45 protein-coding genes and 1 other RNA gene (2 of these 46 only partly in view) are annotated in these 57,671 nt (G+C 57.0%); 20 read left to right on the top strand and 26 right to left on the bottom strand.

Annotation, left to right across the window (positions count from 1 at the left end):
- Positions 1-1,513: the 5' portion of a hypothetical protein gene (locus tag ABD735_RS17345; RefSeq protein WP_344808805.1), read on the bottom strand. It extends 176 nt beyond the left edge of the window; only the first 1,513 of its 1,689 coding nucleotides appear in the window; its start codon is at positions 1,511-1,513; its stop codon lies beyond the left edge, outside the window.
- 89 nt (positions 1,514-1,602) lie between these two features.
- Between ABD735_RS17345 and smpB the strand changes: the two genes are divergently transcribed.
- The 6 genes from smpB (at position 1,603) to arsC (ending at position 9,415) form a co-directional block, all read left to right on the top strand.
- A complete protein-coding gene (smpB, locus tag ABD735_RS17350) occupies positions 1,603-2,139 on the top strand; it encodes an SsrA-binding protein SmpB (protein ID WP_344808807.1) in 537 nt (178 codons plus the stop codon).
- A gap of 15 nt (positions 2,140-2,154) precedes the next feature.
- On the top strand, positions 2,155-2,949 hold the full coding sequence (locus ABD735_RS17355) for a YdcF family protein (protein WP_344808809.1): 795 nt from the start codon (positions 2,155-2,157) through the stop codon (positions 2,947-2,949).
- 105 nt (positions 2,950-3,054) lie between these two features.
- A complete protein-coding gene (locus ABD735_RS17360; RefSeq protein ID WP_344808811.1) occupies positions 3,055-5,535 on the top strand; it encodes a hybrid sensor histidine kinase/response regulator in 2,481 nt (826 codons plus the stop codon).
- 42 nt (positions 5,536-5,577) lie between these two features.
- Positions 5,578-8,511: an EAL domain-containing protein gene (locus ABD735_RS17365; RefSeq protein WP_344808813.1), complete on the top strand. Its 2,934-nt coding sequence runs from the start codon at positions 5,578-5,580 to the stop codon at positions 8,509-8,511.
- A 113-nt stretch (positions 8,512-8,624) separates the two neighbouring features.
- Positions 8,625-8,988, top strand: a transfer-messenger RNA (tmRNA) gene (ssrA, locus tag ABD735_RS17370).
- A 67-nt stretch (positions 8,989-9,055) separates the two neighbouring features.
- Positions 9,056-9,415 carry an arsenate reductase (glutaredoxin) gene (arsC, locus tag ABD735_RS17375; protein ID WP_344808815.1) on the top strand — a complete coding sequence of 120 codons (360 nt, stop codon included), beginning with the start codon at positions 9,056-9,058 and terminating at the stop codon, positions 9,413-9,415.
- Between the two features lie 26 nt (positions 9,416-9,441).
- On the opposite strand, the gene ABD735_RS17380 is transcribed toward arsC, so the two are convergent.
- Entirely contained in the window at positions 9,442-10,107 is a 666-nt protein-coding gene (locus ABD735_RS17380) for a substrate-binding periplasmic protein (RefSeq protein ID WP_344808818.1), read from the bottom strand.
- Between the two features lie 324 nt (positions 10,108-10,431).
- On the opposite strand from ABD735_RS17380, the gene ABD735_RS17385 reads away from it, so the two are divergent.
- On the top strand, positions 10,432-12,573 hold the full coding sequence (locus tag ABD735_RS17385) for a lipoxygenase family protein (RefSeq protein ID WP_344808820.1): 2,142 nt from the start codon (positions 10,432-10,434) through the stop codon (positions 12,571-12,573).
- 18 nt (positions 12,574-12,591) lie between these two features.
- Here the strand turns inward: ABD735_RS17385 and ABD735_RS17390 are convergent, their stop codons facing one another.
- The 3 genes from ABD735_RS17390 to ABD735_RS17400 all read right to left on the bottom strand — a co-directional run bounded on the left by ABD735_RS17390 (position 12,592) and on the right by ABD735_RS17400 (position 20,067).
- Positions 12,592-17,640, bottom strand: coding sequence for a diguanylate cyclase domain-containing protein (locus tag ABD735_RS17390; RefSeq protein ID WP_344808822.1), 5,049 nt, complete (start codon positions 17,638-17,640; stop codon positions 12,592-12,594).
- A gap of 139 nt (positions 17,641-17,779) precedes the next feature.
- Entirely contained in the window at positions 17,780-18,718 is a 939-nt protein-coding gene (locus tag ABD735_RS17395; RefSeq protein WP_344808824.1) for a methyltransferase, read from the bottom strand.
- A complete protein-coding gene (locus ABD735_RS17400; RefSeq protein WP_344808826.1) occupies positions 18,715-20,067 on the bottom strand; it encodes an iron-containing redox enzyme family protein in 1,353 nt (450 codons plus the stop codon). The genes ABD735_RS17395 and ABD735_RS17400 overlap by 4 nt, the downstream gene beginning before the upstream one ends.
- Before the next feature lie 153 nt (positions 20,068-20,220).
- On the opposite strand from ABD735_RS17400, the gene ABD735_RS17405 reads away from it, so the two are divergent.
- The 4 genes from ABD735_RS17405 (at position 20,221) to ABD735_RS17420 (ending at position 24,666) form a co-directional block, all read left to right on the top strand.
- Positions 20,221-21,786, top strand: a complete 1,566-nt coding sequence (locus ABD735_RS17405; RefSeq protein WP_344808828.1) for a phospholipase D family protein — start codon at positions 20,221-20,223, stop codon at positions 21,784-21,786.
- A 132-nt stretch (positions 21,787-21,918) separates the two neighbouring features.
- The gene (locus ABD735_RS17410) at positions 21,919-22,449 is read left to right on the top strand and encodes a methanogen output domain 1-containing protein (protein ID WP_344808830.1); all 531 of its coding nucleotides are present in this window, start codon (positions 21,919-21,921) and stop codon (positions 22,447-22,449) included.
- Entirely contained in the window at positions 22,424-24,013 is a 1,590-nt protein-coding gene (locus ABD735_RS17415) for a hybrid sensor histidine kinase/response regulator (RefSeq protein ID WP_344808832.1), read from the top strand. Before ABD735_RS17410 ends, ABD735_RS17415 begins: the two co-directional genes overlap by 26 nt.
- 287 nt (positions 24,014-24,300) lie before the next feature.
- Entirely contained in the window at positions 24,301-24,666 is a 366-nt protein-coding gene (locus tag ABD735_RS17420; protein ID WP_344808834.1) for a DUF7352 domain-containing protein, read from the top strand.
- A 48-nt stretch (positions 24,667-24,714) separates the two neighbouring features.
- On the opposite strand, the gene ABD735_RS17425 is transcribed toward ABD735_RS17420, so the two are convergent.
- From ABD735_RS17425 to ABD735_RS17440, 4 genes are read right to left on the bottom strand one after another with little or no spacing between them, the layout of a single operon-like run.
- Positions 24,715-25,914, bottom strand: a complete 1,200-nt coding sequence (locus tag ABD735_RS17425) for an MFS transporter (protein WP_344809002.1) — start codon at positions 25,912-25,914, stop codon at positions 24,715-24,717.
- Positions 25,915-25,917: 3 nt separating this feature from the next.
- Positions 25,918-27,444, bottom strand: a complete 1,527-nt coding sequence (locus tag ABD735_RS17430; protein WP_344808836.1) for a tripartite tricarboxylate transporter permease — start codon at positions 27,442-27,444, stop codon at positions 25,918-25,920.
- A 26-nt stretch (positions 27,445-27,470) separates the two neighbouring features.
- Entirely contained in the window at positions 27,471-27,932 is a 462-nt protein-coding gene (locus ABD735_RS17435; RefSeq protein ID WP_344808837.1) for a tripartite tricarboxylate transporter TctB family protein, read from the bottom strand.
- Positions 27,929-28,933 carry a Bug family tripartite tricarboxylate transporter substrate binding protein gene (locus ABD735_RS17440; protein ID WP_344808839.1) on the bottom strand — a complete coding sequence of 335 codons (1,005 nt, stop codon included), beginning with the start codon at positions 28,931-28,933 and terminating at the stop codon, positions 27,929-27,931. Before ABD735_RS17440 ends, ABD735_RS17435 begins: the two co-directional genes overlap by 4 nt.
- A gap of 144 nt (positions 28,934-29,077) precedes the next feature.
- Here ABD735_RS17440 and ABD735_RS17445 point away from each other — a divergent pair, with 144 nt between their 5' ends.
- The 3 genes from ABD735_RS17445 to ABD735_RS17455 all read left to right on the top strand — a co-directional run bounded on the left by ABD735_RS17445 (position 29,078) and on the right by ABD735_RS17455 (position 33,984).
- Complete coding sequence (locus ABD735_RS17445; protein ID WP_344808841.1) at positions 29,078-30,730, top strand: ATP-binding protein; 1,653 nt, start codon at positions 29,078-29,080, stop codon at positions 30,728-30,730.
- Positions 30,727-31,482 carry a response regulator gene (locus ABD735_RS17450; RefSeq protein ID WP_344808843.1) on the top strand — a complete coding sequence of 252 codons (756 nt, stop codon included), beginning with the start codon at positions 30,727-30,729 and terminating at the stop codon, positions 31,480-31,482. Before ABD735_RS17445 ends, ABD735_RS17450 begins: the two co-directional genes overlap by 4 nt.
- Before the next feature lie 264 nt (positions 31,483-31,746).
- A complete protein-coding gene (locus tag ABD735_RS17455; protein WP_344808845.1) occupies positions 31,747-33,984 on the top strand; it encodes an NADP-dependent isocitrate dehydrogenase in 2,238 nt (745 codons plus the stop codon).
- Between the two features lie 39 nt (positions 33,985-34,023).
- Here the strand turns inward: ABD735_RS17455 and ABD735_RS17460 are convergent, their stop codons facing one another.
- The 6 genes from ABD735_RS17460 to ABD735_RS17485 are packed head-to-tail and all read right to left on the bottom strand — an operon-like array spanning position 34,024 to position 39,841.
- Positions 34,024-34,371 carry a Na+/H+ antiporter subunit G gene (locus ABD735_RS17460; RefSeq protein ID WP_344808847.1) on the bottom strand — a complete coding sequence of 116 codons (348 nt, stop codon included), beginning with the start codon at positions 34,369-34,371 and terminating at the stop codon, positions 34,024-34,026.
- A gap of 10 nt (positions 34,372-34,381) precedes the next feature.
- Positions 34,382-34,651, bottom strand: coding sequence for a K+/H+ antiporter subunit F (locus ABD735_RS17465; protein ID WP_344808849.1), 270 nt, complete (start codon positions 34,649-34,651; stop codon positions 34,382-34,384).
- Entirely contained in the window at positions 34,645-35,142 is a 498-nt protein-coding gene (locus ABD735_RS17470; RefSeq protein WP_344808851.1) for a Na+/H+ antiporter subunit E, read from the bottom strand. Before ABD735_RS17470 ends, ABD735_RS17465 begins: the two co-directional genes overlap by 7 nt.
- Complete coding sequence (locus tag ABD735_RS17475) at positions 35,139-36,665, bottom strand: monovalent cation/H+ antiporter subunit D (RefSeq protein WP_344808853.1); 1,527 nt, start codon at positions 36,663-36,665, stop codon at positions 35,139-35,141. The genes ABD735_RS17470 and ABD735_RS17475 overlap by 4 nt, the downstream gene beginning before the upstream one ends.
- Positions 36,665-37,009, bottom strand: a complete 345-nt coding sequence (locus tag ABD735_RS17480) for a Na+/H+ antiporter subunit C (RefSeq protein ID WP_344808855.1) — start codon at positions 37,007-37,009, stop codon at positions 36,665-36,667. Before ABD735_RS17480 ends, ABD735_RS17475 begins: the two co-directional genes overlap by 1 nt.
- Positions 37,010-39,841, bottom strand: a complete 2,832-nt coding sequence (locus tag ABD735_RS17485; RefSeq protein ID WP_344808857.1) for a monovalent cation/H+ antiporter subunit A — start codon at positions 39,839-39,841, stop codon at positions 37,010-37,012. It abuts the gene before it with no gap.
- A gap of 435 nt (positions 39,842-40,276) precedes the next feature.
- Here ABD735_RS17485 and yegD point away from each other — a divergent pair, with 435 nt between their 5' ends.
- A complete protein-coding gene (yegD, locus tag ABD735_RS17490; RefSeq protein WP_344808859.1) occupies positions 40,277-41,722 on the top strand; it encodes a molecular chaperone in 1,446 nt (481 codons plus the stop codon).
- A 5-nt stretch (positions 41,723-41,727) separates the two neighbouring features.
- Here yegD and ABD735_RS17495 read toward each other — a convergent pair whose 3' ends face one another.
- The 7 genes from ABD735_RS17495 to ABD735_RS17525 all read right to left on the bottom strand — a co-directional run bounded on the left by ABD735_RS17495 (position 41,728) and on the right by ABD735_RS17525 (position 50,289).
- Positions 41,728-42,747 (bottom strand): hypothetical protein, encoded by a 1,020-nt coding sequence (locus ABD735_RS17495; protein WP_344808861.1) that lies wholly within the window; start codon positions 42,745-42,747, stop codon positions 41,728-41,730.
- Between the two features lie 189 nt (positions 42,748-42,936).
- Positions 42,937-43,485 (bottom strand): hypothetical protein, encoded by a 549-nt coding sequence (locus ABD735_RS17500; RefSeq protein WP_344808863.1) that lies wholly within the window; start codon positions 43,483-43,485, stop codon positions 42,937-42,939.
- Between the two features lie 2 nt (positions 43,486-43,487).
- Complete coding sequence (locus tag ABD735_RS17505) at positions 43,488-44,855, bottom strand: NAD-dependent succinate-semialdehyde dehydrogenase (RefSeq protein ID WP_344808865.1); 1,368 nt, start codon at positions 44,853-44,855, stop codon at positions 43,488-43,490.
- 150 nt (positions 44,856-45,005) lie between these two features.
- Positions 45,006-46,856, bottom strand: coding sequence for a cellulase family glycosylhydrolase (locus ABD735_RS17510; protein ID WP_344808867.1), 1,851 nt, complete (start codon positions 46,854-46,856; stop codon positions 45,006-45,008).
- A 176-nt stretch (positions 46,857-47,032) separates the two neighbouring features.
- Positions 47,033-47,236, bottom strand: coding sequence for a hypothetical protein (locus ABD735_RS17515; protein WP_344808869.1), 204 nt, complete (start codon positions 47,234-47,236; stop codon positions 47,033-47,035).
- Between the two features lie 67 nt (positions 47,237-47,303).
- A complete protein-coding gene (gene pntB, locus ABD735_RS17520) occupies positions 47,304-48,713 on the bottom strand; it encodes a Re/Si-specific NAD(P)(+) transhydrogenase subunit beta (RefSeq protein ID WP_344808871.1) in 1,410 nt (469 codons plus the stop codon).
- A gap of 10 nt (positions 48,714-48,723) precedes the next feature.
- Positions 48,724-50,289: a Re/Si-specific NAD(P)(+) transhydrogenase subunit alpha gene (locus tag ABD735_RS17525; protein WP_344808873.1), complete on the bottom strand. Its 1,566-nt coding sequence runs from the start codon at positions 50,287-50,289 to the stop codon at positions 48,724-48,726.
- Between the two features lie 178 nt (positions 50,290-50,467).
- Here ABD735_RS17525 and ABD735_RS17530 point away from each other — a divergent pair, with 178 nt between their 5' ends.
- Complete coding sequence (locus ABD735_RS17530) at positions 50,468-51,676, top strand: PQQ-dependent sugar dehydrogenase (RefSeq protein WP_344808874.1); 1,209 nt, start codon at positions 50,468-50,470, stop codon at positions 51,674-51,676.
- A 74-nt stretch (positions 51,677-51,750) separates the two neighbouring features.
- Positions 51,751-52,224, top strand: coding sequence for a YchJ family protein (locus ABD735_RS17535; protein WP_344808875.1), 474 nt, complete (start codon positions 51,751-51,753; stop codon positions 52,222-52,224).
- Between the two features lie 116 nt (positions 52,225-52,340).
- Here the strand turns inward: ABD735_RS17535 and ABD735_RS17540 are convergent, their stop codons facing one another.
- From ABD735_RS17540 to ABD735_RS17555, 4 genes are all read right to left on the bottom strand, one after another.
- Complete coding sequence (locus ABD735_RS17540) at positions 52,341-52,709, bottom strand: hypothetical protein (protein ID WP_344808877.1); 369 nt, start codon at positions 52,707-52,709, stop codon at positions 52,341-52,343.
- 99 nt (positions 52,710-52,808) lie between these two features.
- Positions 52,809-53,504: a response regulator gene (locus ABD735_RS17545; RefSeq protein ID WP_344808879.1), complete on the bottom strand. Its 696-nt coding sequence runs from the start codon at positions 53,502-53,504 to the stop codon at positions 52,809-52,811.
- 7 nt (positions 53,505-53,511) lie between these two features.
- Positions 53,512-54,912: an ATP-binding protein gene (locus ABD735_RS17550; RefSeq protein ID WP_344808881.1), complete on the bottom strand. Its 1,401-nt coding sequence runs from the start codon at positions 54,910-54,912 to the stop codon at positions 53,512-53,514.
- 101 nt (positions 54,913-55,013) lie between these two features.
- A complete protein-coding gene (locus ABD735_RS17555; protein ID WP_344808883.1) occupies positions 55,014-55,643 on the bottom strand; it encodes a DUF4124 domain-containing protein in 630 nt (209 codons plus the stop codon).
- 130 nt (positions 55,644-55,773) lie between these two features.
- Here ABD735_RS17555 and ABD735_RS17560 point away from each other — a divergent pair, with 130 nt between their 5' ends.
- The 3 genes in view from ABD735_RS17560 to ABD735_RS17570 are tightly spaced (at most 23 nt apart) and all read left to right on the top strand, a layout consistent with a single transcriptional unit that may run on beyond the window.
- The gene (locus ABD735_RS17560; protein WP_344808885.1) at positions 55,774-56,640 is read left to right on the top strand and encodes a DUF4124 domain-containing protein; all 867 of its coding nucleotides are present in this window, start codon (positions 55,774-55,776) and stop codon (positions 56,638-56,640) included.
- 23 nt (positions 56,641-56,663) lie between these two features.
- Positions 56,664-57,482: a DUF4124 domain-containing protein gene (locus tag ABD735_RS17565; RefSeq protein WP_344808887.1), complete on the top strand. Its 819-nt coding sequence runs from the start codon at positions 56,664-56,666 to the stop codon at positions 57,480-57,482.
- On the top strand, positions 57,482-57,671 hold the beginning of the coding sequence (locus ABD735_RS17570) for a DUF4124 domain-containing protein (RefSeq protein ID WP_344808889.1). Its footprint extends 356 nt past the window's final position; the window shows 190 of its 546 coding nt (coding positions 1-190); its start codon is at positions 57,482-57,484; its stop codon lies beyond the right edge, outside the window. Before ABD735_RS17565 ends, ABD735_RS17570 begins: the two co-directional genes overlap by 1 nt.

Raw genomic sequence — 57,671 nt, forward strand, 5'->3', positions numbered from 1 at the left:
AATCCAATACTGCCTCGACATCGGACTCAGCTGGCTTTCCAAGCTCGTTCGACAGTGTGTCAGGCCCTGCATCAGACGGCGCACGCTTTGGTATGCTGGCGGCATCTGATTCATGGACTTGAGTCCCCATCGGTTCGGCGCACATGACCAGTAAATCCGAGCCGTCCACCTTGCACAGGCGCTGACTGGCGTGGCCTGCCGCCAGCATGGCGAATACCACACTCAAACCGATCAGGGCGCTCAGCCCAAACCGACTCGACTGGCTGCCCGGTGGTGCCGTCCAGAGCATGCTCGTCAACAACAGCCCCAGACTTGCCGGCAGAATCATAGCCGCGAGAAGAAAGTTGAGCCACTGGAATGCAGTGAGCTGTAACAGACTTCCTTGCAGAAAAGTGAAATAGAGCGCGAACAGCAGAATGACCAGCACCACCAGCAATCCCGCCATTTTCAGACTCATGCCCGTCCGCTCGGACACATAGGTCACGAGCGGCGCTGTCAGGTACATCGCAGTGCTCCAGCACAGCAGGCAGGTCAGCACATAGAAACAGGAAAGGTAGAAGCGACCCTGTGGAATGGAGTGCAGGGCCTCCGGCAGTGCGACATATATCAGCGTGAAGGGATCGCTACTGATAAGCGATGCCTGGGCAGACCAGGCGAGCATGACGAAGGTCACGAGTGCGCCGGCCGCCAGGTGAGCTGCTGCAAAAAGTCCGGTACGGGTAGCCAGCCCGCCACCAGTCAGCTGCTTTTCTCCAAAGAGACAATAGACTCCAGAGGCCGCAGCCAGTGCGAACACTGTATAGAGCAACACATCCAGCACCATCGTCACACTGATCCGAGTGCCCTCGCCAGCAAACATGAAGGCCAGTGCGGCGCCGCGATCGCCAAAGATCCAGCTATGGCGGAGGCACAGGACCAGAATAAAGGCCACGAGCACCAACCCGATCAACCCGGGCCGCGCAAGTCCATGCATTGAGAAGCGGATCCACGGTAGCAACAGAAACAGAGCGAAGACCACCAGTGTCAACAGCTGCACCGACGTATCAGCGATTGGCAAGCTGTCATAGGGGAGTCCGGCTGGCCCTGACTGCGGCTGGAAATTGATGAGGACAGTCTTCAGTAGTACCCCGAGGAGTTCAGAGCCGAAGTTAAGGTAGGCACAGAGCAGACCAGTAAGACTCAGGATCAAGGCGAATGCAGTCACGCGCATGAGCGGCGCATGTGGTTGTGCGAGACAGAAGCCCAGCAGGTTGCTGAAGCGCGCATTAGCCCTGCGGCTATTGGGGTGACGTTGCGTTTGGGCGCGCACTACATTGGCGAAACGCAGCTGCACGTAAATAGCCGGACCGACCAGCAGCAAGGTGCTCAGGCAGTACACCAGAGCGACATCAAGCAGGCCATACTCGATGATCAGTCTCGGGAACTCCCAGAACACACTGAAACCCAGAACAATGCAAAGCCCAGCTACCGCAACGGAGTTTGGCTTATTGATAACGTGCTGTACTGATTCCAAGAAAACCGTCCTGAGCCCGGAGTGCTAGCGCCTGCTCCGTGTTAGAATGTGCGCCTGCGCCGGAGTATGCTACGATTCCCGGCCGGCGAATGCCGATATCAATATTCGATAGTAACGAATCACCCGAAACAGATCAGGTCATTTTGGCAAATTCAAAGAAGAAAGACAGTCCGGGCACTATAGCTCGTAACAAGAAGGCGCGTTTCGACTACCACATCGAAGACAAATTCGAAGCTGGTCTCGTCCTGCTTGGCTGGGAGGTCAAAAGCCTGAGAGCGGGCAAGTGTCAACTGGTCGACTCATTCATATTCATGAAGAATGAAGAAGCCTGGTTGCTCAACGCCCATATCACTCCCTTGAAGGAAGCCTCGACTCACGTCATCGCCGAGCCGACACGCTATCGCAAGTTGTTGCTGAACAAGCGGGAACTCGGAAAGATTCTCGGACGGACGCAACAGGAAGGCATGAGCTGCGTACCCTTGTCCCTTTATTGGAAAGACAACAAGGTGAAGTGCGAAATCGCCATCGTTCGGGGCAAAAAGGACTTCGACAAGCGCGAAACGGAAAAGGATCGCGACTGGGAACGCTCAAAGCAGCGAATCGTCCGTGAACACGTCAAACAATAATGGCATGCAGCAGGCATGATCTGGAACAAGCTGCTGCCCTATCTGCTCTACCCTACTACCTGGTGCCTGTGTCTTCTCCTCATCATCGCCGTCATGGCATGGCGGCTTGATCAGACGCTACTCCGGAATCTTGCGTTCGCCGGATTCAGCCTTCTCTGGATCACCGCATCACCCTGGTTCTCGAACTGGATTTGGGGAAGTCTCGAAAATGCTCATGACATTCATGCTGCAGAGGACATCGAAGAAGCAGATGCGATTGTCCTTCTGGGTGGGGGCGTGCAGTTGCCGAAACCGCCTCGAGTGTATGCAGACCTGAATGCGGCTGCCGATCGTGTTCTGCAGGCTGCATTGCTGTTCAAAGCTGGAAAGGCCGAACGCATCCTTGTGAGTGGCGGGCAGGTATTCCCCCAACCCGGTCTAGGCTCGGAGGCGGATTATCAAAAGATGATTCTGCTTCAACTGGGCGTACCCGACAGCGCAATCATACTTGAGCCGGATAGCAGGAACACCGCTCAGAATGCCGAGTTCACGTTACCGCTGGCTCGGTCTCTCGGCTATCAGCGCCTCATCCTGATAACGTCTGCTTATCACATGCCACGCTCGAACTACCTCTTCGAGTATTATGCCGAGAAACTCGGCAGCGCTAACTGGCAGCCTGAGATTGTGCCCTTTCCTACTGACATCCGCGTAACAGATCAACAGGGGCCGGTGCTTCTCGGCTTCTTACCTGATGCTGGTAGCCTCGCGATGACTCAGGAAGCGATACGCGAGTATCTTGGTTACTGGGTTTACAGGTTCAGCTACCGCTAGGGCTTGGCTCAGTCACCACGCGCACTAGAGCAACTTGAAACGATATCCCGAATGCCATAGCCTTTTTCCTTTGAGCGCAGGCACGTGTGTAAGAGACTCAAAGCCATGTTGAATCACGCTCCCATGACCGACCACGGCACTACTGTCGCGGATCTGCTGCACGGCCAACACTGGTCGTCCTCGTCTATTGGTCCGCCTTCCAGCTGGCCGAAAGAGCTCATGACTGTAGTCAGGCTGATGGTCGACTCCCACTTCCCCATGTTCGTGGCATGGGGGCCGCAGCTGGCCTTTATCTATAATGATCAATATTCGCGGATAATGGGCAATAAGCACCCGGCAGCCTTTGGTGAACCCTTCCAAGAGGTCTGGCAGGAAATCTGGACCGATATCAGGCCAATCGTCAAAAAGGCATTGGCGGGCGAGGCCACCTTCCATGAAAACATGCCACTGGTGGTCGATCGCAAGGGTTTCCCCGAGCACGCCTGGTTCACCTTCTGTTATTCACCTATAGAGGCAGCATCCGGTGAGATAGGCGGTATGTTCTGCACAGTCACCGAGACCACCGCCCAGGTCCTGAGTGAACGAAGAAACGCCTTCCAGCTGAGGCTCACCGATAGTCTTTCACCAATTGCTGCCCCTTCCGAGATCGTGAGCAGCGCGATTCGTATCCTGGGGCAGGAGCTCGATGTCTCACGTGTACTGTTTTCCGAAATCGATGAAGATGAGCGGAGCTTCCTGATCAGGCAGGACTGGACCCAGAAAGGTGCGAGCAGCGTGGCAGGGTTTTATCGCCATCTCGACGATTTCGCCAGCGACATCATCACCGATCTTACACTCGGCCACTCAGTCGTAGTGCGTAATGTCGTGACGGATACGCGAACGGCAGACCATGCCTCGGTGTATGAACAGGCTGGCATTCAGGCCTTCATCGCCATACCACTGGTCAAATCCGGCAAGCTGCGTATCGTACTTCAGTTGCATCAGAATCGACCCTACCATTGGACCGATCTTGATCTGCAGCTGACGCAGGACATGGCTGGCCGCTGCTGGTCTGCCGTCGAGAACGCCCGTGCGCAGGCTGAGCTGAGGGCACAGTGTGACCGGAGCCAGCATATATTCGACAGCATGACCGAAGGGTTTGCCATCGTTGATGCTGAATGGAGGATTTTGCAGATCAACGCCGCGGGCCTCAGGATCAGTGAAGTCAGCGACACTCCAGTCAAGGGTCGAAACTTCTGGAGCATATGGCCTGAGCTCTCGCACGAGACCCTGGAAACTTGTCACGGCGATGTGATGAAGCTTCGGCAGCCAGTAACCTGTGAGCAGAATTTCGATTTCGGAAGAGAGCTTCCGAGTATTATCGAATTACGGATGTATCCTGTTCCTGAAGGCGGCGTGGCCATATTCTATCGCGACGTCACACAGCGGAAGCGCATCGTAGAGCGGCTCAAGGAAGCAGACCAGCGCAAGGACGAGTTTCTGGCCATGCTCGCGCATGAGTTGCGCAATCCACTTGCGCCGATCAGTGCCGCCGCAGATCTCCTGCAGAGCCGACAGGTCGACCCCGCGCGCGCGCAGCAGACCAGTGAGATTATATCGCGTCAGGTCAATCACATGACCAGCCTGGTGGATGACCTGATGGATGTATCACGTGTGACACGAGGGCTGATCAGTCTGGCCGATGAAATACTGGACGCTGAAACCGTTGTGGCTGCTGCCGTCGAGCAGGTCCGCCCACTTATCGAAGCCAGACAGCACGAGATCGAGGTCCAAGTGGTTAGGGAACAGATATGGGTGAAAGGTGACAGGAAGCGACTTGTGCAGGTACTGAGCAACCTGCTGAACAATGCGGCCAAATATACCCCCGAAGGTGGGCGGATTCGCATCAGTGCTGAGGCACAGGGCACCGATGCTGTATTCGTGGTGAGCGACAATGGCATCGGCATTGTGCCCGAACTCATTCCCTCGGCGTTCGAGCTGTTCACACAAGCCAAGCGAAGCTCGGACCGATCCCCTGGGGGCCTCGGGATTGGTCTCGCGCTCGTCAAACGGCTCGTGGAGCTTCATGGCGGCAACGTCGACGCAGAGAGTCAGGCCACCGGAGAAGGTAGCGTATTTACCGTCAGGCTACCCCGAGTACAGCCTGAATCGAATGCCGCCTCTCATACCAGTGAGATGAATCAGGGCAGCAATGAGAGTTCGGCATTGAAGATTCTGGTAGTCGATGACAACAAGGACGCGGCAGACATGCTCGCGATGCTTTTGGAAGCCGCTGGCCATGACGTCAGCGTGGAGCACAGCTCCGAAAGCGCACTGACCAGGGCTTCGACTGAGGTACCCGACGTCTGCCTGCTCGATATCGGCTTGCCCGACATGGACGGCAACGAACTGGCCAGGCAGCTACGCGCCCAGCCCGGGACAAGCAAGAGTACGCTGATCGCCGTGACCGGTTATGGGCAGGAGAGGGATCGTCAGCAGACGACTGCGGCAGGGTTCGCGCATCACTTTGTGAAACCGGTCAATGTGTCAGAACTGATGTCGCTATTGGCCAGCCTTTCGCCACAGGATCAATCTTCGCCCGGCTGAAAACGGTTATACTCCGCGACTTATCCAGCGGTGAGTCGTCCCATGTCTCGTATTTCGCTAGTTTTCCGAGAGGTTCTGCAGATTCTGCGAGGACTTTGCTGTGCCCTGATCATCCTGATCGCTTCGGCCACCGAAGCCAGCGGCCCGCAAGACGCAGTCACTATCAGTGGCGATACCCCATCGGTTCTGATCGGCACCCAACTCCAATACCTGGTCGATGACAGTGGCGACCTGACCATCGGAGACCTGGCGGCTCTGCCTGACTCGCACTGGCGCCAGGCGGAAGCCGATGTGCCAAACTTTGGCTTCACCTCGACTGCTTACTGGTTCCGTACGACTGTACTAAATGAGTCCGAGACTTCTGACCTGGTACTCCTGCTGGACTACACGGCAATGGATCAGGTTGATCTCTATGTAAGACCCAGCGGCGATAACGAGGCCTCAACACCCGCTGAAGACTGGATACATCATAGCAGCGGAGATCGAAGACCCTTCGACAGTCGACCGTTACCTTATGTTTCCCATGCCTTTCCCGTGCAGGTGCAGCCTGGCGGGAGTGTCGACGTGCTGACAAGAGCGCAGACCAGAGGCAACATGATCGTGCCTTTTTGGGCGATGACTCAGGACAACTTCGAATATGACCGTCTGGTCCTGTACACCATATTTGGTGGGGTTTTTGGCATTCTGCTCATTACCAGCCTTTATAATCTGCTCATCTGGCTACGCACAAAGGAAACCGTTTTCGCGGCTTTCGGCGTATTTGCGTTCAGCATCAATGCCCTGTTCGCAGCGCAGTCGGGGTTCTGGTATCAGTATTTCTGGCCGAGTGGTCTGGTTTGGCCAGACGAGTTGCGGGTAGTGGTGATCACCACCGCACTGGCTGCCCATTTCTGGTTTGCCAGCTGCTTTCTCGAAAGCTCACCGAGAGCCCGGCGACTGCTGCACCTTGCCCTAGTGGCATCGCTCATCTTCAGCGCAGCTGGTCTGCTGCTGCCCTATCCGCTCATGTTGCCAGTCACGCTGTCCTTCTGTCTTTTCTGTCTCCTGGTCAGTGCCGTACTGGCGCTACGCCAGTGTTTGCGAGGCAGCAGCTCAGCTCGTCTCTACCTGTTGTCGATGAGCTGGGTGCTGGCCGGTGCAACAGCTTCGGCCGCGATCCGGTTTCAATGGCTACCCTATACACAGTTCACTGACATGGCCGCGACTTTCGGTATGGTCGCCAGCGTCATAGCGCTCGCGATGGCTGTGGCCGATCTGATAAATGATGAGAAGCAGCAACGACTGCGTGCCCAGGGAGAGGCCATCGGCCACCTGCAGCGTTTCGAAGAGCTCTATGAGCAGGCTGTCGAAGGTCTCTTCGTTACCAGCGTGCGCGGTCAGTTGATTCGCGCCAATTCTGCCCTCGTCAGTATGCTCGGCTATGACAGTTTCGAGACCATGCGGCGAGCCATCAATGGCGAGATCATTCACGCCTACGCCGAGCCAGCCAGCCGCCAGGCGCTTATCGAAGAGCTGAAAGCCGAGGGCAAGCTGGTAAACCGGATCGCCACCTTCCGCAGCCGAAGTGGTGCTGAGCTACAGGTGTCGCTGAACATGCGACTGACCGAGACGACGAGCGACGATGACCAGCTGATAGAAGGGGCCGTGACCGATGTTACAGAGCGTCTGAAGCAGGAGCGTGCGCTGGCCTGGCTCGCCATGCATGACCCCCTGACCGAGTTACATAATCGGCGCTATTTCAATGATGTATTGAAGCAGGTCGTGCACAGGAAAGCTGACATTGGACACTGCATGCTGTATCTGGATCTCGATCAGTTCAAGATCGTCAATGACACCTGTGGCCATCCTGCAGGCGACCGTCTGCTGAACGAAATCAGTCAATTACTGCGCCAGGCCCTTCGCGCGGAGGACGTACTCGCCCGACTTGGTGGCGACGAATTCGGTGTGCTGCTGGCGCACACCACACTCGCAGATGCCGAGCTCGTGGCAGCAGACATCCTGCGTACCGTTCAGGACTATCGTTTCTGCGAGGGCGGCAAGATGTTCAGTCTCGGCGTGAGCTTAGGCATAGCGCACTTCCGCGGCGGCCATAGTTCGGCAGAGCTGGTGATGAGCATGGCCGATAGCGCCTGTCATGAAGCCAAGGAGAGTGGGCGCCACCAGTACAGGGTGTATACCGGCAATGCGGACGGGCTAGTGGGTCGCCGCAACGACATGGCCCTGGTGACGAAGCTGACCCGCGCAGTGGACGACTCACTGTTCGTGCTTCACACCCAGGCGATCGTTCGCACGACGGCTATCGAGAACAGCTTCGGGCTGGAGGTACTCTTGCGCCTGCGTGACGATGATGACACCTTGATGGCGCCGGCCAGTTTTCTCGCGGTGGCCGAGCGCTACCACCTGATGCCGCGCATCGACCGCTGGGTGATCTCGACCGCTTTGGCCAATGTAGCTCAGTTGATGACGACGCAGCCTGGCCTGACTCATATCGCCATCAATCTCAGTGGTCAGTCCCTGAGTGATCCGGCGCTCGCCGATCATATCCTGGATGAACTGGAGCGTCATGATGTTGATGGGCAATTGCTCTGCCTCGAAATCACCGAGTCGATTGCGACCCAGCGTCTGGACAACACCGTCGAGTTGATGAACCGCCTGAATCAGGCAGGCATTCGCTTCGCCCTGGACGATTTCGGCAGTGGTTTTTCCTCTTATGGTTATCTGAAAAGTCTCCCGGTCGACTTCGTGAAGATCGACGGCAGGTTTATCACCAACATGGCGAACGATGTGGTTGATCAGGCAATGGTCCGCTCGATTCACGAAGTCGCCAGGGCGTTGGGCGTCGAGACCATCGCAGAGTATGTCGAGAACACAGCAACGATTGACCTGCTCGCCAGCATTGGCGTGGATTATCTGCAGGGCTATCGGGTAGGCCGGCCAGTACCCATAGAACCATCTGGTGCAGATGACTGGTCTTGAGACCTTGCAAGGCTGTCATCGTTTTTTTTAGCTCCGTTGTGGCTTCGACCACTTGAAATTTGCCTGTCTGGCTCTATATATGAAGCAGTCAGTGTCGTATACTGACTGATCCTGGGGACGATATGGTTTCGACGCCGATTACAAACCCAAAGGTGCATGTCGTGAGGGCAGAGACTCACGTACTCCAATCTCTGAAAACACTAGTTGCAAACGATGCCAACTACGGGGAAACCCGACTAGCAGCCTAAACCCCTGTTAGCGCTCACTCCAAGATGCTTATATCGCGGTACTGAGTGTCATCATAATAAGCTAGCCAAGAGGGACGTCTCCGACCACTTGGCGAAACTTTAAGGAGAATCGCTGTTTACACCCTGCCCCCCGGGTCGTTTACGGCTAGATCAATAGAGGGAAACTAAGCATGTAGAGCCGATGGCAGAGGATTGGCGGACGCGGGTTCAATTCCCGCCGTCTCCACCAAACATCGAAAAGCCAGCCCCGCAAGGGCTGGCTTTTTTTATGCCTGACACAACCTTCGGAGCCACTTGTGGACATCACCATCTATCACAATCCTGCTTGCAGCAAGTCTCGGGAAACACTCAAGCTCATGCTGAACGCCGGCATCGAGCCCACCGTGATCGACTATATGAAGAACCCGCCGGACGAGGCCACGCTGGCTTCGCTGGTAGAGCAGATGGGCATCTCAGTAAAAGACTTGATGCGCCAGAATGAAGAATTATTCAAGACACTCGGACTAGGTAGCGATGCAACGAGTGATGAGGATCGTCTGACTGCAATGGCCGAGCATCCGAAGCTCATCAACAGGCCTGTGGTGGTGGCACTGGCTGGCGCGAAAATCTGTCGGCCACCGGAGCTGGTGCTCGAACTGATAGAGGCCTCACGCTAAACCGTCTGGAGCTTCCCGCGCGAAGGTCAGAACACTGCCTCACTCTCCCGCAGGCTCACAAAAGCCGCTTCAAGATCCCGCAAGAGTCTTTTTGCCCGAGGCGTTTTTCTGGACACGATGAACTTGCACTCGAGGAGGGAAATCAGCGTGCTGTGCAGGTCAGGCACCTCGACCTGCTTGAGCGCCGCGTCGACCGGGCCAGCATAGTCGAGCAGGATGTCGCCGCGACCAAGGTTCAGGACCTTGAGCGCCTGGGCATGGTCGTCGACTTCAAGTGCACTAATACCAGTGGATGGGTCCTTGATCCTGTTTATCCAGCCACCGTAGCTGTAACCCCGCAACACGATGACTATCTTGCCTTGCAGGTCTTCCCAGCGTTGGACCGCAGGTGCCTCACCCTTGCTGTAGGCACGCAGTTCGATTCGGGCGATGGTCATTTCACCAGCGAGAATGTTCCCCTTGAAACCGGGAATGGTGGTAATGCCAAGGAAGAGATCGACGTCGCCTGTGCCAAGATAGGCTGCCAGCCGGTTTGCGGGATAGTGTTTTGCTTTCCAGCGATAGCCTGCCCGTTCCAGGGCGCGCTGGCCGAGGTCCAGCAGATGCCCTGCTGGCTGGCCGGCGTCATCCACGTAAGAGGCGGGAGGAAACTCTACGAATCCAAGCGTCAGCGGGGGCTCGGAAGCAGCCATCTTATCGTCTGCCTGGCAGGGCAAAATGCTCGCAAACATAGAAAACAAGCCGAGAAGCAAGCACCATCTTTTCAGTCTGGGACGGCATGAAAACTCGAATATTAGTCGCTGCGGGGGCTGCTGAATAACGGTAGGAAACAGGCTCGACATCATGACATCCAGAATATGGGCGAAACGGAAGCCCGAGTTGTTCTCGCTTATGCGCAACAGTCGACAGGACCCTGAGGATCATTTTCGCACTTCTCCTCGCCCCCATCTATACCTAATAGGCACCGAGAATAATTCTCGATCAATATAATCTCGCTTCTTTGATGTAAGGAAAAGATGATGATCGATGCCTCATCCAGCAATCCTGTTCCCTCACTTCCCCAGAACGACACACCGACAGCCCAGGCGCAGCGAGCGTTTCAGCTCTCTCTGGCGCGAACGTCCTACAACTATATGCAGTCCTATCTGGAGCATGTTCCACTATCGGCCGGCGTGCCTAAGGGTGAGGAGTTCTCCCTGGCCTACACAGCTAAAGTGCTGCCAGTGTTCCTTCGGCTGGCGGCGAATTTCAAAGGTGTGGTCCTTGGCATACTCGCCGAGGAGCTGGAAGGCGACCTGCCGACTGAGGCCATCCGTGACGTCGAAAAAGCGTGGGACAAGCTTGAAGACAACCTGAGCATCTTCCACCCTGAGCGAGATCTGGAAAATCTGAAGGGGCTGCTTGGTAGCTTGAGCAAAGTACCCAGGGCCCTTGAAGGGATGGTGAGGATCCCGGGGGATCTTGAGCGTATGGCCACCGGCCTGAACCTCGTTTTCGAAGAGTTGCTTCGTGAAGGCCCGACGGCTCTGCTGAAATCGACCCTCTTCAATATGCTCGACCGTGATGGCGAGCGTGACTATCTGCAGGCGACGGGCATCGCGGATTACCGGAAGCTGTTCGAGCTTCTACCGGCCCCGCAAACACTCGATATTGCCAGACAACCCTGGATGAAGGCTAAAGCTGAACCGTATGAGCAGGACTGGTACTTTGGCTATCTCCAGACGGCTGGCTTCAATACGACAATCCTGACGGGCGTGCGACTGGACAAGGATACACCACTCTATGGAACACCCCTGTCATCACTGATCAGGAAGATGCCTGTAACAGACGGCATGCTGCAGTCGGTGACCGGTAATGCCAGGCTAACCCTGAAAGCTGCCGCAAGGAGCAAGCGCCTTTATGTCTGTGACTATGCGATGCTGACAGAGGCCAAAACCGATCCCAACCATGGTGAAGAGCGCTATGTCGCTGCACCCATCGCACTGTTCTATCTGAATGACGAGCCCGGCCCCGGCTATCCCGACGGGGGCGCCGCATTGCAACCCATCGCGATTCAGCTACAGCAGACACACGATACTGAATCGGCGCCGATCTTCACGCCGAATGATTGTGCCAACGCCAACGATGCCAAGGGACTGAAATGGCAACTCGCCAAGACTCTGGTAAATGTGGCTTGCGCCATGCAGCATGAAAACGTCGCTCATCTCGGTGCCTGCCATCTCACGCTGGATCCGATGATTGTCGCTGCGCATCGCCAGCTCTCGGAGCAGCACCCATTGTTGCAGCTGCTCATTCCACATTTTCGTTTCACGTTGAATATCAACGACAATGCCATACACAGCCTCGTTATTCCTGGCGGCGTGGTAGCCAATACTGTGGGTCTGAAGGTTGAATCATCTCTGGCCATGGTAGCCGCAGCAAGGCAGACCTGGCGCTGGGATGAGCAGAGTCCTGACAAACTGTTCGAACTCCGTGGCGTCGATGCCAGCAGCCTGCCGGAATTCGCTTTCAGGGATGATACATTGCTGTTGTGGACAGCGATCAAACGCTACGTCGGGTCATATCTGGAAGTCTATTACGCCAACGACACAGCGGTCGCAAACGATACTGAGCTGCAGGGCTTCATCAACGAACTTGTCTCCCCCAAGTATGCTGACTTCAAGGGCCTGAATGGCCTCAAGCCAAGCGGAGACGAACAGCAGCCTTTCGTTATCGACAGCCTTGAGTATCTGACGCAGATCGTCTCGCACATCATCTACATTGCAGGGCCACTGCATGCCTCGGTCAACTATGCGCAGTATCCCCTCATGTCGTTCAGCCCCAGCGTTTCGGGGTGCATCTACAACCCGCTTCCGGCCAGACGCACCGTGATCAGCAGCAAGGACAAGGCGGTTGGCTGGTACCCGCCGCTGGACATCGCGCTGTACACTCTGTCATTTGAATACCTGTTGAGTGGAGTGCAGTACGATTCCTTCGGCCAGTACAGCGATGACCCCCGAGTGCCTTACTTCACAGATGCCCGGGTGCATGAGGCAGTCGGTAATTTTCAGCAGGACCTGGCACTGGCAGAGATCGAGATTAGTCAACGGAACAGGAGCAGAGCCATGCCCTACACGTTCCAGCTGCCGTCGATGATCCCGAATAGCACCAGTATCTGATAGCGCGAGGACCTCTATTCACTCGGCAATGCAGTAGCGGTTTCTTCCCAGTTCCTTGGCCTTGTAGAGGGCCTCGTCTGCCTTGGTGATGATGAGGTCGGCATCGTCATTCTGGACGGCGGCCATCGTGCAGACGCCCAGACTGATGGTGATGTGATCTTCAGCGCCTGTATAGGCATGGGGGAGCTGTAGATCGCGCACGGCATCCAGGCAGTTGCGCGCGATTTGCAACACATCCACGTTCTTGGACCCAGTGATGAGGATGACAAATTCCTCTCCGCCGTAACGGGCCAGCAGATCGCCCGAGCGATGCACCACATGCTGAAGCGCCTGGGCAACAGCATTGATGCAACGGTCCCCAGCGGGATGGCCATAGTGGTCGTTGTAGAGTTTGAAATGATCAATGTCAATCATCAACAGCGACAAGGGCAGACCATCACGCTGACTGCGGGCCCACTCCCGTGCGATAGTGACATCAAACTCGCGCCGGTTAGCCACGCCCGTCAAGGCATCGATGCTTGCCAGGCGATGCAACTCTTCCGTGCGTAGCCGGACCTTTTCCTCCAACTGACCGTAGTGTCGCGCATTGACTAACGACACTGCCGCCTGAGCGGCTATCAGTTCCAGCGTGTCCTTATGCCGGCTGGTAAAGGTCTTCTCGGTCAGATTGTTTTCAAGATAGACGATCGCGATAAGCCGGCCTTGCCCGACAACGGGCAGACACAGTACAGACTTAGGTCGATGCCGCTGGAGATAGTCGTTATTCAGAAAACGCAGATCTTCTGCCGGCTTGTCGAGAAGGAGGGTTTCGGAAGTCTGCTGAACATAGCGGATGACCGCATCCGAAAGCCTGGGCTCCGCATGACCAGGGCTATCGGAAGGATCGTAGGCCCGCACCTCGTGCTCTGCACCAAACAGCTCACACCTGATGGTCCCAGTGCCTGAATCAAAATGACCGAACACACCCAGCCTGAGCACGCCGTCATCATTCACCACTATGCCGCCCTGCTGCGCGCCTGCATTTTCAAGCAGGACTTCCATCAGCTTCTTCAGCAGATCACTGGTATTCACCTCCTGTGAGAGCAACTGGTTTGCTTTCAATAGCGATTGATAATCGAGCAGGTTCGAACTGGAGGCTGCAGTCCCGGAACCGAGGAGTGCCGAATCATTCACTGCACCGAGGGAAAAACTTCGCCAGCCTCCCGTCAGCGAGGGCCATTCCCGCTCGATCAGCAGGCATTTGGCAGTGGCGCCCCAGCGACCGTAGTAATAATGCGCCTCTCTGATGAAATGCTGAGCCAGACGCTGTTGCTGCAGCGCCGACCAATAGTGAGCGTAGCGTTCACAGGCCAGCGCCTGACACTGGAGGAAGCCGGCCTGCTCTGCCGCTTCGATGGACTGGTCATACAGAGACATCGCGAGATCTTTATCTGCCTCGACACAGGCTATTTCCGCACTGATCAGCAGGTGTTTGTGTTCGAAATTCTGCGGACAATCGACTGCCCATGTCCTGAATTGCTCACAGTATTCACGCGCAGCCACAATATCTTCATCGAGCGGTTTCGCCTCATTCAGCAAAATAAGTGCTGAATAAAAGCTGGCCTCGGTCACTGAGGGACTATCTGGCAGGAAGGCGCTGATCATGCCTCGGTTCTGCACAAACTGTTGCTGACCTTCTCTGTCACCCATCAGATAGGCGTGTCGAATCATGGCACTGCTATAGAACGCCAGATCGATCGATGGTGTGCTGAAATCCCCATTGAAGATATTGCGAGTATTCAGATCATCGGAATCCAGCGAGCCTGGGTGAGCGGTCTTGCCCTGCAGGGCCAGGATGGACTGAACACTGCACAGCCTCAGATATTGAGCGATGGGCGTTTGATGGTGCTTGTTGAGAAACGCCAGACCGCGATCTGCCTCTACCTCGACTTCGGACAGCGGCCTGCCGCTGATCAGCTGGTTTCTGATGCTGAAGAGGATAGAGTACCCGGCATACACCAGGTTGATCCCTTCGCGACCCCAGGCTGCGACCTGAGCCAATGGCTCGACCGTGTGGGTAATCGGTTCGCACCAGTGCTGATAAGTCGAGGAAAAATACTGGTAGGTCGTTGCCCGGTAATATTTGTTGTCCCATCGATCTGACATCGTTCTCGCCAGACGCCCCATCCGGTAGCACTGCGGGTAGGCCTCTCCCATGGAGGACATGGCTGTTGCGTAGGTCAGATAACCGATCGCGCTCAGCTCACATTGACCGTGTTCCAGTGTCAGCCTGACCATCCTGCAGGCATTGACGGCATAGGACTTGAAGGCGCCGACGAGATAGAGCGCCACTGCCAGGGCATTGTGCAGCTGCATACACTGCAGACTGACGGTGTCGGTCATGGTGGCCGCTGACAGGAGCTGGGGCTCATCATAGCCGGACAATGCCATTTTCGTGGCGCCGAAAGTCTCTACCAGTTCGGCACCTGCCGCCTCTTCGTTTTCGGGGAAGGGTTGGCCCAGTTGCCTCAGACTGGCGAACATCGCAGCGATCGCTTCCGGAAACCGGCCCTGCATCTGATACTGCTGCGCCTGCACGAGACTGAGCTCGATCAAGTCCGACGGGGTCTGCGAGGCTTCCCGGACCACATCGTACAGCGCATCAGCGGTGTCAAAGCCACCAGACAGATATTCTGCTTCAGCCAATTCCCTGTGTATCCTGAAGGTATTGTCAGGCTGATCTACCCAGGCTGAGGGCGGTAGCAGCTTTTGCGCAATGCGAAGAAATTCGGCGGCGGCTTTGTATGCTGCGGCTTTCTTGACCTTGAGACCTGCGCTCAGATTGAGCGCCACTAGTTGGGCCCGCTCGGCTTCATCGTCAATGAGCTCGCTTGCGCTATTGAGGGCCTGCAGCACAAGGAAGGGGTTTTCCTCGATTTCCGCAGGCGTACTACTGGCCAGCAGATGCCGCCCGATGCTGAGTTGCAGCACTGTTCGGTCAGCTTCCGGGGTCAAGTGCCAGGCCGCCTGTTGCACACGGTCATGGAGAAAACGGCATCGAGCCGCACTGAGTTGTACCCGGTCCTGACTGAACGAAAGATCCTCGTCAAGCCGGAGAATGAATCCTGCCTCCAGTACGGGCTGCAGGGTTGCCGCAGTGGTCATCACATCACTTTCAGACACCGCGGCGAGTTGTCGCACTGTAAATTCGATGCCGAGATTTGCAGCTATGGCCAATAATGTCTGCGCAGCACCATCGAGCTGTTGAAGCTTGATGACCATGAAATCGACGACGTTGTCGGTGATAGCGCGCTGTCGGATACATTCGACATCCCATGTCCAGCGGCCATGATGATGATCGTGCCAGACATCGCCCTTTTCGTGCAGCGTTTCGAGAAACTGGTTGAGAAAGAAAGGATTACCGTGCGTTTTCTCGAGACAGAGTTCAGTCAGATCGCCGGTAGATGCGCTTGAGCAGTGTAAGGTATCGGCGAGAAGCTGCTCGATATCCTCCGTCTTCAAGGGTTCCAGTTGCAGGGTTTGCACGGGCGTCTTGCCCTGATTGAGCGTAGCCAGTGTGTGTGACAGCGGATGGCCTTCATCAACCTCGTTACTTCGATAGGCCCCCACCACCATCAGCGCCACATCCCGGTGATTCACTAGCTGTTTTTCGAGGAGCGTCAGCGTGGGCACGTCGGCCCACTGTAAATCGTCCAGAAAGAGCACGAGTGGCCGGTCCGGCGAACACAGTGCGTTGATGAACTGAGACCAGGCAAGCGCGAAGCGTGCTTCTGCCTCTGCTGCCGGCAGTGGCGGCACCTCAGGCGGGCGACCCGTAATCAGGGTCAGCTCAGGCAAGAGTTCCACGATAACGCCAGCATTGTTGCCAAGCGCTGCTGACAGTCTTTCCCGCCAATAATCGAGCACTGCGCCAGGCTCACTGAGGAGTTGCTGTATCAGCGGGGGAAAGGCCTGAATCAACGCAACATAGGGCTGCGATCGATTGTACTGATCGCATTTGCCGGAAATGAAGAAGCCTCGCGAAGTAATCTGTGGTGTTTGCAATTGCTGGACAAGCACCGTCTTGCCGATGCCCGAATATCCGCCAACGACCAGCATCTCGCAGTGACCACCTGACACACGCTCGAAACAATCCATCAAAGCCGCTTCCTCGGCGCTCCGCCCATATAGCTTGCGCGAGACGCGAAACCTTTGCGCGACGTCTTTGGTGCCGAGGGGAAACTCTTCAATCTGGCTATTCTGCTGCCACTGCCGCTGACACTCGGCAAGATCTGCCTGGATACCGAAGCTGCTCTGATAGCGTTCATCAGGCAACTTCGCCAGCAACCTGGCGACAATGGCGGCTACAGGTGCAGGTACGTCTTCACGCACGGCAGTCAATGACTCCGGTTGTCGCGCAATATGGCTGTGCATAAGCGTCATGAGATCATCGCTCACGAAGGGCAGCCGGCCGGTGAAAAGTTCAAACAGCGTAACCCCAAGGGAGTAGAGATCGCTTCTATGGTCGATCTCCAGCCCCGTGCGACCAGTCTGTTCAGGTGACATATATTGGACAGTGCTCCACAGGTCCTGCTCAGGATGCGCAAGCGCTTCATGGTTCAACCTGGTCGCGAGCGAAAAGTTGCACAGTTTCAACTGCAAACTGTCTGGATCGATCAGAACGTTGCCTGGCTGGACATCGCAATGGACGATCTGATGCCGATGTACTTCGCCCAGCGCTTTGACAAGTTCAACGGCGATCTGCAACCGGTCGCCAACAGAGAGCGTCCTCTCCTGCATGAACTGCGCAAGCGCTATGGAAGGAAAATTTTCGAGAACCAGAACGTGGATATTATTTTGATGCTCGAGGGCGTATGCCCGAACGACACGATCGGACTGGATCGACTGCAGTACCTGGAACTCGTGCTTCCAGCGAGCGTCCGAATGGGCGGAGGGATATTCACTGGTCTGAAACTTGATGATGACGTGGTCCTGCGGCGAACCATGATGTGCCGCTTGAGCACGCACGATGGCCGCGTCGTCCCGGGAATACAGCACATCTTTTATCGTGAATCCTGAGAGTCTCATCAGCCTGTTCGCTATCACCCTGCCAAGTCAGTACTGCTTACAGGCCAAGTGCGGGAGTGCGCCTGCAGCGTCTTGTCACACGGTGTTAATGAACCGTCGATAGTCCAATCATAGCGTATTCACGTCAATAAATGTTTATTCAGCTGTCCCGCACCAGGGTCAGCCCCACCGCAGCGATCCGCTCGACCTCAGCATAGACCGGTTTAATGAGCTCTTCGCCAAAAACGTCCGGATCTATTTCGCGATAGTGCCAGCTGCACCGTTCATTGTTCAGACGCTCGCGGAGAGCTTGTAGAAAACCGTCGTGGCCATTCACGATCGCAATACCGGTATACAGTAGCAGCGTGCCACCTGGGGCGAGCCGCTTGAGGGCACTTTCCACAATCTGGAAGGAAAGCCCTGCCCCGAGTTCCCCGCCACCATGACGGTAGGCTCGCTCCTGGGTGTCCATCATGTAGGGGGGGTTGGCGATGATCAGATCGAAGTCACCCTCCACATCGCCCAGCAGGTTGCTGTGCATTGCTTTGACATTGGCCGTACCAGCAAGCTTCGCATTGATCGCTGTGAGCCGTAGGGCCTGCGGATTGATATCCACCCCCAGCACCTCGGCCTCCGGCCAAGCCCGAGCCACCAGAATTGCCCCAGCGCCAGAGCCACAGCCGATATCGACAGCCCGTGCTAGCGGTTCGTCTGTGCCTTGCAGATAGGCTTCGATAAAGCTCGCGAAGCGATAGGTATCCGGCCCGAAGAACACCGAGTCATCCGCCTCCGTAGGATAGGCAGAATGAGCAAAGAGGAGCCCGCTCAGACTCGACCAGCGCAAGGCGCTGCGCCACACCTGGCCGTGGGGCAGCAACACTTCAGCGTGATGCATGAGCTCGAATTCTTCATCGCTGAGGGTGGCTCGCTCGAATGGCCGGCTCCAGCCGAAGATATCGCGCATGTCAGCGGCCCGCCGATTGGCAGCGCGAGCATTGTTGAACTCGTGGGTAGCTGGCGTGACAGCGGTATAGTGGTAGCCTGAATTGAAGAGATACCGCCCGAGCGCCAGCAAGTACTCGTCTGTCGCCGCACTCACGGGAGGACCGCCGAAAACAGCCTGGTGGCGAGCAGGCCCGCTGCAGTCGCATGACTGGATGGCGCCATGAGACGAATAAGTCGCTGCATTCGCAGCTCTTCAGGCAGCAGCGCCAACTCTCTGGCCAGTTCGCTAACGTCCTGATCAAGATCGCCTTTCGGCCCACTGCGCTTACTGACCTGTATCCGCTCCGGTCGGCCAGGCGCGCTGCGGCGGCGAATGGTATGGGACCTGCGGTCGGCCTCAGCGTCTGAAGGGGAATGAACGTTCTCTCCATGACTAAGCCAGTTGCCAGCAATCCAGTCGAAGATAAGCTGCTTCTCACAGGCACTGAAAACGCCGAACATCGGCGCTTCATTGCCATCAATCAGGCGCCAGAAACGGCTCTGCCTCGGATCTTCGTTGCGCTTGACCCAATGATTGTCCACCAGGGCCTGCAGGAAACCAGACATCTGGCCTGATCTCATCAACCACTCATTGACAGTCTTTCCACCAATGCTGCAGAAGTCAGAATGGAGGTGCCGACCAAATATACTCTTACGCTCCAGCATTGCCACCAGCGCCTGCTCAAGATCGAAGTGCTCAATGATATCGGAGACCTTGAGGCCCAGATCGTTCAGGCGGTAGCCGCGGCTGACCCGCTCGAGAAAGGCCCCCGGATCACCGGTAGCCGGCATTGTCGCCAGCAAGGCCTGCACAGCCTTACGGGCATGCCCCGTGCTGGCGTTATCAATCGTGACGTGCAGCGTAAAGTAGTAGGGATCTATCGCCAGTTCGTCGAGCTCGAAGGCAGTAATCAGCAGATGAAGCGGCAGTTGCTCATAGCCCAGATTGTAGCCGATCAATTCGGGCAGGAATTCGTCGGCGTGATAACCCATCGCCAGCTGCAGCGCGCCCTGGAGATAGTGTTCATCGCCGAGGTCTGGAAGATCGTCAGCGCCATAGGCTGTCAGCAGACGCTGATAAAGCACCACATGATTCTGTGCTGGATCGCCATCGCCCAGCTCTTCGAGATAGGTGCGAATAAGAGGATGGAAACGATCATCACGCCAGTACTGCAGCACGCCGTAGAGCCAGGCGCCATCCACGAGTTTGGTCGGTGCAACTTGCTGCAGGAAAGACAGGGCATGAGAACGAGAGCTGAAATAACGGCGGGGTTCTCCGGCCTTGCGTGAATCGAGGTATTGCGCATAGTGCTCGCCGGTCGCCAGTGCAGCCTCTTCCATCCATCCAAGCAGGTGGTCAGCTTGCGTAGGCATATCGGAAGGGAGACGCGCCGCCTCTTCCAGCCGAGCCTTGAGAAATGCCCTGGATGTGCCATGATTTTCAGGCGCCAGCGGCTCCGACATCAAGGTCCTATAAAGTCCTCGCGCGCTGCCCGAGGGCGTCAAATCATTGAATTCCTGCAGAGATCGATGAATCTGCATACGGCTCAAGCCCCATTTTTCTAGTCAGTCTGAGCCTTTCGTACGTGAGCGCGGAGTAGCCAGTTCAGCTATATCATGAACAAACGCACAGGAATAAAAGGACTCGCGTTATTGATAGTGGCCTCTTTGGTCGTTATGACTCAGGCTTGCGCCCTCCCCTCATTGCACAACCGCAGCCCGTCGACAGCCCTGAATGCCGAGGCTGCAGACAATACCCTTCTCGGCCGGACAGTGACACCTTGGGAGCAGCAGCACGCTGACAACAGCGGAGTGATCATGCTGCCAGATCCATTGGCCGCTTTCGCTGCCAGAATGCTGCTCATTGGCATGAGCGAGAAAACACTGGTTCTTCAATATTACATCTGGCAGGAGGACACCACTGGCAGGCTGCTCCTGCAAGCCCTGCATACCGCCGCCGAGCGGGGGGTTCGCGTCAGACTGCTTCTTGATGACAACAGTACGAGCGGTCTGGATGAAGAGCTCGCCGCGCTGGCTGCGCACCCGAATATACAGGTGCGTCTGTTTAATCCCTTCCTGATCCGCGGCGGCGCGAAATGGCTCAATTATCTTACCGATTTCAGCCGGCTCAACCGCCGCATGCACAATAAGTCCTTCACCGCCGATAATCAGGTGACGATCGTTGGTGGACGCAATGTTGGAGACGAATATTTCGGGGCGACGGAGGGCGTCCTCTTCGCGGACCTGGATGTGCTTGGTGTCGGGCCGGTCGTAGAGGACGTGTCAGACGATTTCGACTCATATTGGGCGAGCAAATCGGCGTATCCGATCGAGGATATCGTATCGACAGCTGACTCCGGAGCGCTCGTCGCGCTGACAGAGGCGCATTTCGGCCTTGCCGACGAAGCGGCGGACGTCAGCCGGTATCTCAAGGCCGTCAGCGAGTCGTCTTTCATGGACCAGTTCCTGAACCAGGCGCTCGAGCTGGAATGGACAACAGTTCAGATGATCAGCGACGATCCCGCCAAGGCTCTCGGCAAGGTGTCCCAAGACGATCTGCTGACTTCGCATTTGGCCAGGGTGCTGAAGGTGCCGCAGCATAGCGTCAACCTGGTCTCGCCATACTTCGTGCCTACCGAAGCGGGCACCGTGGCATTCCGCGAGCTGGAGGCCAGTGGCGTCGAAGTAGCGGTGCTGACGAACTCGTTGAATGCGACTGATATCGCCATCGTACATGCAGGCTATGCAAAGCGTCGTAAACCCCTGCTCAGGGGCGGCGTGAGGCTGTATGAAATGCGACAACTCGCAGCCCCTCCAGAGCCAGAAGGTCTTATCCTCTCGATCAGCCGAAGCGGTTCAAGCCTTCATGCCAAGACATTTTCGATCGATGGCAAGCGTGTCTTCGTTGGCTCCTTCAATTTCGACCCGCGGTCCGCGAACCTGAATACTGAGCTTGGCTTCCTGATTGACAGTTCAGCCATGGCACGCAGAATCGACAGCGCTTTTGAGACCGAAGTGCCCAGCTATGCCTATGAAGTGCGCCTGGATGACGATGATGACCTGTATTGGCTGGAGCAGCAGGGTAACGATCTCTTCAGACACGATGTCGAGCCAGAAACGCATATACTCGAACGGCTTCTTGTGCATTTTTTCGCCTTGCTCCCGATAGAGTGGCTGCTCTGACAAGTGATGGAATTAACGAGCCGCGCCACAGGCTGGTCATTTGGCTGCATTGTCTTTAGCCAGCCACTGAGCTAAATTTACACAATAACGATAGCGACCCCCTACCTCTTCGCGCTTGATCCCGGAGTCTATTTGAATTCGCCAACCAGAATTCCTGTGAAGGACCTGAGTCTCGACCTCGAGCGCGATGTCTTTCTACGCTCACTGATTCGTGAGCTTGCCGGCACCCTACAGGATGTCATCGGTCTTGAGGAAGCCGCTGGCTTCGTCAGTGTGGTTGGCCAGCGAATTGGCGATCAGCTCAACCAGAGCTACCGGCAGGCCATAGGCACCGAAACACTCTCGAGGTCCCAGGTGGCTGAGGTGTTGGTGGATCTGAAGCGCCGTATCAAGGGTGACTTTTTCATTATCGAAGAGTCTGATGACAGGCTTGTATTCGGCAACCGGGCCTGCCCCTTCGCCGAAAAGGTCATCGGAAGACCCTCGATGTGCATGATGACATCGAATGTTTTCGGTGTGATCACTGCTGAAAATACAGGTTATGCCAGAGTCGAGCTCAAGGAAACGATAGCCGAGGGCGCTCCAGGCTGCCGGGTAGTCGTGAATCTCAAACCGGTGGATGAAGACCGGCTCACTGATGGTCGTGAATACTTTGCAGGCTAAGCTGCCCCAGTTTCGAACCGCGCTGCAGTTCCACCAATTTGCCAATATTTTCCCGGAAGCGGTTCTGCTGGTGGATGCTGATGGTCTGGTGCTGGCCGTCAATAAATCAGCCCAGCGCCATCTCGCGCCTTTTCACATCCAGCCAGACCGCTGCAGGCTCGATGAGCTCTGTCGGGAATCGCCCGAACAGATTTTTCAGTTTCTTCGCGCATGCGGGCGAACTCGATCATTTATTCCTGGCGCGCTCACCTTTGGTGCTGACGACGAGCACCGGGTCGTCTATCGCGCTGAAGGCGCGCTCTTTACGAGGGACGAAAACAGTGCTCAGCGCCAGATATTGATCAGGCTGCAGCCCAGGGAGGTCAGCGGCGGCCGTTTTCTCACGCTCAACCAGCAGATCGACCAACTCTCGAGAGAGGTGGATCGCCGACGCCGCGCCGAGCTGGAACTGCTGGAAGAGCAGCGACGCAAGGACGAGTTCCTCGCCATGTTGGGGCATGAACTCCGCAATCCCTTGTCGCCTATCAAGGCGGCTTTGCAGCTACAAGCGCTGCCGGATGTGCCTGATGAGGTCAGAGAACGGTCCACGTCCATCCTGAACCGGCAGGTGGATCACCTGACCAGGCTGGTCGACGACCTGCTCGACGTTGCCAGGATTTCCAGAGGCATGATACTGCTGAAAAGCGAACTGCTCGAAGTCGGCTCAATCATTTATCGAGCGTCGGAGCTCTGTCAGCCTGTCATCCAGGAAAAGGACCAGCACCTGTCCATCGAAATGGCGCCAGAGCCGCTATATGTGGTGGGCGATCTCCAGCGCCTGACCCAGGTTGTGGGCAACGTCCTTAACAACGCAGCGAAATATACCCATCGGGGCGGTACGATCCGTTTGCTAGTGTCTCGCAGGCATTCGCACCTGAATATCCTGGTGGCGGATAATGGCATGGGTATAGATCCCCCTTTGCTGCCGCGAATATTCGACGTCTTCTCTCAGTCGGAACGAACCATTGCACGATCTGAAGGTGGGCTTGGCGTGGGCCTGACAATTGTGAAACGTCTCGTTGAGCAGCATGGTGGCAAGGTGTCTGTCAGCAGTGAGGGCCTGGGGAAAGGTAGCGAGTTCATGGTCTCACTGCCACTGGCTGACGCTCCACTCGCACCAGAGCTCCCCGACTCCGCGGAGGCCACAGCACCTGGCACAGGACTGCGCGTGCTGGTAGTGGATGACAACGCTGACGCTGGCCTGATGCTGGCCGAGCTGCTCGGCTTCATGGGCTATGAAGTGCTGTTGGCTGAAAATGGTCAGCAGGCCCTGGCCGCCGCAGACAGCTCGGCGCCAAATCTCATCTTCCTCGATATCGGGCTGCCAGACATGAGCGGCTATGACGTAGCCAGAACCTTGCGCACCCGGCCCGCCAGCAAAGACACCATACTGGTCGCCCTGACCGGTTACGGGCAGGCTGATGACATCCAGCAAGCCATGTCGGCTGGTTTTGACCATCACCTCGTCAAGCCAGCTGATATCGGCCGAATGATGGAAATACTGGCGAGCTTGCAGAAAAAATAGCGTTTGCACTGTTTTCGTGCAGTCAGCCCCATTTCAGCATCGCTCTATCTGTGCAGCCGCCTTGTCGCTCTTCACCGGCTGCCACCGCTTGCTGTAGGCCAGGGGGTGGGCCGCAGCGTGTCGGCCATTGGTTTGCTCCTTATGCTGACCTCCATCGCATGACCCAACACACTCAAGAATTCATCGAAAAAATCGACCTATTCTGAAGATAAAAGATTGTTTTTACGACCATCGAGTTCGGCGATCATGGGGCTGCATCACCAAGATGCCCACCAAGGGAGAGCGCCATGAAAACCATCCATAAGTTCCGCATCGACACTGGAAAGGACATCACTACCCTGACGCTGCGTGAAGGCTATCGAATAGTCCGCTGTGAATACGTATTGTCAGACAAGGCCGTCTATCTGTGGGTAGAGCAGCCGCTGAGCGTCTCCACCCCAAGCATCGAACAGCGCTTCAGGGTGGCGCATTCCGGTGAGCCAGTGCCCGATGACTTCAGCTACGCAGGCACCGCAGTGGATCCGTTCGGCCCAGAAGCCTATCACCTGTTCCAGCTGCCAAATGCAGTGAAGCGTAGCGTGACGCCGATCAGACAAGGGCTGACCAGCGCTCATACCAGCAGCAGTGCTGCGCTGCAAAGAGCGTCAGCCTAGCAGGACGGGTCCACCTTCAACACTGATGGCGGGCCCCTTTTTCGACAATCATAGGACAGCCAGGTCCCGTTCACGCTGCTTGAACCCCGGCACCAGTCTGTAAATAATCGCCAGCCCGATAAAAACCACCACACCGGCGACAAGAAAAGTCACGGTGAAACTGGTGAATTCAGCTAACACACCCAAGAGTAGCGGTGCGCTGAATTGCACACCCCGGTTGCCCATCAGTCGCATCCCGAGGGCGCCAGCGCGCTGCTCGGCATCCACATGTTCTGCCAGGACCACCATGGACAGCGGCTGAGAAATACCCGACCCGACACCCAGTGCTAACGCCAGTACGCCAAGCGGCACGATGTTTTCGAAGAATCCGGTGAGACAAAGTGCCAACCCGACCAGCCCTACGGAGATGACCATCGCCGCGGCGCGGCCACCGAGAAGACTGATGGTGGGCGCCATGAATGGCCGTATCGCCATTGACGCAAAGGCGCGCAGGCTCACCAGGCTGCCAATCATCGTGGCGGATATGGACAGACTCTCGAGATAGACCGGTAGAAAGCTGCCATATGCACCCATGGCGAACATGACAGCCACCGTCGTCGCTATCGAAATCTGTACACCCGAGTTTTGCTTGAGCAGGCGGCCCTGCGCCCGGAAACCAGTCATCGACTTCCGCGTGGCCTGCCCAAGGCGCGCAGCACCGGTAAGGAAGAAACCGCTCGCAACGCTGATGAGCGCTATGCCGGCCATAACAGCGAACGTCGAGCGGGTGCCATCGGTGTCGATCATGTAGCCCGCCCACAACGGGCCCACTAGTTGCCCTCCAGACAGACAGGTGGCATACCAGCCAAAATACTGTTCCAGCGCCTTGCCACGCCCCAGCCCGGCAATGATCGACTGTGCCGCCAGTACCATGAGTATGTGCGCCACGCCGACCAGGAGCTGGCAGATGATGAGACCGGTATAGCCAGGCACCAACCACATGGCCAATGGCCCCATCGTCATACCGAAGCCCCCGGCTACGATGACCTTCACGCCACCGATGCGAGTGACAGCAGCGCCCAGGGGGATGGCAAAAATGAGTGGAAGAATATACGGGACGGAAAGAATACTGCCGATCATGACCGGCGAAGCCCCAAGCTCCAGAGCATACAGCGGGATGGTGACCAGCAGCATGCTCTGAACCATGAAGGCACTGGTCAGCCCTATACAGATAGCGACCAGGTTTCGTAAGACGTCCTTGTGAATGATGTGTCAGTCCGTGATTGGCGTTTTATTGGCAGCGTTCTGCATGCGGCGACGCAGCAGGGGGCCGACGACGTAAGGCAGAATAAGACCCAGCGCAGCGACGATCCAGAGACCCAGCGCCAGCGGTGTCGCAAACAGTGTACTCCATTCACCATCTGACAGGACCAGGGCGTGACTCAGGTTCTTCTCCATCTCTGGGCCCAGCAGCATACCCAGAATGACAGGCACCAGCGGAATGGCCAGCTTGCGCAGGAAGTACCCCGCAATACCAAAGGCCACCATGAAATAGAGATCGAAGGTACTGTGGCTGATTGAGTAGATACCTACGAAGGCGACCATGGTCACGATCGGCAACAGGTACATCGGTGGTACTGACAGCAGCTTGACGAAGAAGCCGATGAGCGGGATGTTCAACAGCAACAGAATCACGTTACCGATGAGCAGCGCTGCGATCACGCCCCAGACAATATCGGCATTCTGGGTGAACATGAGCGGGCCCGGCGTGATATTCAGCGAAATCAGCATGGCCAGCAGGACGGCGGTAGTGCCGCTACCGGGGACACCCAGCGTCAGCATGGGGACCAGCGCACCAGAGGCAGCGCCGTTGTTGCCAGCCTCAGGGGCTGCAACGCCACGTGGGTCACCTTCGCCAAAGTTGCCTTTCTTGCCGAGATACTGCTTTTCCAGAGTGTAGCTGACAAAGCTACCGAGCGATGCGCCGGCGCCGGGCAATACACCCGCTATGAAACCGAGTATGCCGCCTCGGAACATGGTTGGCATAGCAGCCATGATTTCCTTTGGCCTGAGCGAGAGCTTGTTCACCTTGATCAATTCTCGACCAGCTCCGGCCTTTTCCTCCATGAAGAACAGCAGCTCGGAGATAGCGAAGAGACCGACGATGGCGAGTATGAAGTCGATGCCCTCAAAGAGTTCAAGCACACCGAAGGTATAGCGCTGGGTGCCGGTCGCGATATCAATGCCGACGGAGGAAATCATCAAACCTATGGCTGCGGCGATGATGGTCTTCACCGGATTCTTGCCGGCGATGCCACCGAGTGTAGCGAACGCGAGCATGAAGAGCGCGAAGTACTCGGCAGGGCCGAAAGTCAGTGCAAAGCGGGCCAGTACCGGCGCCAGCATGATCAGACCGATAGTACCGATCAGACTGCCTACGAACGATGCGATGGCAGACATGGCCAGGGCTTCAGCAGCTCGCCCTTTCTTCGCCATCGGATAACCGTCGAGGCAGGTCATCATCGCAGGCTCGTCGCCTGGGATATTCAGCAGAATGGAGGAGATTCGTCCACCATACATCGCACCTGCGTACACTGCCGTGAGCAGAATCATCGAGGTTTCAGGGGACAGCCCCAGCGTGAAGGCCAGTGGAATCAGAATGGCGACGCCATTGGCCGGACCCAGTCCTGGCAAGGCCCCGATAATCGTCCCGATGAAGGCACCGAACAGCGCGAACATCAGGTTTTCGAAGGTCAGCGCAACGGCAAACCCCGACATCAATAACTGTAGTGTTTCCATGATCGTTACCCGATTTTATTGTTGTGTCAGAGGGCTAGAAGCCCCTCGGGGAGACTCAGTTCGAGTCCATAATTGAATAGCGCGAAGACCAGCAACGCACTGACCAGCCCAGTGATAAAGGCCGGGCGCGGATGAGCCCCCATGCGCCAGCACAGACTGCCCACGGCCAGCGTGGTCGCAAGCACGAAGCCGAGCGGCTCGAGTATTGCTGCGTAAATGATGAGGATGACGATGGCGAGCACCAGCTCGAGACCGGTGCGCCCAGCCGGCCAGTGAGCGTCTTCATCAGGTTTCACGATCAGGTAGAGACTCGAGAGCGCCAACACCACCGAGAGCAGGGTCGGGAAGGTCTCGGGGCCGACTGACTCTGCGCCGCCGAAGGGTTCAGGCCACTGCTGGGCGACCCAGCCGTATGCAACAGCGAGGACGAGCAGACCGACGCCTAGCAGTCGGTCACCTATAACGCTGGGATTTGTCGCAGCGCTCATTTCAGCAGACCTATTTCGCGTGACAGTGCCTCGATATCGGCCACCTGCACGCGGATGAACTCATCAAAACTGCCTTCGTCATTCTTGAAAGGGATGAGACCGCTGGTCTTCATGACCTGCTTCCATTGCTCGCTTTCATAAACCTTGTCGATGGCCTCATGCCAGAAAGCCTTGGCTTCGTCGGAGGCACCGGCCGGCATGTAAAAACCGCGCCAGTTGGGCGCGACAGCATCGATGCCCTGCTCTCTTGCGGTAGGAATATGGTCAAACTTGCCGGGCAGACGTTCAGGTGCGAGTACTGCCAGCACGCGAATGTCGCCGGATTCAAGAAAGCCTGTTGCCTCGGACACATCACCAGTGAAAGCATCGACCTGCCCACCGACAATCTGGGTCAGGGCTTCACCGCCATTGTTGTAGGACAGATAAGGAATTTCAGGGAGATTCTTCACGCCACCAGCTTTGGCCGCGATCAGTACCTTCAGATGATCCCAGCCGCCACGTGCGCTGGCCCCGGCGTATTTTATCACCCGCGGATCCTTCTTGCTGGCATTCAGCAAGTCGGGGAGCGTCTTGTAAGGAGAATCCTTGAGCACGGCGATAATGCCGTAGTCAGCCCCAACGGCACCGAGCCACTCCACCATGTCAGCTTTCATTCCGGGGAACTGCTTCTGTGCCAGACGTGTGGTCGTTGCCGTGGAGGCAGCTATGATGACTTTATCGTCACTCCTACGCTTGCTGATGGTGTGCGCATAGGAGACGCCACCACCCGCACCAGCCATATTCGTAGTTTGCATGTTGCCAGGAATGAGATCGAGCTCTTTCATGACGTTGGCGACGTTCCGGCAGGTGAAGTCCCAACCGCCGCCGGGGTCAGATGGAGCAATACATTCGACCTTACCGCTTGGCTGCCAGGCCAATGCCGAAACACTGAAGGTTGAGAGGAGCAGGGCCATGACGAAGGTCAGGCGCTTTGGAGACTGGGAGTGTGCAACAGGTATCATAGTGACCTCGGCTTATTGTTGTTGATGCCTGCCCAAGGTACCGATGCGCCCCCGCCTGTGAAAGATTGCGAACGTAAGGGGTATTGAGTGCTTAAAAAGACTAAAGTGCATATTGTTCATACCCGACAAGACCGTGGCCCAGCTATGTCCTCACCCTGGCAGCGCTATACCCAGCTGAAGCTCAAGACGCGGATGATTCTCGTGCTTGGTCTTGTGAGTGCCTTGCAAACCTCACTGATCGGTGGATTTGCGGGCTACTACCTGAGCGATGCCCTGTATGACCAGATCGGTCAACGTGCACTCATGGTGGCAAAGACGATTGCCGCTCTTCCATCCGTTATAGATGGTGTAGAGTCCCGGGACAGTGCCCGGTTGATGGCACTGAGCTCTAGACTCGCCGCGACCAATGAAGCGTTGTTTATCGTCATCGGTGACCATGAGGGCACAAGGCTCGCCCATCCAGACCCCACGAGGATTGGTGCCTCCATGGCAGATGATGATGGCGATCTCGGTCTGCAAGCATTGCAGAGCGGCCAGGGCTATGTATCCAAGGCGATGGGCAGCCTGGGGCTATCGATGCGGGGCAAGGCGCCAATCCGTGACAATATCGAGGATGCGGACGGCGATATCATCGGCATCGTATCGGTTGGCTATTCACTGGCCCAGGTGCAGTCGACGATACAGCGTTACAACACGGTGCTCTACGGCGTCACGGGACTGATGCTGCTCGGCAGCGTGCTGGCTGCAATCGTGATCGCGGGGCGCTTCAAGCGGGCCATCTTTGGCCTCGAGCCAGAGGAGATCGCGGCATTGTTCCAGGAGCGTAATGCCACGCTCGAGTCGGTCCGCGAAGGCATCATTGCGATAGACCGGAATGGCATCATCACCACCTTCAACCGCACCGCCATCGAGACGCTCGGTCTGGAACCATCCACCGCGCTGGCCGGCCAGCCGATCGCCACCATTCTGCCAGAAAACGACCTCATGTCGGTGTTGCGAACCGGCGAGCCGGCCTTCGATCTGGAGGTATGGCTACGTGGGCGCCAGATGATCGTAAACCGGCTTCCAGTGCGTCAGGGCGATGCCATCATCGGTGTGGTGGCGAGCTTTCGTCTGCGCGATGAACTTGATCAGGTCAGCCAGCAGCTCACCCGTATTCAGCAATACGCAGAGACACTGCGAAGTCAGACCCATGAATACTCGAACAAGCTGCACACCATTGCGGGGCTGATTCAGATCGGTGCGGCAGATGAAGCACTTGCACTCATCAGCAGCGAAGTCAGCGATCATCAGGCGCTGATTCACCTGCTGCTGGATGCAGTGCCAGACCCGATTCTTGCTGGCTGTCTGCTGGGAAAATACAACCGCGCAAGGGAAATGGGCCTGCGCCTGGTCATCGATCCTGACAGCCAGATGAAACAGCTGCCGCCTGAACTGCCACGAGAGCAGCTTGTCAGCGCGCTCGGAAACCTGATCGACAACGCGCTCGAAGCGACCCGGCGACACCATGGTTCGGGTGGGCTGGTACATTTGAGCATGACTGATCTCGGCCATGACCTTATCTTTGAAGTCGAAGACCAGGGCCCAGGCATTCCTGGCGACCAGCATGAACGTATTTTCGAGAAAGGTGTCTCCAGCAAGGCTGAAGCCGACCATGGTATTGGCCTGTATCTGGTGCAGCAATTCGTTGTGCGCTGCGGTGGGTCGGTCACCGTCGAAAATCTCCAGCCATCGGGCAGCCGTTTTACTCTCTACATTCCCAAGATCTCCAGCCCGCTAACAGGAGCGTCCACGTGAATAGCATCCGTCTCTTGATCGCAGAGGATGATCGGCAGATCGCGGAGATTCAGCGTCGTTTCATCGAACGCATCAATACCGCAACGCTCAGCGAAGGCGCCAACGCCGATCTTCCACCCATTGAACTCTGCGGTATCGCACATACCCTCGCCGATGCCCGAGACCAGATTGAAGTGTTGCAGCCCGATCTCGTATTGCTGGACGTGTGGTTTCCGGATGGGAGCGGTCTGGAATTACTACGTGAACTGCGCGCAGGCGATAGCCGTAGCGATGTCATACTCATTACGGCAGCCAAGGAAGTGGACACCCTTCGAAGCGCCCTGCGAGGTGGCGTGTTCGATTACATCCTGAAGCCGCTGGTATTTGAGCGACTTCACGAGGCGCTATTGCGATTCAGCCAGCACCTCAGGGCACTCGAGGGTCTGGAGAACGTCGCACAGGCTGCGGTTGATGCTCTGTTGCCCCGGCCTCAGATAGACACAAAAGCGACCGGAGTCGACGCCCCTAAAGCGCAGCCTGGCGACAGATTGCCTAAAGGCATCGATGCACTGACGCTGGAGAAGATCCGCACAACCCTCAGGAAACAACGAACATGGACGGCAGAGTCGGCCGGTAGTGAAATTGGCGCATCGCGAACCACGGCCCGGCGCTACCTGGAATATCTAGTCAGTGCCGGGGAGCTGGTGGCTGAAGTGAATTATGGTGCGGTAGGTCGACCAGAGCGGCATTACATTCTGGCAGACGACCATTGAGCAACTCTGCGCCAACTATCGTATTCTACCAGTGAACGTGCACAAGCACGGTTCATTTGCACCAGCACAGGGCGCGCTCCGGCGCCACTGATCAAGCTTTGATCGCCCCGATCCCGCAGAGGGATCTTTAGGTGCGTTAGCCGGACTCTAGTGATTGCGGTACCTGCCCTTGGCCGCTAAGCTTGCGTCTCAACTCTTGTAACGCAGCATCGCTGTATCGGCGTGGCCACCCTTACCGCGCCCCCGACTCCTAGGCCAAGTACCATGACAGGTTCCGTGAACACAATTCACTACACCAAGACCGATGAAGCCCCCATGCTGGCGACCTACTCGCTGCTCCCAGTCATCAGAGCATTTACCGCGCCCGCCGGGGTGAAGATCGAGCTGAGCGACATCTCGCTTGGCGCCCGCATCCTTGCTACCTTTTCCGATTATCTCAATGACGACCAGCGCGTTCCAGATGCCTTGGCCGAGCTGGGAGAACTAACGCTCAAACCTGAGGCGAATATCGTCAAGCTGCCGAATGTATCGGCCTCCATTCCCCAGCTCCGCAGGGCTATTGCCGAACTGCAGGAAAAGGGTTTCAAGATTCCTGATTTTCCCGATGAAGCTGATGACGATGACACCCGGGAAATTCGCCAGCGCTACGGCAAGGTCCTTGGCAGCTCGGTGAACCCCGTACTCAGGGAAGGCAATTCCGACCGTCGCGCACCGACTTCCGTAAAGAACTACGCTCGCAAGTTTCCTCACTCCATGGGTGAGTGGAGCATGGCGTCGCAGACCCACGTCGCCCACATGCGCAAGGGCGACTTTTACTCGAGCGAAAAGTCCGTAGTCATGGAGCGTGACGATGTGCTCCGAATCGAACTCGTCAGAACCGACGGCCAGGTCGACGTTCTCAAGGCTGAAACACCCGTTCTCGAAGGTGAAGTGGTCGACGGAATGTTCATGAGCGTGAAAGCCCTGCGAAAGTTTTTCGAAGAACAGATGGAAGACGCCAAGAAGACCAATCTACTGTTCTCACTGCACGTCAAAGCGACCATGATGAAGGTCTCACACCCCATCGTGTTCGGCCACGCCGTCACGGTGTACTTCAAGGAACTGTTCGATAAGTATGGCGAGCTTTTCGACCAGCTTGGCGTGAACCCGAATAACGGGCTTGCCAATGTGCATCAGAAAATCGAAGCCCTGCCCTACTCCATGCGCTCGGAAGTCGAGACGAAAATTCGCAAGTGTTACCGCGACCGTCCCGAAATCGCCATGGTCGATTCCGATAAGGGTGTCTCCAACCTGCATGTGCCGAGCGACGTCATCGTCGACGCATCCATGCCGGCCATGATTCGCAGCTCAGGCAAGATGTGGGGCGCAGACGGCAAACTGAAAGACACCAAGGCCGTCATTCCAGAAAGCACCTACGCGCGCATTTATCAGGAAGTCATCAATTTCTGCAAGACCAACGGCGCCTTCGACCCGACGACCATGGGCACCGTGCCGAATGTTGGCCTCATGGCGCAACAGGCTGAAGAATATGGCTCCCATGACAAGACCTTCGAGCTGAAGAGCGATGGCGTCGTCAGGGTGGTCGATCAGCAGGGCACCGTACTGATGGAGCATACCGTTGAAAAAGGCGATATCTGGCGCATGTGTCAGACCAAGGACGAGCCGATCCGCGACTGGGTGAAACTGGCCGTGAACCGCGCCAAGCTCTCAGGTATGCCTGCCGTGTTCTGGCTGGACCCGAAGCGTGCGCACGATCGCCAGCTGCAGGAAAAGGTCGAGCGTTATCTGCAGGAGCTCGATCTCACCGGTGCCGATATCACTATCCGCTCTCCGGTAGCAGCCATTCGCCTGACCATGGAACGGTTGATCATGGGGCAGGATACGATTTCGGTGACCGGCAACGTATTGCGTGACTACCTCACCGATCTGTTCCCCATCCTCGAACTCGGTACCAGCGCCAAGATGCTCTCAATCGTGCCCCTGATGAAGGGCGGCGGATTGTTCGAAACGGGCGCAGGCGGCTCAGCCCCCAAGCACGTGCAGCAGTTTACGGAAGAAGGTCACCTGCGCTGGGATTCGCTAGGTGAATTTCTGGCCCTCGCCGTCTCACTTGAAGACCTCGGCCACAAGACCGGCAACAAGCAAATCGGGATGTTGGCGAAGACCCTGGACCAGGCCACTGGGAAGCATCTTGAGCTGGACAAGGCGCCGCGCCGCATGCCGGGCGAACTGGATAATCGTGGCAGCCATTTCTATCTGACCCTGTACTGGGCAGAGGCGCTTGCGGCCCAGACTGAAGACAAGGAACTGGCAGAACGATTCAAGCCCATCGCCAAGACGCTGTCAGAGCAGGAAGAGAAGATCCTTCAGGAGCTGAAAGATGCCCAGGGCCAGCGGGTGGACATCGGCGGCTACTACCTGCCGGATGAAGAACTGGTCGCAACGGCCATGCGACCAAGCCAGACCTTCAATGCTGTACTGGAAAAGCTGACCGGGGCCTAGTGCCCTTCCATCTCTGCTGGCAGTCCCCGCTGCCAGCAGTCAGCTGTCGCGATTCCGCTTCAGTGTCTCCTGCCCCTGAGTGGGCTTCATCACATCGAGATGATTGTGCAATGCAGTTTTCGCGAGCATATGCGCGGTGATCGGGGCTGTGATGAACAGGAACAATGTGATCAGCAGTTCGTGCACACTCAGGCTGCCAGACTGATTGGTGAAATGCACGGTGGAGGCAATCAGCATGGCACCGATTCCCAGCGTCGTCGCCTTCGTCGGCCCGTGAAGGCGGGTAAAAAAGTCTGGCAGCCTGATGAGTCCGATTGAACCGATCAATGCAAATACGGCACCGATGAGGATGAACACGCCTACGATCACCTGCAATATTTCACTCATAAAGACCTTCCTATTCGATGATATCGCCGCGCAGGAGATACTTGCACACAGCGATGGTACTGACGAAACCCAGCATGGCTATGAGCAGGGCCGCCTCGAAGAATAACGAGGTATCCTGCCAGACGCCGTAGAGGAGCAGCAGCGCGATACTGTTGATGTACATGGTATCCAGCGCCAGGATCCTGTCCGATGCATCAGGTCCAATGACCAGTCGCCAGAGATTCAGTATCAGGGCCAGACACAGCAGGGCAAAGGCGAAGGTAATGATCCAGTTCAGCATCCGAAAATCTCCTGCAGGGGCGCTTCGTAGCGCTGCCTGATCTGTTCGATGGCAGACGCAACATCGTCGACGTGCAGACCATGCACCAGAAGCCGGCTGCGATCCGCCGACAGTTGCGCACTCACCGTGCCCGGCGTGAGTGAGATGGTGCTGGCCAGAATGGTGATGGGAAAGTCACCGGTGATCGCCAACGGGTATTCGAAGAATGCCGGTCTAAGCTCCTTGCTCGGCCCCAGAATCCGACGCGCCACCTCGATATTCGCGATGATGATGTCGAAAACCAGCACGGCAATGAACTTCACCATCAACAACGGCCTTTTGACATCCGCCTGCGGATCCCAGAAATAATAAGTCAGCCGGGGAATGGCAATCGCCAGGAAGAGCCCGAGCAGCACATGCCCAAAAGCTATCGTGTTGTTCAGCAGAAGCCAGACCACCCACAAGAGCAACGTGAGCATCGGCCGCGGCACGATGGTTCTAAACAAGCTCATGGCCGCAGCCCTCCCGTGGCCGATGCGCCAGGCAATATCTGACGAATAAGCTCGCCCGGCGAATGGAGCTGTTCCGCTGTTGCAGTCGTGTATTCGGCAATGGGACCACCGAAAATGGCCAGCAGTGGTGCCGCAGACAGCAAGAGCAGTGTAGCCACCACCTTTCCGGGCTCCGCCGAGTCTGCTTTTGTTGCCCCCTTGCTCACCCGCCAGAAGACGGTTGTCCCTGTTCTGGACAAGGCAATAAGTACCAGCAGGCTGGACAGTAGTAGCGGTGGCCAGAGCCAGAGCTTGTCTGTCACTCCAGGCGTGGCCTTGAGCAGCAGCGCCTTGCCGATAAAGCCGGAGAATGGTGGCATACCGATGATGGCAATGGCGCCGAGAAAAAACAGGATCCCAAGCAGCACTGGCTGAGCCAGTGGATGCGTGCCCACGATCCTGTCACCCGCCTGCCCCCGCTGCCTCGCTATCAGGTCGACGAGCAGGAAGAGTCCTGCGCTGACCAGGGTACTATGTATGAGGTAATACAGCAGCGCTGCGGTGCCCGTTTCAGAATTCAGCGCTATTCCGCCCAGCAGCGTGCCAACAGAGACTACCACCAGGTAAGCGACCTGTGTGCGCATCCCCTGCGCAGCGACGACCCCCACAGCACCTGCCATGATGGTCACTACCGCTGCTGGCCAGAGCCATACGACTGCCAGATCCTTCAGCTCACCAGCTTCTTCACCGAAGATCAGCGTAAACACACGGAGGATCGAGTAGATACCCACCTTGGTCATGATCGCAAAGAGCGCCGCCACCGGGGCGACCGCAGCCGAATAGGTTCGTGGTAGCCAGAAATACAGGGGAAAAGCCGCAGCCTTTAGGCCGAAGACGACCAGCAACAACAAGCCGCCCGCCTCTACCAGCGCCTGATCTTCCACAGGTACGCCAGCCACCTTGGCCGCCATATCTGCCATATTCAGCGTTCCCAGCGTGCCATAGAGAATACCGAGCGCGAACAGAAACAGGCTAGAACCTACCAGATTGAGAATCACATAGTGCACGTTGGCCCGGGTCTTCTGTTTGCCGCCGCCGTGAATGACCAGTGCATAAGAGGCGATGAGCAGAATTTCGAAGAACACGAAGAGATTGAACAGATCACCGGTGAGAAAAGCGCCGTTGATGCCCATCAGCTGGAACTGCATGAGCACGTGAAAGAAGCTGCCAGTCGTATCATCACTGTGGCAGGCATACAGTATGGCGGCGAAGCCGAGCAGGCTGGTCAGCAGCAGCATGAGCGCGCTGAGGCGATCCAGGACCAGTATGATGCCATAAGGCGGTTGCCAGTCGCCCAGGGCATAGATCGTCACGTCACCAGTCGAGGCCTGCATCAGTAGCCAGATGGACATCATCAATACCGAGGCGGAGGCAATCAAAGAACCGCAGCGCTGACGCCAGACTGACTTGTGCATGACGGGCAGCATCAGCAGTATGCCGGCGATCAGCGGTATCAGAATGGGCAATATCACCCCATGTTGCATTAGTTCAGCTCTCCATTGCTCTGTTCTTCACGCCCGTCGACGTGATCGCTGCCCAGGTCCGCTCTGGCCCTCAACGCCAGGATCACGACGAAGGCGGTCATGGCGAAGCCAATCACGATGGCAGTCAGTACCAGCGCCTGGGGTAAAGGGTCTGCATAGGTAGCTGACTGCCCTACGACCGGAACCCCGGCCACAGTCAGGCGGCCCGAAGCGAACAGGAACAGGTTGACGGCATACGCCAGCAAGGTGAGCCCAACGACCACCGGGAAGGTCCTGCTGCGTAGCACGAGGAAAACGCCACTGGCCGTGAGCAGGCCGACGCAGAATGCATACAAGGCTTCCATCTAGCGCGCCTCCTTTCTGTTGGTGGATGGTCGGTCAACGACCTGGTCCGGGACAGCGTCCCGGAACGGTGTACTGAACTTGCCCAGATTCGCCAGTATCAATACCGTGGCGCCCACGACGGTGAGATAGACGCCCAGATCGAAAGCGATGGCGCTGGCAATTTCGAATTCACCCACCAGCGGCCAGTTGAGGTAGTCGAACCATGAAGTCAGGAAAGGTCTTCCAAACAGCCAGCTGCCCATACCGGTCAGCGTGGCAATCAACAGGCCGCAGGCAATCATGGTCTGGTAGTTGAGTTTCAGACGGTCCTTGATCCACTCCACACCGTGTGAGAGATACTGCAGGATGATAGCGACAGAGGTCACCAGACCAGCGATGAAACCACCGCCCGGCAGGTTATGACCACGCAGGAATATGAAGACCGACACCAGCAGTGCCAGTGGTAACAGACTTTGGGCAACGGTCGCGAGCAGCGGGGGATGCTTGTCTTTCGCCCAGGCTCGACCGTTGGCATCTCGGGTTGGCAGGTGCAGCCGGGCATGCATGAGCAACTTGTAGATGCCCAGTGCCGCGATGCCCAGCACCGTGATCTCACCCATGGTGTCGAAGCCCCTGAAATCCACCAGAATGACGTTGACCACGTTGGTCCCGCCGCCACCGGGCTTGCTCTCTGCGAGGAAGTAATCCGCGATACTTGTCAGCGGCCGCGTCATTAGCGCATAGCACACACCACCGATCATGGTGCCACTGAGCACTGCCAGTACGATGTCCCGCAGCACTCGAGCCTGTGTCGATTCGCGAGGCATCTCCTGTGGCAGGAAGAACAGCGCCAGAATCAACAGGATAATGGTAACGATTTCTACCGCCAGCTGAGTCATGGCCAGGTCAGGCGCCGAGAAGCGGGCGAAGATGATGGAGACGATCAGCCCCACCACCGAGAGCATCAACAGGGCGATCAGGCGCTGGTTGTGCCAAAGCACTGTGAGAAGTGTGGACACCGCCAGAAGCACGGCTGCGGTAATGGCCACGCCGTCCAGTGGCAGCATTTCCCGACTGCCAGCCAGTGGTACCAGATCAATCAGTACTGACCCCATCATGAGCAGGGTCGCCAGGAAGAGCAGCCCCAGGTAGCGCTGCAAGGATCCATTTTCAAGGCCTTGCGTCAGGCGCTGACAAGCCCGTACAAAGCGCTGTATTTCCCGCTCCACAATCAGGTTGGCATCAGGCTCGCGGAAACGCGCCTGGAAACGGAACAGCTTCGCCCGCGAAGCGTACACAGCCAATCCACCCAGCAACGCCACTGCGCTCATGAGCAAAGGCAGATTGAAGCCGTGCCAGATGGCAAGGCTGAACTCAGGCACCTCGGTGCCCAGCACCGAGCTCGATGCCGCACGCAGAATATCGTAGACAGCGAGCCCTGGGAAAATACCCACGGCCAGACAGATTGCTACCAGAACTTCTATCGGTACGCGCATGTAACGCGGTGGTTCATGCGGTGACTTCGGCAGGTCGACCGGCTCGCCATTGAAGAAGACGTCGTGAATGAAGCGGAACGAGTAGGCCACCGAGAAAATGGCAGCGACCGTCGCCAGCACGGGAATGACCCAGGAAAAGGCGCCGAACAGATCCTGAGCCAGCGTTTCCGCAAAGAACATCTCCTTCGACAGGAAGCCATTCAGCAGTGGCACGCCAGCCATCGCCAGTGCGGCGACCATAGCCAGGACCGCGGTATACGGCATGTACTTGAACATACCGTGTATCTTGCGCATGTCCCGGGTTCCGGTTTCATGGTCGACGATACCGACCGCCATGAACAGCGAAGCCTTGAAGGTCGCGTGATTGATGATGTGAAACACGGCCGCAATGGCTGCGAGCTGGGTGCTCAGGCCGAACAGCAACACAATCAGTCCCAGATGACTGATGGTGGAATAGGCCAGAAGGCTTTTCAGGTCATGCTTGAATAGCGCGAAATAGGCACCCAGCAGCAGCGTACAGAGGCCCGCTCCACTGACCAGGATAACCCAGAGCTCAGTGCCCGACAGTACTGGAAAGAAGCGCGCGAGCAGAAATATGCCAGCCTTGACCATGGTCGCAGAATGCAGATAGGCACTCACCGGTGTTGGCGCCGCCATCGCATGGGGCAGCCAGAAGTGGAAGGGAAATTGGGCCGACTTGGTAAATGCGCCCAGCAGCACCAACACCAGTGCTGTGGAGTACCACTCATGCTCACGCAGTAGATTGCCGCTTTCGAGCACGACACTGAGATCGTAACTGCCGACCATTTCGCCGATCAGCAAGAGACCGGCCAGCAGCGCCAGGCCGCCTGCACCAGTCACTGTCAGCGCCATTCGCGCACCTTTCCGGCTCGACGAACGTTGCCACCAGAAGCTGATCAGCAGGAAAGAGCTGACGCTGGTCAGCTCCCAGAACATCCACAGCTGGATGAGGTTGTCTGACAGCACGATGCCGAGCATGGCACCCATGAACAGCATCAGCATGCTGTAGAAGCGGCCCATGGAGTCCTTCTCGTGCAGATAGTAGCGCGCATAGAGAATGATCAGGAGACCGATACCGAGAATCAGAATGGCAAACAGGAGGGCCAGCCCATCCAGCCGGAACGCGAGACTCAGCCCCAGCTGCGGCACCCATTCGTAGCGGACCTGGACTAACTCCCCCGCAAATACCGACGGTAGCATGACGAGGGTGAGCACCAGCGCGAGTGCCGGCCCTATCGTAGTCAGCCAGGCACACGTCGTTCTGCCGAAGCGCTCGCTGAACAAGGGCACCAGTGCCCCGAGCCACGGCAGCAAGGCGATTAATAGAAGCTTCATGCGTTTTCCTGTCCGTCTTGAGACCCAGTAATGAGCTATTGGGCCAGATTATAGCTTCTCAGGGCACATTCTGGACGCCCTGCCTTGATAATCAGTGCGGGACGGCGAAAGGCGGATCCGGGAAGAAGGGATAGCGCACGCTACCGGCGCGGGCATCAGGGTTTCTGGTGGCTGGTCGAAACAGTCGCAAATCAGTTTCCTATGGCTTGCATGGAGTTGGCATCGATCAGGCGCGTCGGCGGATATCTGATTGATATGGCTATGATAGCCCGAAGATTACCAATACCCGGACTATATGAGGAATGATGTGTCGGAACAAGAGGGCTCCTCGGGAACAGCCAAGAGCTCTGACCGGGAATTCGGAACCCCTCCGTCATTATTTGGTATCCTGCCTGGCTCATCACTCAACCATCAGCAAGGAAATCCCCCACACCCATGTATGCAGGCATAGATTTTGGCACATCGAATTGCTCCATTGGCAAGTGGGAAGGCGACGCCCCGCGGCTGGTGCCGCTGGAAAACGGCAGTACTCGCCTGCCCTCAGCCATCTACACCTCGCGAACGCACGTCGAAATCGGCAGGATCGATGAAGATGAGCTGTCGCTGCGGGTGAGCAGAGCCGCTGCCCTGAACCGCCAAAGGGCCCGCGAGGCGGGTGGTGTCCGCGAACTCACTGCCGCTGAAATCGAGAACATCGAGCGCGGGCTCATGCGTCGTGAACTGGAAGAGCGCGCACAGCAGAAAAGCGAATCGGAGAGCATCCGATCTGCCCTCTACGCCGACAGCGAGATGTTTTTCGGTGAAGCAGCCATCGAGCACCATGTCGAAGATCCGCTCAGTGGCTATTTCATGAAGTCGCCCAAATCCTTCCTCGGTGCGGATCTCGAGGCGCCGCAGCTGGAGCTGTTCTCTGAAATCGTTACTCGCATGCTCTCGCACATCAAAAGGACTGCCGAACGCGAAGGCGGCGAGCAGATCACCAGTATCGTCTTGGGCAGGCCTGTGAACTTTCACGGTAACAAAGCCGACGGCAATGCGCAGGCACTGAACCTGATGGAGCGCGCGGCAGTATCGGCCGGCTTCGAGCAGATCGAATTCCTGATGGAACCGGTCGCGGCCTCACTCGACTATGAGCGCGAGCTGACTAGAGACACCATCGTGCTGGTGCTCGACATCGGCGGCGGCACGACCGACTGTTCGATGGTGGAAATCGGCCCGACTTTCCGTGGTCGGAGCGATCGGCAAAGCTCCGTACTCGGCTATGCTGGAAACAGGGTTGGCGGTATCGACCTCGATATCAAGCTGGCCTTCGAGCGTATCATGCCGCTGTTCGGTCGCGGCACCTCGCAGCGAAGCGGGCTGCCTTTGCCCAACTCGCTGTTCTGGAAGCCGATCGCAGTCAACGACGTCAACCTGCAGGCTGAATTCGCCTCCAGGCAGGAAGCCGCCAGTTTGCATACCTTTTTAAGAGCGGCCGTCGATAAGGAAAAGTTTGCGCGACTGCTCACCTTGCAACAGGACCGGCTGAGTCATCGGCTGAGCCGAAGCTCTGAAATGGCCAAGATCCAGCTCACGGATTCTGAACATGTAAACGTCTCGCTGGACTACGTCGAGAACGGACTGGGTACCGACATTTCGCGCGATCAACTTCGCGACGCCATCGAAAAGGAGCTCAAGCTCTTCGTATCGTTGATGAAGGAAGCTGAAACGCAGGCAGATGTCAGACCCGATGTGGTGTACGTGACAGGCGGTTCTGCGCGCTCACCCGTCGTAGAGTCGTGGATACGGACGCATTATCCGGACGTGGAGATCGTCGTCGGAGATGCTTTCGGCAGTGTGACCTCGGGTCTCACCACCTGGGCTCACCAGATTTACGCCTGACGCTTCTAGAGCACCTGAACAGTCTCGAAAATACCGTCGCCCTCAGCGTCGAAGTGATATTCGGTGTAGCCGTCGAACAACTCGAGCCTGAGCTCTGCAGAGCCATCGCTCAGGAGCACGGTGCCTGACCAGAAACTGTCGGCACGGGCGTTATATTTCAAGGGCGCCATCAACTCGATGATGTAGTCTTCAGCCAGGCTGCCGAGGCCGATTCTGAAGGCCTGGGCGCCGCTCATCTGGCCATCCTCCTCCCCATGAGTGCTCGGCTGCTTCTCCAGGGTCAGCGCATAATCTGACAAGGCAAACTCCAGCCGACGGCTGTTGAACGGCAGTTCGCGGTAGGACTGTCCGGAGAGTTCGAGCTTCAGGGGAGAGTGCAGGGTGTGCTGAATATCGCCGTGTTGGTAGATGCCGATTCGTGAGACATCGACACTGCCATAATATTCATAGAGCACAGACATCCGTCCGTTTTCGCTGCCGTAAGCGAGATATTGATCGAACAGCCCGCTGGCCACAGTGAGGGTATAGCTGCCAATACGAACGAAGGGCTCGTCCAGTGGGCCGTCACATCGCTGCATGTCCATCCGTTGCTGCGACCCTGCGCCAAGAAGTACCTGACCATCGCTGTAGGAAAACAGTGGACCACTCAGACGAGTCGTACTCGCTTGTCCACCCCGGGTGCAGAGCTGTTCCGAAATATCGAGTGTTGCCGGCTGGTCACCGATGGGCGTGAGTTGAGCAGGATCTACAGGCGCGATGCTGGCGAGATGCCCGCTCATGCGCTGGCGGAGGAAGTCGAGGATGCGCAACGTTTCCGAAGTCACCTGTGGCAACTTGTCTTCGTTCAGCACGCCTGGCTGGTAGTTTTTGACCGGTATCATCGTGCCGCTGAACGTTTCCGGCACCGCTGACGCAGACAGTCGCGCTCGATGCTCTGACCCTTCCGGATCACTGTTTTCGCTGCCGCTACAGGCAGCGAGCAAAGGCATTCCAACCATGACAACGGTGAAATAGAGATGCTTCAAGATGCTACCTTCCCTGTATGCATTGTTATTGAGGGGGCGTGCCGGGCCCTTCCATGCGCAGCCGAGGGAATATTAGAAAGAGAGCAAATGTCAGGTCAATCGACTTGTTTCAATATTGACGGGGATGCAGAATTTTTTCATAAGATCTTGAACTGGCACTCATTTTTCAGAGTGCCAGCACAGGACCAGTTAGCGGGGCTTGGGGTTTTCAGCAATCAGATAGCGCATCATCTTTGCGACCTTGATCGCGTCTGATGCCTCGCGCGCCGGTAGTCGAAGTATATTTTCATCATCCGTTTCACCACTGCGGAACAATCGCTGAATCGGTGCTGCGTCATCGAGAACTTTGGCACGCACAACATTCGCGCCGGTATTCCCCCCTGAGTCGCTCCCTTCCCTTCCAGGCACACTCAGCCTGGTATGGACATCGTTCACATCGAGCTGACTGAAGCTGAAGAGGTCGAACTGGATGTCATGACTCGCGAGAACCCAGCGTTGTTCGGCGTGGCTATAAAACAGCGTGTGCCCATATTGAAGACTGTCGTTCACTTCCTCTACCCAATCCTGTGAGTTCACCGGAGCCGAACCTCCCGAATACCTCATACCTTCGAGTTCGGACTCGAGCCGGGCAAATCTCGGATCCGGATCAACGAAGTGCGTCGAACAGGCAGACACCATAATAGCCAGCAGCGCACTTAACAGGACATGGCCGCTCAGTCTGGAAGAAGTACTGCGCATGCTCATTCCGGCAACATCACGGTCTTGAGATTCATGAATTCGCGCAGGCCGAAGCGAGCGAGTTCACGGCCGTGACCAGAACGTTTGATGCCACCAAAAGGTGCTTCGGGCGCAGAGGCGAGCATCTGGTTCACGGCGGTCATACCTGCTTCAATATCGCGAATGAAGCGCTCCTGTTCAGCCTTGTCGCTGGTCCAGACGGACGAGCCGAGGCCGAAAGGAATATTATTGGCGAGATGAACGGCGTCATCGATGTCCTTGGCGCGAAAGACCATGGCAATGGGGCCAAAGATCTCTTCGGAGGCAACGGGGCCAGCAGGATCGATGTCCGTCAGTACGCCTGCCGTCAGATAGGCACCTTCGCCGTCAAGCCGCTCGCCACCAAACAGTAGTTTCGCGCCATTCTTCTGCGCCTGCTCAAGCTGATCGAGCACGGTATCGCGCTGGCCGGCACTGGACAGCGGACCCATGTCGGTCGAGTCAGCCATAGGATCACCAGCCTTTACGGCTTTCATGGCCTCGGTGAATCGCCCCATGAAGTCATCGTAGACCTCAGTATGAATGATCATGCGCTTGGCGCAGATGCAGGACTGACCGGTATTCTGGGTGCGGCCTTTGACGGCGTGCTTCACCGCCTTGTCCAGATCCGCAGACGGCATGACAATGAAGGGATCGGAACCACCAAGCTCGAGCACCACTTTCTTGAGATGATGACCAGCCTGCTTGGCGACAGCCTGTCCCGCACCTTCGCTGCCGGTGAGCGTGACGGCCACGACCCGGTCATCAGCGATGATGTCGGCTACCGCATCCGATTTGACCCCCAGATTCTGGAATAGCCCTTCAGGTGCACCGGCATCGCGCATCATGTCTTCCATGAGACCCGCCACGCCCTGAACGATGCTGGCATGCTTCAGCAACGCCACATTGCCAGCGAGGATGGTGGGCGCGAGAAAACGCACCGCCTGCCAATAGGGATAGTTCCAGGGCATGACGGCCAGAACTGGCCCCTGTGGCAGCCAACGTGCCTCAGCGATACCGCCGCTCGCCAGATGCCAACACTCAGGCTCCAGCATGGCCGGTCCTTCCTTGGCATAGTGACGAAACAGCGCCGCGCACTTTTCAACTTCAGCGATGGCGGAGGCAAGGGTCTTCCCCATTTCCTCGGTGGCCATGCGGGCGAGGCGCTCTTTGTTCTTTTCGTATTCGTCGGCAATCTTCAACAGGAGTTCGGTACGTTCGCGAATGTCGGTCTTGCGCCATGAGTCATAAGCTGCGGATGCCTTGCCGAGCCTGTTCTCGACCTCGTCCTTCGTCAGTTCAGGATAGGTCGCAATTTCCTTGCCCGTTGCGGGATTGACACTCTTGAACATGATCCTCTCCTCTGAAGATGTCGGTATTATTCGTTAGAAAGGATACGAGACTGAGAGTCAGGCAGACGTTCTTACCGACGAAAGCGTGACAATCAGGTAAAGGCGTCGGAAAGCGTCAGCGGGCGTCCATTGCAGACGCCCGCGATTGGACTACAGTGCGCTGCAGGTGGCTTTGCTGATATTGCCGCTCTGTGAGCCTTTGAAGCCGAAGGTGGTGGCCTGGTTGGGGTTCAGCCGACTGTTGTAGCTGACGCCCTCGAAGACCACCCGCTTGCCTGATACCGAGAGCACTTTGGCTGACCAGTTTTCGCTAACCTGCACTGGCTGCTCGAAATCGATGGCGACCTTCCAGTTGCTCAGCGTCCGGGACCCGGTGTTTTTCACCTCTACGCCATTCAGCACGAACACATTGCCCCAGGCGTCTTTCTGGCCAATGTTGCAACTGACGGCGCCGTTCGTCGGCTCACCGCCTGAACCACCGCCTGTATCCGTGCCACCGCCATTCCCGCCGCCGCTCGTCGAGGCGCGCTTGATGTCCAGATAATTCAGGTTGGTCATGCCATCTAGGAAGGTCACTTTCACCGTGGCATTGGCCGGGATATTGACGTTCGAAATGGTTTCGCTGGCCCAGGCCTGCCACCCTGCACCATCGGTGGAGACGATCCCAGCGAGCTGGCCATTAACGTCGATACGAACCCGCTGGCCATTGTTCACACTCGCCAGGCGCGCAGTGATATCAAAATTCCCGCCAGCTGCGCCCACCTTGTAAGTCAGGGTTTCGCCTGACTCGGTCCAGCCCACATTGCAGGTGCCTTCGGAGGCGTTCTGCACATCGACGTTCAAGCCGTAGTAGGTGCAGTTGGAAGACGAGGCGCTGGCATTGCCGGCAGACCTGTCTGAAGCTGTGGTGTAGTGCTCGGCCTCGATCCGGCCCGGCAGATTCACTACACCCTTGTAGCCTCCGCTCGTGCCGCCATCAGAACCACCATCGCTGCCGCCCGACCCTGAGCCGGTCTTGTTCGGCCAGGTCTGGATAAGATTCTTCACGTAGCGACCTGAATCGGTCAGCATGCCATCTGACCACTGTCCGTTGGTCGGCGTACCAGGACGAAAGGCCGACGCGCCTTCACTCTTGTCGTTCAAGGCCCAGTTGGCATTGCCGAGCGAATGCTTCTTCATGAAGGCAGCCCAGCGATCGGTTTCGGTCTGGTTCACCCCACCGTTGCCGTCAGCATTCACGCTACCCCATTCCGTCACGAACAGCGCGGCACCTTTGCTCATGGCGTAAGCCGCCTTGTCCCTCAGCCCCTGACCGTGAGTCCCTGCGTAGAAATGCAGGGTATAAGCGATGTTGGCGTAGCCACGAATCGGATTGTCCGCCGCCTGATCGACATCCTGCGACCAGGTGGTCGTGCCGACGATGATGAGGTTATCCGGATCGATGGCGCGAATCGCCTTGACGACCTGTTCTGCATAGGGTTTCACATGCTGTGCCCAGGTCACATCGTTTTTCGGCTCGTTGAAGATTTCGTAAATGACGTTGCTGTTCTTGCCGTACTTCCGTGCCATGTGCTGAAAGAACTCGATGGCCTCAGCCTGATGCTCGTGAGCGTAATGGGAGTGCCAGTCAATAATGACATACATATCGTTGGCGATGGCAGCATCGACTATGGCCTCTGCGCGCCTGAGATTGCCCTCCCGATCGGACAGATAACCGCCGCTATCTTCGACGCCCATGGCGGCCCGCACGAGATTACCGCCGAAGAATTTTTTAACGCCGCCGACCGAACCCGCAGTGTAATATTTCTCCCCACCCCAACCAGAGTTTGACCAGAACAGGCTCATACCGCTGAGCTGGGCAACGCTGTTACCAGCTTTAATGGTCGAGCCCGACACGGACAGCGCTGGTGGTGCCGCCAGGACCAGTTCAGGCAGTGTCGCGAGCGCTGTCATGAATACAGTCGCCCAGATGAGTTGCTGAGGCGTTCGCTTGTTTACCATCGTCAATTCCCTTTTTGAAGTCGCGCTTACAGCCATGGGATAATCTGCCCATGAACCGGGTTTGCACAGAAGTGGGGTTATGCTTGGTAGTTATACTGACAGGCTGGAAAGAACCGTCGCCTCGTCTGAATGTGCGATATCGCTGAGTTTGTGATCTTGGACACAGAGAAAAGCTGTCAATGGGTGCCGCGGACGCCGAGTCGGTTGAGGATGGCCTGGAATTCATCCTGGCTCATGTCCAGAACTTCCACCACACGACCATATAACATGAGCGTAGGTACGTTTCGGCCCTGAAGTTCACGCTGAGTGTCATTGAGGACGGTAAGCACCACACGTTCGGCCAAGGTGAGGCCATCGCGTGCGTCCGGGATATCATCCATGGTGAATGCCCTACCTTGAAACGCACTGGCCATTGCAGCCAGTGCGCGAACTCTATCTGAGTGCGCCTTACAGCGCGCTCAGGATCTTGCCGAGACTGTCCTTCGCATCCCCAAAGAGCATCCGCGTGTTTTCGCGGAAGAACAGTGGGTTCTCCACGCCAGCATAGCCAGTGGCCATGCCGCGCTTCGATACGATGACCATTCTCGCTTTCCACACCTCGAGTACAGGCATGCCAGCGATAGGGCTGGTCGGATCATCCATCGCTGATGGATTAACGATATCGTTGGCGCCGATGACGATGACGACATCAGTACTCGCCAGATCCTCATTGATTTCGTCCATCTCCAGTACCAGGTCATACGGTACATTGGCTTCCGCCAGAAGTACGTTCATGTGACCAGGCATACGACCTGCTACAGGGTGAATAGCGAAGCGGATTTTTACCTTCGCCGTCTTCATCCTCTCGACCAGCGCAGATACCAGATGCTGCGCATGCGCGACAGCCATACCATAGCCAGGCACGATGACGACGGATTCGGCGTCAAGCAGTGCCTCGGCTACTTCCTCGGCCTGAATAGCAACGACTTCACCCTGCTCCTGCTCGGCGCCTGCAACACCAGCGGTCGCAGCATCACCCCAGCCACCCATGATGACGCTGAGGAACTTGCGGTTCATCGCACGGCACATGATATAACTGAGGATGGCACCACTGGAGCCAACCAGTGCTCCGACCACGATCAGCAGATCGTTGGAGAGCATGAAACCGGTCGCCGCTGCCGCCCAGCCTGAGTAGCTGTTGAGCATGGAGATCACGACCGGCATATCCGCGCCACCGATCGCCATGACCATATGGATACCGAAGGCGAAGGCCAGCAGTGTCATGATCAGAAGGAAAATCATGCCAGAGGTCGTGGCCGTTCCGGTGTCGTCAGTCGCGCCAAGGAAGAGGAACAGCAGAACGAGCGAACCCGCCGCCAGGCCGATGTTGATGAACTTGCGCTGTGGCAGCATGAGCGGCTTGCTGCCGACCTTGCCACTGAGCTTGCCGTAAGCGATGACCGAACCGGTAAAGGTGAGTGCGCCTATCAGGATACCGAGGAAGATCTCGACATCGTGAATCGTGCGCGCGGCACCGACATAGCTGGCTTCTGGATCCAGATAAGTCGCGAAACCAACCAGCACGGCCGCCATACCCACGAGACTGTGGAGAATGGCGACGAGCTCTGGCATCTGCGTCATCTGGACCTGCTTGGCCAGCCAGGCACCGATGGCGCCACCGATCAGCACCATGAGAATCAGCACACCATAATTGGTGACATCATCACTGATGATGGTCGCAAGCACAGCGATAGCCATACCGGCGATGCCAAACCAGTTGCCCCGTCGGGCACTTTCCTGATGACTCAGGCCTGCCAGGCTGAGAATGAAAAAAACTGCGGCGATGATATAGGCCGCCGTAACCATACCCTGATTCATAGTGTCTTCCCTATTTCCTGAACATCTTCAGCATGCGCTGAGTGACCAGGAATCCACCGAAAATGTTGATACTGGCAATCAGTGTGGCGATTGCGGCGAGAAACATGACGACGCCTGATGACGATGAAATCTGCAGCAGTGCGCCAATCACGATGATGCTACTGATAGCGTTGGTGACGCTCATCAATGGCGTATGCAGCGACGGCGTGACACTCCAGACCACCTGATAACCCACGAAACAGGCCAGCACGAACACCGTAAAGTGGCTCATGAAGTCCGGCGGCGCGACGCTGCCGACCAATAGCAACACAAGCGCAGCTATAGCCATCGGCGTGATGGTCTGCATGAGACTTTTCTTGCCAGTCTCAACTGTTACGGTCTCAGCAGGCGCAGGCTTTTTCTTTGCAGCCGGCTTTGGCGCCGCTGACAGCTTGGGCGCCGGTGGTGGCCAGGAAATCTCACCACTGTTGATCACGGTGGTGCCACGAATGACCTCGTCTTCCATGTTGACGTTGATCACGCCATCACGAGCAGGTGTCAGATCCGTCAGCAAGTGACGCAGGTTGGTGCCGTACAGTTGGCTCGACTGCGCCGCCATACGGCTCGGCAGGTCGGTATAGCCAATCAGGGTGACCCCACTGTGCACAACGACTTCGTCGGGACGGGTCAGCTTGCAGTTACCGCCGCGCTCGGCAGCCAGATCGACAATCACGCTTCCTGGCTTCATCGACTCCACCATATCGGTGGTGATGAGCTCAGGCGCTGGCTTACCCGGGATCAGGGCGGTGGTAATGATGATGTCGACTTCCTTGGCCTGTTCACGGAACAGCGCCATTTCGGCAGCGATGAATTCCTCGCTCATGACCTTGGCGTATCCGCCTTCGCCACTGCCGTCTTCATCTTTGAAATCCAGCATGAGGAACTCGGCCCCCATGCTTTCGACCTGCTCAGCCACTTCCGGACGTGTGTCGAAGGCGCGGACGATGGCGCCCATGCCACGTGCCGCACCGATAGCGGCCAGACCGGCAACACCAGCACCGATGACCATGACCTTGGCTGGTGGCACCTTACCTGCGGCAGTGATCTGCCCAGTGAAGAAGCGTCCAAAGCGGTTCGCCGCCTCTACCACGGCACGATAGCCGCCAATGTTGGCCATTGAACTCAGTGCATCCAGCTTCTGAGCTCGCGAAATACGTGGCACGGAATCCATGGCCAGCACGGTCACGCCGCGCTCCGCCAGGTCCTTCATCAGCGCTTCGTTCTGGGCGGGCCAGATGAAGCTGACGAGGGTCTGACCCTTGCGAAGCAGGGCCACTTCATCACCAATCTCAGCGGCTTCGCGCTCAGGTGCGCGAACCTTGAGGATAATGTCAGCGCGCTCATACAGTGCACGCACATCCTCAACGACTTCCACTCCGGCCTCGCGGTAGAGATCATCGGCCAGGTTGGCGCCAGCACCAGCCCCGCTTTCTACGATGAGCTCGTGACCGAGCTTCTTTATATGTCCGGCAGTTTCCGGCGTGAGTGCGACACGCAACTCACCGGGCCGTCGTTCTCGAGGAACTCCTATTAGCATGACAGTCTCCATTCCAGCAGACGTAATAAAAGAGGGTGCAAAGAGTGCGGATAGTTGCGACGGTCGTCAAGGTTCTTGTTTGAAAAGCAGCCAAAATCTTTTGGCTGAGCCAATTGGTTGGGAGGACCATACTGCCACGGCCTGCGTAGCAAGATTTTTGGCATAGGGAACATCGCTCATGAAAACAATAACCTCCGGCTACCTGTCAGTGTCAGGCATCGCCGCTCTTTTCTTCGCCTCAACAGCCTTGGCCCAGGTAGAAGATGGCAAGCCCATCACGGCTACCGTAGAGGGTCACGTCTTCAAACCCGCCCGCGTACCCGCCACCGAGGAGCGGATCAAGCAGTTGAAAGTGCCTGAAGGTTTTGAAATCACGAAGTTTGCCGAAGGCCTGAATAAGCCACGGATGATTGCCGTCACGGCGTCAGGCCTCGTGTACGTCACGGATCGCGACCAGGGCACGGTTACGCTCCTGCGTGATGAGAACAAGGATGGCGTATCGGAGTCGAGTCAGGAAGTCGCCCAGAAGAAGCAGCTGCACGGTATCGCGCTCAGGAACGACCAGGTCTATCTGGCTACCGTCAACGAAGTGTTTGTGGCAGACATCAGGGACGATGGCAGCTTTGGAGAGCTGAAGCGAATCATCAAGGATTTACCGGACGGCGGGCAGCACGGCAACCGTACGCTAGAGTTTGGTCCGGATGGCATGCTGTATATCTCTATTGGCAGCACCTGCAACGCCTGTACCGAAACCAATGATGAAAACGCCACAATCCTGAAGGCGAAGCCCGATGGCTCCAGCCGCACAATTTTCGCGAAAGGCCTGCGCAATACCCTGGGCTTTGCCTGGCATCCCGAGACAGGACAAGTATGGGGCATGGACCATGGCATCGACTGGCTGGGCGACGAGGAGCAACGTGAAGAGCTGAATCTACTGGAGGAAGGCGCCGATTACGGCTGGCCCTACATTTATGGTGAGGGTAAGGAAAATCCGGCTGACCAGCCTCCTGCTTCGAGCTACGACGAGTACAAGAAGAAGACGAAGTATCCGGTGCTGACTTACACGGCTCACAGTTCGGGACTGGACATGATCTTCTACGACGGCAAGCAATTCCCAGAGGCGTATAACGGTGATGCTTTTGTAGCCTTTCATGGCTCCTGGAACAGGCAGACACCAGTTGGCTATAAAGTGGCGCGAATTCGCTATGAAAACGGCCAACCAAAAGCCTTTGAGGATTTCGTGACTGGTTTTCTGCTGGAGGACGAGAAGTCACAGTTCGGGCGAGTGGTGGGGCTTGCTACCTATACCGATGGCTCACTGCTCATCACCGACGACTCCAACGGCGTCGTCTATCGAGTGGCATACGTCGGCGATACCGACGGCTAACACCCTGGGGCAGGACAGGTGAGCTGGCATCTTGTGGCATGATGGCCTGAAATTCATCACCTGGAGATCCGCCTTTGGACTCAGCCACGCCCTCGTCACTCCCACATGGAGCCTCCTGCCCCTGTGGGAGCGGCGCCAAATATACTGATTGCTGTCAGCGACTACACAATGGTGCGGTAGCACAGTCGCCAGAAGCGCTCATGCGTTCGCGCTTTTGCGCGTTCGTGGTGAAAGACAGCCGCTATCTCCTGGAGACCTGGCACCCCTCGACTAGACCAAACAAGCTCGGGCTCAAGAACACGCCTGAATATTGCTCGCTGAAGATAGTGGGCAGCGGTACCGAGGCTGACAAGGGCTGGGTTCATTTCATCGCCGTTCATCGTGAGGGAGCTGGTTTCGGTTTTCTCGAAGAGCGTTCCGATTTTTTACGCGAAGATGGACCTTGGTACTACGTGCGCGGGAAGACGAGCCAGGGTGTGTTGAATCCGGTCCGCAATGAGCCTTGCCCTTGCGGGAGTGGAAGGAAATACAAGAAGTGCTGCATTTGATGAAGGACAGCCTGGAGTCTGGCGAAGCACACTTTCGGTTGGGTAAAGGCAACTTGCGTCGCGTGGGGTATGAGTTGAACGGGGATACGGGGGCGGTTAAGCCCCCGTTCACTCGGCTACTTCTTCTTGCAATCATGATCCTTTTTGCCATGTCGCTTATGCATTTTCGACTGGCGCTTTTCCATCATCTCGTCGTACTCCGCCAGCTGCTCGCTATCGAGCACGGCTGAGAGCTCGACACGACGAGCGGCCAGGATGGTGTCCATCTGGCTCTTCATCTGTTCGCGCAGCGCCTTCATGTCCTCACCACTCGACGCCATGGCTTGATTAAAGGCTGCCGTCTGCGACTCCTGAATCTCGAGCTTCTCGGCCATGCGTGCACCGTGATCTTTGGCAAAGGCGACTGGCGCGAGGGCGACACTGGCAGCCAACACGAGTGCTGCTGAGATGCCGGCGAAGCGTGAGGCTGGCTTGATCTTGTTCATAATTGACTCCGTGAGTCTCTGACTCATCTGATGATCGACAGTTCAAGCGTAAGCGCGGGCGGTGCAAGCAAAAGGGACGAACTGTGCAAGCAATGTGGATCAGGCTGGAGGCACGCCATCGGTGAAGCGATAGCCTGCACCGTAAACGCTCTCGATAGCATCAGCAGCGCCCATGATGGACCCCAGCTTGCGGCGAAGCTTCTTGATGTGGCTGTCGATGGTGCGATCGCTGACGACTCGATGGTCCTTGTAGATGCTCGTCATCAGGCGGTCACGACTGACAATGACTCCTGGTCGCGCCGTCAATGCCTGTAACAACTCGAACTCTATCTGCGTCAGCGATACCGAGCTGCGATTGAAGTGCACCAGTAGTCGCTCGGCATCCAGGCTCAAGGTCTCCGCTGGTCCCACCCTCTCGGATGAAGCGGTCGCCAGTGCTGAACGTCGCAATAGCGCCTTCACCCGTGCAACCACTTCGCGTGGACTATAGGGCTTGCAGATATAATCATCCGCGCCAGTCTCGAGGCCGATGAGCCGGTCGATCTCTGCCACCCGCGCGGTCGTCATGATGAGTGGCACGTTTGAGATGGTTCTGATCTGTCGACAGAGGGTTATGCCATCGACATTTGGCAGCATGATGTCGAGCAGCACTAGATCCGGTGTGCTCGCCTTTATCGCCGGGAGAACTAGCGCACCGTCGCTGACGATGTCGCAATCGAAGTCAGCCTGCTGCAGATAGCCCTGAAGAACCGTGGCGAGTTTCGGTTCGTCTTCGACGATCAGAATGCGTGGCATGATGACCTCAACTGTAAGGCCGCAGCGGCAAGGTGATGACGATGGTCAGGCCGCCAAGCGTGCTCTGGCCAGCCGTGATCTTGCCTCCGGCTGACTCTACGAGCGCCTTGCAGATGGCAAGTCCCAGACCGCTGCCGCCCAGGGCGCGATTGCGGCTCTGCTCATCACGCCATAGTCTGTCGAATACGAGCGGGAGTTGGTCATTTGAGACGCCTGGCGCGCTATCTTCCCAGCGGAGAATAACCCTGGAAGGCGTCAGTGACAGCTCGACCTGCAGTCGACCCGGGGCGTCGGTGTAGCGCCGGGTATTCTGCCAGAGGTTATTGATGACCTGTTCGATCTGAGCCATGCCCAGTGAGACGAGGCGATTGTGCGCGTCGTTCTGGCCGGGCATGGAAAGCCCGACCCTAAGCTCATTGTTCGAAACACCAGCTTCCAGGCTCGCAAGCTTCGTCTGCACAAAATTGATCAGATCCCTGGCAGCCATGAATTCAGTCGCCCCGCCCTCTGCCTGTTCCTCCAGCACGCTCAGTTGATGTAACGATGTCACGAGCCCCGTCAGCATGAGCACCTCGGACTGCAGCGAGACCAGGCCGTCTTGCGAAAGCGGCCGGACACCGTCGATCATGGCTTCAATTTCAGCCCGGAGAATGCTCAAGGGCGTTCTCAGCTCGTGTGAAATATCCACTAACCAGCGCTGCTGCTGGGACTGGTAGCGGGAGAGCGTTTCCGCACACAGATTGACGTGAGCGGCTAGCTGTCCGAGTTCATCCTGCGTCACTGGTGCTAGGCGAACACTGTAATCACGGGCTGCCAGCCGCTGGACCGCGGTGGAGATCCGCTCCAGTCGACGGGTGAGATAGCCCGCGACGGGTATTGCGAGCGCCGCACTCAGCAGCATCGCCACCAGAGTCCAGAGCAGAAACAGTTGAGTTTGAGAAGTGAGGAAAACGCGATCCGCGGCGTTGCTGGCCTGCCGCAACACCGGAGCACCGATGTAGCCGACAAGCTGATCTTCAACCATGATGGGGGCCTGCATGAAGTCGTTCTCTGGCGCCTGCCTGCCAAATACTTGTTCGCCATTTGCATCGAAGAGCGCCAGGCGTCCAGGGCCTCGCTTGCGCCTGGGCCTGTCACCGGCAGAGGCCAGGGCTTCGCGCCAGGCCTTCGGCGAGCGCATTAGCCGTTCCCAGTCGGTGACCGCGGGCTCTTGATCGATCAGTTCCTCGACGATGCCGATCAGATGTGCTTGCTGAGCATCATTCAGGTAGGCGACGAAACCGGAACGAAAACTCTGTTGGAATGCGAGGAACAAGCCGACCGCAATCAACAAGGCAGTGCCAGCCAGCACCAGCGCGAGTCTGGCGCGAATCGAAAACAGGGAGAGTGAACGGAAGCGGACTGGCATTCTGGCAGTATGGTCTCAAGATCGCCTGGACGACAGTGCGAGCGCAGGGATTCACAAAGTTTCCTTGATTGGCCGCAGTTGTTGCCACCACCCTACCCCAACTATGATCCAAAGAGATTCGAGATTGGCTGCAGGCGTTGAAGCCGCTTCCTGGCTTCGGTGCTGGCACCACGGTGACGAGTGTCGCAGGCGTACCAGGTCTGCGCCTCAGGCCCGATCAAGGTGCCGCTGAAGTCCGGGCACTCTGCATTCTTGTCGCGCGTCGCGTTTGTCATGCGAAGCTGGTGGTCTTCGTACTCCTTTCGCAGGTGAGTCAATTCGCTACTGTAGGCTTCGGCCTCGCGGTCGATCCACTTGATGAAGCATGTGTAGTAATCGCTCTGTCGATAGCGGCCGATCAGGCCGTTTGCAGACCCATCGGCTATGGCTCGCTCGTAAAAGCCCTTGTTCCTGCCCAAGGACACCAGGTAGTCCTCTAAACCGGTCCGGTCGAGCGACATGGTTTGCTGCCCACAATGAACCTCATGGCCACGCGCTTCTGCGACAAGAGACGGCACAAGCTTGACGGTAGTGACCTCGGTATCCTCGGCTACGGCCTCTGCTTTATTGACCACTGGCGGCGTCGCCGAAAAATGGGTGACCCCCTGAGCATCCTTCCAGGTATAGACCTGCGCCAGCAGCGCCGGGGAGAGCATCAGGCACGCCACGACCAGTACGCCTCTGGCATGCATACATTTTCCACCTGATACCACCTGTACTGCGCCCCCTCAACGAAAAATTAGTGCTTCCATTGAAATATAGCAGGGATTAACTATCGTCAATGTAGAACGCGTTGAAGTCAGGCTAGTGCGAGAGGTGTACGTGGAAAAAACGAGACGCAAGGCCTTGCTGCTCCTTATGGTCGCCAGCACGGCGGTCACGCCATTGGCGCAGGCAAAAGTATACAAGTGGGTCGATGCCCAGGGGCAGACGCACTACAGCGCCACACCGCCCCCACCGCCACCGGCCGCAGCTACTGAATCGATCGCTGCCGAACCCACCGTTGAGGTCGAGGAGCTGGCGATAGGCGGACGCGGAGCTGTGTCCAGAAACGACAGTCGAGTGTACGGGACCTACTGGGGCGTTCTGCCCGAGACGGGTCAGTCCGTCCGCTACGAGCTCAATCATGGCCGTTTCAACCTGAAGGAATTTTCGTTGAACTATTCGGGCGTGCACGAAGCCGTTCTGGCAGAAGGCGAATACCGGGTGACGGGTGGCGTGCTTGAACAGAGCATTTTCCAGCGACAGGATGGCGAACTGCCGACGATCGGAAAAAGCAGCCAGGAGCTACTGTCCGTTTCTGAGGACCGGTTCAGCGTGTTTCTCGAGACCGGCCACACCGTCGTCTACCGCAAACTTACTCCGCGAATGGAGTCTGAATTTTCCGTGTCAGTCAGCGGCCTTTGGCAGGACGTGTCGAAAAACGGCTGGCGCATTCGCTTCACTGACGACGATTTCAGCATCTACGAAAAGTTTAGCCAGTATGGCAGCTGGAAATTCGTGGCGGCCGGCCAGTGGTCATGGACAGAGCCGACCATGGAGCTGGACTTCGTCGTCAATCTCCGAGAGCCCGTCGCTCACACCAGGCCTCAATTGAAACGCTGGACCCTCATGAAAAAACGTTTTGACGAACTGGAATTCAGGGATGAAGACGGGCAGCAGCTGGTGCAACTGAAGCGCGCGAAATGACTGTAGTGACTAGAGAACATTGAATGAAAGCTCAATTGATCAAGATCGTATTTGCCCTGGGCCTGTGCAGCGTGCTCACAGGCGCGAAGGTATACAAATGGGTGGATGCGCAGGGACAAGTGCATTTCGGCACGCAGCCGCCGCCAGCCGTGCTGAAGGAGGCCGAAGTCTCGAAAGTCTCCGTCGACACCCCTAAGATCGTGAGAATCGAAGAGGTGCTTGAAGGCAGATGGTACATGCTGGATGGCAGTCTGCTTCACGAACTCGTGGTGTACGACACCAAAGTGAACTGGAACGAATACGAGGAAAAACTGGAGAGGACGGCGCGTGGTGAATGGCAGCTCACTGGTCCGACACTGCGAATTGCTGGTGAAAAGATCCCTGGCGGCACGGCAGCCTTTACCATCAAGTCAGTGGCGGCGCACGAGTTCACAGCGTACTGGGAGCAGACTGACCGGATCCACACCTTCCGAAAGCTTGCCGACAGCCGGTATGAACTGAGCAGTCAGGAGGAGATGCTGAATGGCGATTGGGCTGAAGTGTCCGCATCCGATCTGTCGAAACCGGTCGCCAAGTTCCGCTTCGACTCTGGGCGCTTCTACACCTTTCCTGTCGTCCGCAAGGAACGGGTGCAAAACCAGGTCAACATCAACCATGTTCGAGCTGAAGGCAACTGGGAAATAGAGGAACAGACACTGGTCATTCGATACTTCAAAGCCTTTGGCCAGTTCGCGAATCGTGCGCTGACCACCGAACGCCTCGCCATCAAGCAGATGAACAAGCTCGGCTTTGCCGTCACTGACAGCCAGGGCAATATCCGAAACTTCATCAAGATCGAATAATGAAGTGGATCGTACCTGCCATAGCGGCGTTGTGGCATACGCTGGCGTCTGCCGATGTCTACCGTTGGACCGATGCCTCAGGCCAGGTTCACTTCGGTGACCAGGCGCCGCAACAGGAGGGCGAGTTGGTCTTGCAGGAGCCGCCCAGAATCGACGCTGGCGCAAACTTTGATGCCAAGCCAGTAGAAG

It is taken from the genome of Allohahella marinimesophila, from assembly GCF_039538005.1.
Lineage (GTDB): Bacteria > Pseudomonadota > Gammaproteobacteria > Pseudomonadales > Oleiphilaceae > Allohahella > Allohahella marinimesophila.

What these genes read in the sequence shown, in the direction of transcription:
- smpB (WP_344808807.1), top strand. Translation starts at nt 1,603, where the DNA reads ATGCCGATATCAATATTCGATAGTAACGAATCACCCGAAACAGATCAG.
- ABD735_RS17355 (WP_344808809.1), top strand. Translation starts at nt 2,155, where the DNA reads ATGATCTGGAACAAGCTGCTGCCCTATCTGCTCTACCCTACTACCTGG.
- ABD735_RS17360 (WP_344808811.1), top strand. Translation starts at nt 3,055, where the DNA reads ATGTTGAATCACGCTCCCATGACCGACCACGGCACTACTGTCGCGGAT.
- ABD735_RS17365 (WP_344808813.1), top strand. Translation starts at nt 5,578, where the DNA reads ATGTCTCGTATTTCGCTAGTTTTCCGAGAGGTTCTGCAGATTCTGCGA.
- ABD735_RS17380 (WP_344808818.1), bottom strand. Translation starts at nt 10,107, where the DNA reads ATGGCTGCTTCCGAGCCCCCGCTGACGCTTGGATTCGTAGAGTTTCCT.
- ABD735_RS17385 (WP_344808820.1), top strand. Translation starts at nt 10,432, where the DNA reads ATGATGATCGATGCCTCATCCAGCAATCCTGTTCCCTCACTTCCCCAG.
- ABD735_RS17390 (WP_344808822.1), bottom strand. Translation starts at nt 17,640, where the DNA reads ATGAGACTCTCAGGATTCACGATAAAAGATGTGCTGTATTCCCGGGAC.
- ABD735_RS17400 (WP_344808826.1), bottom strand. Translation starts at nt 20,067, where the DNA reads ATGTCGGAGCCGCTGGCGCCTGAAAATCATGGCACATCCAGGGCATTT.
- ABD735_RS17405 (WP_344808828.1), top strand. Translation starts at nt 20,221, where the DNA reads ATGAACAAACGCACAGGAATAAAAGGACTCGCGTTATTGATAGTGGCC.
- ABD735_RS17415 (WP_344808832.1), top strand. Translation starts at nt 22,424, where the DNA reads ATGGTCGTGAATACTTTGCAGGCTAAGCTGCCCCAGTTTCGAACCGCG.
- ABD735_RS17420 (WP_344808834.1), top strand. Translation starts at nt 24,301, where the DNA reads ATGAAAACCATCCATAAGTTCCGCATCGACACTGGAAAGGACATCACT.
- ABD735_RS17430 (WP_344808836.1), bottom strand. Translation starts at nt 27,444, where the DNA reads ATGGAAACACTACAGTTATTGATGTCGGGGTTTGCCGTTGCGCTGACC.
- ABD735_RS17435 (WP_344808837.1), bottom strand. Translation starts at nt 27,932, where the DNA reads ATGAGCGCTGCGACAAATCCCAGCGTTATAGGTGACCGACTGCTAGGC.
- ABD735_RS17440 (WP_344808839.1), bottom strand. Translation starts at nt 28,933, where the DNA reads ATGATACCTGTTGCACACTCCCAGTCTCCAAAGCGCCTGACCTTCGTC.
- ABD735_RS17445 (WP_344808841.1), top strand. Translation starts at nt 29,078, where the DNA reads ATGTCCTCACCCTGGCAGCGCTATACCCAGCTGAAGCTCAAGACGCGG.
- ABD735_RS17455 (WP_344808845.1), top strand. Translation starts at nt 31,747, where the DNA reads ATGACAGGTTCCGTGAACACAATTCACTACACCAAGACCGATGAAGCC.
- ABD735_RS17460 (WP_344808847.1), bottom strand. Translation starts at nt 34,371, where the DNA reads ATGAGTGAAATATTGCAGGTGATCGTAGGCGTGTTCATCCTCATCGGT.
- ABD735_RS17465 (WP_344808849.1), bottom strand. Translation starts at nt 34,651, where the DNA reads ATGCTGAACTGGATCATTACCTTCGCCTTTGCCCTGCTGTGTCTGGCC.
- ABD735_RS17470 (WP_344808851.1), bottom strand. Translation starts at nt 35,142, where the DNA reads ATGAGCTTGTTTAGAACCATCGTGCCGCGGCCGATGCTCACGTTGCTC.
- ABD735_RS17475 (WP_344808853.1), bottom strand. Translation starts at nt 36,665, where the DNA reads ATGCAACATGGGGTGATATTGCCCATTCTGATACCGCTGATCGCCGGC.
- ABD735_RS17480 (WP_344808855.1), bottom strand. Translation starts at nt 37,009, where the DNA reads ATGGAAGCCTTGTATGCATTCTGCGTCGGCCTGCTCACGGCCAGTGGC.
- ABD735_RS17485 (WP_344808857.1), bottom strand. Translation starts at nt 39,841, where the DNA reads ATGAAGCTTCTATTAATCGCCTTGCTGCCGTGGCTCGGGGCACTGGTG.
- yegD (WP_344808859.1), top strand. Translation starts at nt 40,277, where the DNA reads ATGTATGCAGGCATAGATTTTGGCACATCGAATTGCTCCATTGGCAAG.
- ABD735_RS17500 (WP_344808863.1), bottom strand. Translation starts at nt 43,485, where the DNA reads ATGCGCAGTACTTCTTCCAGACTGAGCGGCCATGTCCTGTTAAGTGCG.
- ABD735_RS17505 (WP_344808865.1), bottom strand. Translation starts at nt 44,855, where the DNA reads ATGTTCAAGAGTGTCAATCCCGCAACGGGCAAGGAAATTGCGACCTAT.
- ABD735_RS17510 (WP_344808867.1), bottom strand. Translation starts at nt 46,856, where the DNA reads ATGGTAAACAAGCGAACGCCTCAGCAACTCATCTGGGCGACTGTATTC.
- ABD735_RS17515 (WP_344808869.1), bottom strand. Translation starts at nt 47,236, where the DNA reads ATGGATGATATCCCGGACGCACGCGATGGCCTCACCTTGGCCGAACGT.
- pntB (WP_344808871.1), bottom strand. Translation starts at nt 48,713, where the DNA reads ATGAATCAGGGTATGGTTACGGCGGCCTATATCATCGCCGCAGTTTTT.
- ABD735_RS17525 (WP_344808873.1), bottom strand. Translation starts at nt 50,289, where the DNA reads ATGCTAATAGGAGTTCCTCGAGAACGACGGCCCGGTGAGTTGCGTGTC.
- ABD735_RS17530 (WP_344808874.1), top strand. Translation starts at nt 50,468, where the DNA reads ATGAAAACAATAACCTCCGGCTACCTGTCAGTGTCAGGCATCGCCGCT.
- ABD735_RS17540 (WP_344808877.1), bottom strand. Translation starts at nt 52,709, where the DNA reads ATGAACAAGATCAAGCCAGCCTCACGCTTCGCCGGCATCTCAGCAGCA.
- ABD735_RS17545 (WP_344808879.1), bottom strand. Translation starts at nt 53,504, where the DNA reads ATGCCACGCATTCTGATCGTCGAAGACGAACCGAAACTCGCCACGGTT.
- ABD735_RS17550 (WP_344808881.1), bottom strand. Translation starts at nt 54,912, where the DNA reads ATGCCAGTCCGCTTCCGTTCACTCTCCCTGTTTTCGATTCGCGCCAGA.
- ABD735_RS17555 (WP_344808883.1), bottom strand. Translation starts at nt 55,643, where the DNA reads ATGCATGCCAGAGGCGTACTGGTCGTGGCGTGCCTGATGCTCTCCCCG.
- ABD735_RS17565 (WP_344808887.1), top strand. Translation starts at nt 56,664, where the DNA reads ATGAAAGCTCAATTGATCAAGATCGTATTTGCCCTGGGCCTGTGCAGC.